Raw genomic sequence first — 57,671 nt, forward strand, 5'->3', positions numbered from 1 at the left:
AATTGAATAATCGATTCATCACGCTTAGATAGTTTTTTACGGTTTTCGTTAATAATTAATGTCATATGTCCAAAGCGTGGATATTCCCAACCAAATGCATCAAAAATCATCATTTGCTTTGGTGTATTCGATAAATGCTCCTCACCGCGGAAAACGTGAGAGATTTCCATAAAGTGATCATCTAAAACAACTGCATAGTTATATGTTGGAATACCATTTGCTTTTACAAGTACCCAATCACCAATATCTTTAGACTCAAAGGTAACTTGTCCACGAACTAAATCTTCAAATTCGTATGTTACATTTTCAGGTACACGCATACGGATTGTGTATGGCTCACCTGCCGCTTCTTTAGCAGCGATTTCATCTGCTGATAAGTGGCGACATGTACCATCATAAGTAGGAGCAGCTACACCTCTTGCTTTTTGTTCTTCACGAGATGCTTCAAGCTTTTCAGAAGAACAGAAACACTTGTAGGCTACACCTTGTTCTAATAGTTTTTCAGCGTGCTCTTTATAAATATCAAGACGTTCCATTTGACGATAAGGCGCATAAGGTCCACCAATATCAATGGACTCATCATATTCAATACCTAACCATTTTAGGTTATCTAGCTGAGATGCTTCTCCGCCCTCTACATTACGTTCAATATCCGTATCTTCAATACGTACAATGAATTTACCGTTATGATGTTTTGCATATAAATAATTGAATAATGCTGTACGCGCTCCACCGATATGTAAATAACCTGTTGGAGATGGCGCGTAACGAACGCGAACTTCTTTCGTCATAATTAAAAGCCTCCTAAATTTTCGATCAAAAATTGACTTTGTTCATTTTACCACTCTGTTACAGGAAATAAAAGCGGGGTTCATCCACATTTATTTCTTGATCAATAGAATTGTTGCCATTGTCGCAATACCTTCCTCGCGACCTGTAAAACCTAATCGTTCAGTTGTAGTTGCTTTAACATTTACCTGTGAAGGCTCTGCATGTAATAATTCAGCGATACGTTGTTGCATCTGTCCAATATAGGGGGCCATTTTAGGACGCTGTGCCATAATGGTACAATCGACATTACCTAGAGAATAACCCTTATTCTCAACGATCTTCCAAATGTACTCTAATAATTTTGCTGAGTCCGCGTCCTTAAATGCAGGGTCTGTATCTGGAAAATGACGGCCAATATCCCCTTCTCCAATTGCTCCTAGAGCCGCATCTGTGACAGTGTGTAAGAGAACATCCGCATCTGAATGTCCTACTAGTCCTTTTTCATGCGGAATGGTAATGCCACCAATAATTAATGGACGACCTTCTTCAAATGCATGTACGTCAAAACCTTGTCCAATTCGAAACATATTCATCTTCCTTTAATTAATATTTATCATTATCATATCAAAATTTGCCCTAGGTTGTTTGAAAAGCGCTTTAATAATTATCCTCCTATAGCAGTAATGGGCAGTTTAGAAAGCTACACTCTCTAGACTGCCCCACATTCTTTAAATATGATACTCTATATTTTTCATTTGACTGTTGCTAATATTCGGAGATGGCTGTGAATTATAAACACGTGAATAAGGGGGAACAGAGTGTGTTAGCCAAATATTACTTCCTAAAACGGAATCGTGCCCAATCGTCGTCTCGCCCCCTAAGATAGTAGCACCAGCATAAATGACAACATTGTCGGCAATATTCGGATGACGTTTAATGCCCTTAATTGGATTACCATTTTCATCCAATGGGAAGCTTAGTGCACCTAATGTTACACCTTGATAAATTTTTACATTCTTACCGATAGTACAAGTTTCACCGATAACGACACCTGTTCCGTGGTCAATAAAGAATGATTCTCCTATTGTAGCCCCTGGATGAATATCGATACCCGTTAATCGGTGCGCATATTCTGACATAATTCGAGGCACAATTTGTACACCCATTTCGTATAACTCATGTGCGATGCGGTGAATATAAACAGCTACAATAGATGGATAGCTTAGCAAAATTTCCTCTGTGGAAAGAGCTGCTGGGTCACCATTATATGCCGCTTGAATATCTGTTTGTAGCACTTGGCGAATGGCAGGAAATCGATTAATCAAATTCATAACAATTTTGTCTGCTTGTTCACGGCAATACTTCTCGCAATTGGCAGGATCACTATCCTCCATATTATAAAATAATACTTTTTCGATAATATCCCGCAAATCTAATGCTGTTTCACGCAGCTTATTACTGCAAACTACGTTCACCCTTGTTTCATCAATAGGTCTTGTCATATAAATGCCAGGAAACAGCACCTCATGGAAATTATCTATTATTTTTATAACCCGATCTCGTCCATCAAAGCCTATTGAGTTGTCAACGTCGATGTACTGTTTATTTATACTAGTTAATGAACCTGTAATTTCTGGAACCTTTTGATTTAACCAATCATTTAATGACACAATAAACACCCCTCACATCTTTTCATCTATTCTATTACCTTATTAATCATATATCCACTATTTCATTTTACACGTAAAACGATCACACATGGATAAAATCCACTTTATTGGAGCATTCCAACTTTTTATTCTCTTCTACGCCTTCGTTTCTAATTCGACTAGCAGTTATGTCATTATTATCATACATATATGGATGAACAGATTACGAAGCAATAAGGCATTCTGACCATATAATTTTTACCAAACAAAACAAATAAAAAAGACTATCCATCCTTAACAAACTACGAATGAATAGCCTCTATAAATAATATTTCCTAATGATTGAATGATCCACGCTTACGCAAGATTGCCTCACCAAATACTAAGTCTTCTTGTGTTGTCATTTTTACATTTTCATAACTACTTTCTACGATGTGTACCTGATGTCCGAGACGCTCCATTAGCATTGCCTCATCTGTCCCAAGAAAACCTACTTTTTCAGCTACGTCCTCCGCTTCCATAATTAATTCAAAACGGAATGCTTGTGGAGTTTGTACCATCCAAAGGCTTTCTCGATCAACCGTTTCCTCTATAATGCCATTCATTGATACTTTTTTCATCGTATCTTTCGCACGAACCCCTGCAATTGCTGCACCGTGATGATGCGCGTTCTGTACAAGCTTTGCAATGATATCATGCGTAATAAACGGGCGTGCTGCATCGTGGACAAGCACAATATCTACCTGTTGCATCTCTTTCATACACGAATGAACCGAATGCTGTCGCTCAGCACCCCCATCAGGTAAACCCTTCACTTTGGTAATCCTATAGTCCTCTAGCATTTTTTGAATAAATCCACGTTCTTCTGGTTTTACAGCGAGCCAAATACCTGTGCAAGCGGGATCTTGTTGAAACACTTCTAGCGTGTGTACCAGAATAGGTTTCTCTAAAAGCTTTAAAAATAATTTATTTTGCCCTGCACCCATACGCTTTCCACTTCCGGCAGCAGGTAGAACCACTTCATATTGCATTTCCCCACATCCTAATCGTCCTTCGGCTTAGCAAATATCATACGACCTGCCGATGTTTGCAGCACACTAGTAACTGTAACTGTAATTGCCTGTCCGATATAACTACGACCACCTTCAACCACTATCATCGTACCATCATCTAAATAGGCAACTCCTTGGTTATGCTCTTTGCCATCCTTTATAACCACAACCTGCATATCTTCACCTGGTATAACTACAGGTTTCACTGCATTCGCTAAATCATTGATATTTAACACTTTTACATGATGGAGCTCACAGACTTTATTCAGGTTAAAATCATTGGTAACGATGCATGTATCATTGCCCATTTTTTTTGCAAGACGGACAAGCTTTAAATCTACCTCTTGTACATCTTCAAAATCCTCGTCCGTAATTTCAACTTTTGTCTTACGCTCATCTTGTAATTTTTTTAAAATATCTAAACCACGCCGACCTCTTGTGCGCTTTAAGGTATCAGATGAATCAGCTATATGCTGAAGCTCTGTGAGCACAAATTGAGGTACAACTAATATACCCTCAATGAAGCCTGTTTCAGAAATATCAGCAATACGACCATCAATAATTACACTTGTATCTAGCAGTTTGTAGCTTCCACGAACCTCTTGAGCTTCAGCACCTTCAGCAGCTTTTTTCTTCGTATTGGTACTACGTAATGTAAAAAGCTGTATGAGCTCATCTCTTTTTCTAAAACCTAGACGGAACCCTAAATACCCTAATACAAATGACAGGATAATTGGAAATACTTCCGAAATAATAGGGAATGGTACACTATCAATGGCAAAGCCTAAAAAGTAAGCGACAATCAACCCAATTATTAAACCAAACGTACCAAATAATAAATCTCCGATAGGAACCTTAAACAGAACTTCTTCCATCCAGCTAATGAGCCTTACAAAGTAATCGGAAAATGCAAAAGATAGTGTAAACAGTAAAAGTGCGCCTAGAGCTACTGATACATAAGGATTATCTAGCCAAGGATTAGATGATAAATGAAGCAATTCGTATAATGGCGGTAAGAAAACAAGGCCCAATGCTCCTCCAATCAGTAAAAACGCAATTTGAACAAATTTTTTCACAAGCTGTCACCTCCTAATTGTTAGTTAAGATTATACATAGTTTACGGTAGAAAATCTTTCATGAGCTCAGTCAAAATCTCATTATTTTTGATGTTGTGAAACAAGGATAAGATAGTTAGACAAAATTTTACAAACTTCTATTTTGTTCGTACTAGATGAAATCCTTTATTCATTCATCAGCTATTATTTAGGACGTTTATTCTTTTATATGAGTTTCCGATATTAGCATTAAAAATGAAGGAAAATGCATGTCAGAATAATATCCAACATGCACAACCTCCTTTATAACTCTCTAAAGCATGCATTTAGTGCATCTTTTATCGTTTCTACACCAACAATTTCAATTCCCTGCGGAAATTCCCAACCACCAATATTCGAAGAAGGAATGAAAGCTCTTTTAAATCCAAGCTTCGCCGCTTCAATGACTCGCTGTTCTATACGTGATACCCGACGGACCTCACCTGTCAGTCCGACCTCACCAATAAAGCAATCCGTTGCACGCACTGCCTGATCCTTAAAACTAGATACAATGCTTGTCAACACCGCTAAATCTATTGCTGGCTCATCCAGCTTGACACCACCAGCAACTTTAATATATGCATCCTGAGCTTGTAGCATGAGACCCATACGCTTTTCTAGTACAGCCATTAGCAATTGTACTCGGTTTTGATCGACACCTGTGGCCATACGTTTAGGATAGTTAAAGCTCGTAGGCGTAACTAAGGATTGAATTTCAACAAGGATTGGCCTTGTCCCCTCCATTGAGGCTACAATAGTTGACCCCGCCGCACCTTGTGAACGCTCCTGTAAAAATAACTCAGAAGGGTTTAGAACTTCCTTTAACCCACCTTGAAGCATTTCAAATATAGCAATTTCATTTGTAGATCCGAAGCGGTTTTTTTGGCTTCGTAAAATACGATGATTATGATGTCTCTCCCCTTCAAAGTACAGTACAGTATCCACCATATGCTCTAAAATACGTGGCCCTGCAATTTGTCCCTCTTTTGTGACATGCCCTACTAGAAAAATAGCAATACCTTTTGTTTTAGCGATTCGCATCAGCTCGGCTGTACATTCACGAACCTGTGAGACACTACCTGGGGCGCTTGTTACTTCTGGATGAAAGACCGTTTGTATGGAATCCACAATGACAAATTTAGGTTGTACTTCATCAATGGTTTGGTTTAAAAACTCTAGGTTTGTTTCGGAGTATATGTAGAGCTCTTGAGAAATCACTCCTAAACGCTCTGCTCGTAATTTCGTTTGACGAATAGATTCCTCTCCAGAAATATAAAGTACGCGATGCCCTTTATTCGAGAGTAATGCGGAAACCTGTAATAGTAATGTTGATTTCCCTATTCCAGGATCACCCCCAATTAATACTAGAGAACCAGGTACAATGCCACCGCCTAATACACGATTGAGTTCGCCCATTTCTGTTGCTACGCGCGATTCTTCAGTAGCTTCCACTTGGATAATCGGGATTGCCTTTTGAGTAACTGTAGCAGAATGTTGAAATGCTCCACGTGGGCCTTTTGCAACCATTTCTACTTCTTCTACCATTTTATTCCATTCACCACACCCAGGGCATCTTCCCATCCATTTAGCAGATTCATAGCCACAGCCTGAACATACAAATTTCGTTTTTTTCTTTGCCAAATTGCTTTCACCTCGAATATTTGTTCTTATCCTTAATTGTACAGAAAAAAAGACAGCTTGGCACTTAAAGCCTTACTGTCTTTCCTTGAAATTATTTAGAGATGGAAACTCCCTCTTTTTTCTTTACAACAAACTCATCGTTTACGTAATCAATGACAACCTGATTACCCTTTTCTACATTACCCTTTAGTAATTCTTCTGATAATCGATCCTCTACTTGTTTTTGTAATGCACGACGTAAAGGACGAGCACCATATTGAGGGTCATAGCCTTCTTCAGCAATTTTTTCAAGTGCTGCATCAGTCAGCTCTAACGAAATGTCTTGCTCTTGCAAGCGTTTTGTTAAAGCATTGCCCATCATCGCAATGATTTCTTTTAAGTGCTCTTTTTCTAATGCGTGGAAGACAATCATTTCATCGATACGGTTTAAGAATTCTGGACGGAATGCTTTTTTCAATTCTTCTAACATCGTACCTTTCATGTCTTTATGCTTAGACTCTGCACCACCTACATTGAAACCAAGGTTCTTTTGGTATTTTAATGCATCCGCACCAACGTTTGAAGTCATAATGACCACTGTATTGCGGAAGTCTACTACACGTCCCTTAGAGTCTGTTAAACGACCATCTTCAAGCACTTGCAATAGAATATTGAATACATCAGGGTGTGCCTTTTCAATTTCATCTAATAAAACGACTGAATATGGCTTACGGCGAACTTTCTCTGTCAGTTGGCCACCATCATCGAAGCCTACATAGCCCGGAGGTGAACCTACTAAACGAGAAGTCGAATGTTTCTCCATGTACTCGGACATGTCAACACGAATCATCGCATCCTCATCGCCAAACATTACCTCAGCAAGTGCTCTTGCAAGCTCTGTTTTACCAACGCCTGTAGGTCCTAAGAAGATAAATGAGCCAATTGGTCGTTTTGGATCTTTTAAGCCTGCTCTTGCACGACGTATTGCACGAGAAATCGCTTCTACTGCTTCTCCTTGCCCTACTACACGTTTGTGTAACTCTTCTTCAAGCTGTAATAACTTCGAAGATTCTTCAGAAGCAATTTTAGCTACTGGGATTCCTGTCCACATTGATACAACTGCTGCTACATCATCCACAGTCACTTTAGATTCGGCTTTACCTTGCTCTTCTTTCCAATTTTTTCGAGTAGCTTCAATTTCATCCTTCAGCTTTTGCTCTGTATCTCTTAGCGCTGCTGCCTTTTCAAATTCTTGACCTGATACGGCTGCATTTTTTTCAGAACGAACATTTTCAAGCTTATCCTCAAGCGCCTTTAAGTTTGGTGGTACTGCGAATGAGCGTAAGCGTACTTTAGAACCTGCTTCATCGATTAAGTCAATCGCTTTATCTGGTAAGAATCGGTCAGAAATATATCTATCACTCATTTTTGCCGCTGCTTCAATCGCTTCATCTGTAATTTTCACACGGTGATGCGCTTCATAACGATCGCGTAAGCCTTGAATAATTAGAATAGCCTCTTCCACTGTCGGCTCATCCACTTGGATTGGTTGGAAACGACGCTCTAAGGCCGCATCCTTTTCAATGTACTTGCGATACTCATCAAGTGTTGTGGCACCAATACATTGAAGCTCCCCACGTGCTAAAGAAGGTTTTAAGATATTTGATGCATCAATCGCACCTTCAGCACCGCCCGCACCAATTAATGTATGCAATTCGTCAATAAATAAAATGATGTTGCCTGCTTGGCGAATTTCATCCATCACTTTTTTCAAACGATCTTCAAATTCTCCACGATATTTTGTACCTGCAACAACTGTCCCCATATCTAGTGTCATTACACGTTTGTCACGAAGGATTTCTGGCACCTCGTTATTAATAATTTGCTGTGCCAATCCTTCAGCAATCGCTGTTTTACCAACACCTGGCTCACCAATCAATACAGGGTTATTTTTCGTACGACGCGATAAAACTTCAATAACTCGTGTAATTTCCTTGCTTCGGCCAATAACAGGGTCTAAAGTACCTTCACGTGCAATTTGTGTTAAATCACGTGCTAGGCTATCTAATGTTGGTGTATTGGCAGCTTGGGCTGCTTGTTGACCAGATTGTGCATTATCATTATTACCTAATAGCAATAATACTTGCTGGCGAGCTTTATTTAAACCGACTCCCGCATTGTTTAAAACGCGAGCTGCCACGCCCTCACCCTCACGTATAAGCGCCAATAATAGATGCTCTGTACCGATATAGGAGTGACCTAGTTTACGTGACTCATCAACAGATAATTCAATTACTTTTTTAGCTCTTGGTGTATAATGAACGATTGGACCGACATCTTCTTTGCCTTTACCAACTAATTCTTCAATGCCAGCTTCAATCATTTGAGGACTAATATCAATGGCTTCTAACGCTTTCGCAGCAATACCGCCGCCTTCACGTATAAGCCCTAATAGAATATGCTCTGTACCGATAGATTCGTGCTTCCAACGAATAGCCTCTTCCTGAGCAAGCTGTAATACTTTTTGCGCGCGTTGTGTAAAACGATTAAACATCATATAAATCCTCTCCTTTTTCCCCATTTATAGGCTTATTCGCATGTTCTTGAGATAATGTCTCACGAAGCATCTCCGCTCGTACACGATCCCGCTCAGCAGGTGGTAATGCCTCACCTGCATAGTGCTGTAAAAAACCTGGTTGCATACTAACAACACATTCATTTAAGGTCGTTGTTTGTATACCATCAATCAATTGTAAATCTACTCCTAAACGAACATTAGATAGGCAAGTAGCAGCTTCCTCACTTGTTAAAATTCTTGCATGTGTAAGGGTACCTAAAGCTCGATATACGCGATCTTCTAGCGCAAGCTCTGCCTTTTCCATTAATTTACCTCTTGCATGCCGCTCTTTTTGAATAATCTTTTCAGCGACACTTTGTATATCTGCTAAAATATCTTCCTCTGTCTTCCCAAGTGTAATTTGGTTAGACACTTGATAAACATTCCCTAAATTTTCGCTTCCTTCACCATATATACCTCTTACAGTCATTCCTAAGCGTGTCATGGCATTTATAATTTGATTCATTTGCCCAGTTAATGTAAGAGCGGGTAAATGCATCATGACGGATGCTCGTAGACCCGTACCAATATTCGTTGGACAGCTTGTTAAATAACCAAAAGTATCTCGAAAAGCATACGGTAATACTTTCTCTAGGATACGATCAATCTTATTTGCTTGTTCATAAGCACTTTGAAGTTGAAAACTTGCTGTCATACATTGAATGCGTAAATGATCCTCTTCATTCACCATAATGCTAACGGATTCGTCTTCAGAGAGTAGTATAGAGCCCACTTGCTCTTTTTTAGCCAGTTGCGGGCTAATCAAATGCTTTTCTACAAGAATTTGACGCTGTAAAGGGGTTAAATCCTTTATAGCAAAATAAGCATAATCATTTTGAAGAGTTGGGCTATCGCTGACAGCATGTGTAACGGCCTGTTCCACTTGCAGTGCCTCATTTTCTGAAAACGCTAATGGAAAACGATAGCCATCTAAATTTCGTGCAAGGCGGATCCGTGTACTAATGACGATATCTGAGTAATCATCTTTGATATGCATCCAAGTTGGTGTCGCACGCTCTAAAAATGATTCAATCATCATGTCACATCACCACCTTCAAATTGTAGATGCTTCTCTAGCTCTTTAACTTCATCACGTAGCTTCGCCGCTTCTTCAAACTGTTCCTCATCTACGGCGGATTTCATACGCTTGCGGATATCTTCTATTTGCTTTTTAATAACATACACATTACTGCGAGCACCAGGCATTTTTCCAATGTGTTGTGGACCTGCCTGAATACGATTAAAAAGCTTTGGCAAATGATCTCCAAATGTGTCATAACAGCTTGGGCACCCGAATTTTCCTTCTTTTAAAAATTGCTTATACGAAAATCCACATTGTGGGCATGTTTGCTGTTGTGGTTGTACCTGTTGTTTTTCCCCCACCTTTTGCCATGTAGGAGAGCCAAACCAGTTAGACAATAACTGTTGAATAGATACTGGCTCTTGTTTAAACTCTGCATGAAATGGATGGAATTGTGAGGCGCAGACGTCACAATAATGATGCTCTACTTTTTGCCCACTTTGAACTTGTGTTACTGTAACTGTCGCATTACGTTGTTTACAATGTTCGCATATCATTTCCATCACCTCACTATTTTTGTTGTTCATATTTTATTGTTGTCAGCATTGCTCGCAATATTTTTGATCGAATGACATCTCTTAAGGGGAGATGCAAGTCGATCGTGGAGCGATCAATTGCTGCTAACATTAATTTCGCTTCTCGCTTGGAAATTACCTGCTCATCAATGAGTCGATAAACCAAATCTTCTGCCATTGTTTGTGATGCCCCACCTTCAATTTGCCTGAGAACATCGTCGATTAAATCAATCTGTGAATTCGCGCGGACACGTAAAATTCGAATGTATCCACCACCACCACGTTTGCTCTCAACAAGGTAACCCCGCTCGGCAGTAAATCTTGTATTAATAACATAATTTATTTGTGATGGTACACATTGAAATTTATCAGCGATTTCACTACGTTTAATTTCAATATGCCCTTCTCCACCTAATTCAAGTACTTGCTTTAAGTAACCCTCTATGATGTCTGATATATTACGCATTTTAGGAATACACCTCGCTTGCTTCACTGACTTTGACTATCTTTGACTTTCTTTGAGTATATTATACAAAACGCTTGAAAAAAATTGCAATGATTTCGCCCATAGAAAAGTGGAAAGTCTTGAAAAAGGCTTTTTAAGAGCCGAAAAGAGCCCTTTTTCGATCATTTGTTTACGGTTTAATAATTTCCTTATACACCTAATGTACCCTTATTCGTCATAGAAAAAACGCAAGCATATGCAACTAGCATATACTTGCGTCTATGAAAATTATACCCAGCGACCAACAATTGGATAACGCCAAGGTTCATCAGACAATGCTTTTACGATACCGATGATCGGTACCACAAATACCATAATGCCGAAAATGATTAAAAATGGTAAGCCAATAAGGACAAAGCTTAAACCAACAGAGATAGCAATTAAAACACCCATGACAATTTGGAATAGCAGTGCTTGAATAGAAATTGCCTTTACTTCCTCATCCGAACTAATTAAAAAGAAAATAATGGGCACTAACCATGGCGCAAAAAATGCACTTGCGTGTATGATTACTTTAGACCATTTAGTCTCCATATATATCAACCCTTTCTTTGAACTTTATTCTATGTTTTATGTACTACTATTTACGGAACTATACCCGCAATAGTTTCACATTAAGAAAGATTTTTTAAAATTTTTTTGAAAGGCTGTGAGGAGCGTTGGAATTTAACAACACATTAGCAAATGAATATGAAAAGGGTATTCGCCGTACATTGCCTAGTTATGATGCCATGCTACGTTTAATACAAACTTTTTATCATTCTAGGCTATCAGAAAATGCTAACATGCTAGTCGTGGGAGCAGGAAGTGGCAATGAAATTATACAGCTTGCAGAAGGAAGACCTCACTGGTCATTCACTGGCATTGATCCATCAGAATCCATGCTTACTATAGCTAAAGAGCGTTTACTCACTCTTCCTAATGATATGTCATTCCATCAGGCTACAATACTTGATGCTTCGCTGCCCTCTACTCAGTATGATGCGGCAAGTTGTGTTCTCGTCTTGCATTTTATTCATGATTATAAAGAAAAGCTCGAAACAATAACAGAAATAGCAAGACATTTGAAACCTGGAGCACCATTTGTCCTTGTTTCAAAATATGGTCAGCTAGGCTCTTTAGAAACAGAACTACAATTTGATTTATGGCGTTCTTATTGGCTACAGCATACTAGACTTTCTTTATCCGATGTAGCAGAGATGGAAAAATCCATTCGTTCCCTTTCTTTTATGAGTGAAGAAGAAATTTTAATACTTTTACAAAGTGCGGGTTTTACTAAACCTTCTAGATTTTTTGCCACTACTTTGTTCGGTGGTTGGGTATGCTTTAAAGAGGAGCGCTAACTATTTTGTAGTAAATAATTTGAGGTGAAAACCGTGATAAGCACCATTGGCATTACAAAGCAACAACAATTGTTAAAGGATTTTCCATTAGAAGAGATACATCAGCAAGAATTTGAATGGTATTGGGTTGATTTTAATTGTCCTACAGCCGAGGAGGAATCATTGTTGGATACATTTTTCCACTTTCACCCTCTCGCTATTGAAGATTGCTTAATGAGGTTGCAGCGTCCTAAGCTCGATTTTTATGATGATTTTCATTTCTTTGTCATTCATCGGGTAAACGAAGAGACGTTAGCTGCGGAGGAGGTTAATATTTTTGCCTCCAATAAATTCATCATAACCTTCCATAAAAATCCTGTCCCTGAGATAGAGAAGGTGCAAAAGATGCTGGAAAACCAACCGAAGAATTGGGAGCGAGGTACTGTATACCTAACGTATCAAACTATCGATAAAATTGTTGACAGTTATTTTCCACTCGTTTACAAAATTGAAGATCATCTAAATGCTTTAGAAGGTGAACTTACATACCAAAGTAATGTAAATGCCATGAAAATTGTCTTCGAGTTCCGTAGTGACTTGCTTGACTTAAGACGTACTATTTTACCAATGCGTGATCTTTTATATCGCATTCTCAATTCTTACCGTTTCTCACTAAAAAAATCGGAGAGAGCTTATTTTGGAGATATCTACGACCATCTACTTAAGCTAACAGAGATGGTTGAATCTAATCGAGAGCTTACAGCAGACATGCGGGATAGTTATATGGCTATGAGTTCTAGCAGAATGAATGGCATTATGATGACTTTAACAATTGTATCAACTATCTTTATACCACTTACCTTCATTGCTGGTGTGTATGGGATGAATTTCGATAACATGCCTGAGCTACATGGGCAATACAGCTATTTTATTGTACTTGGGATTATGATAATTATCGTTATCTTTATGTTGGCTGTCTTTAAACATAAAGGCTGGTTTAAACTGTTTAAACCATAAAAAGACTGCTCGTTTTAATGAAAACGAGCAGTTTTTTTAATCTATTAATACGGTCCTCTGTCATCAATCTTATTATCACCCTGCTGTGGAAATAAAAAGTAGGCTAATACCCCTGATCCCAAAGCTGCACATATGGTAATTAATAATTGCTCAATATCTGGTACCTCAGCATGATAATTTCGTAGCATATAAACAGAACCAATGGCAACAATCACCATGACAGGAATAACAAATTTAAAACGTTTTTTCTCCATACCACCCCTCCTTCCATTTTTTATTTTCGTACGATTTTTAGATTGCTAAACAGTTCGTATTTTACAGGTTTCCTATTTTAAATTCAAATTTACATCGCTTCACCATTTGGACTAACAATAAAGTAAAAAAATAAAGAAATATCCAATTTTTTAACCAAATATTCAGCAAATAATAGTAAAATAGATTTAATCCCATTTATTTATTAAATATACAAACCTAACAAATTTCAAAAGTGCTTATTTACTTACAATTTATTATGGATATTAAGAATGGAGCAAATAATAATGAGTTGGTTTTCAAAAAATAGTAGTTCTAGCTACGCAATTACATTAACACCTGAAAATTTTAAGAGCGGTGTACAGTTAGATGTATTGAACCACCCCAATCTTCAAAAACAATTACAACTTTTAAATTTAACACTTGAGGATTTAGCTATCATTAAGCAGCTACAGCCTTTAGCTAAAGACTTAATTCCTGAAATGGTGGAGAAATTTTATGTAGCCATTAATTTGAGCCAAGATTTACTTGATATTATTAATAGAACATCACATATTGATCGTTTGAAAATCACGTTACATAAACATTTAAGTGACATTTTTGAAAGTCATATTAATGATGCCTACATTGCTGAACGAAAAGCCATTGCTGAGGCTCACGTTCGAATTGGCTTGCAGTCAAAGTGGTATATTGCCTCATTCCAGTCACTCACTACTACTTTTGCAAACTTTGTGAACGAGGTGGATATTTCTAAAACAGATGCTATTCGTGCTATAAACGCTTTTTGTAAAATCATTAATTTTGAGCAACAACTCGTGATTGAGGCATATGAAAAAGAGGAAGAACGTATTCGCTCAGCAGCAGATGCAACAAAAAATTCCCTTGTAACGACGATCCAAAGTACTGCAGAAGAGCTTAATGCCATTAGTGAAGAAACAGCCGCATCATTATTAGTGATTTCCTCACAAACAGATGATATTGCTGTAGCAACCAAGCAAGGATTGAACTTCGTAGCAGATACACAAGAAAAATCAAGAAGAGGCCAACAGCAATTGAAAGAACAAAATGATTTAATCCAAGTTATTTTGCAAAGTGTCAATGGTCTTGAGGTAACGATGAACCAACTACGTACCTCTTCTCAAAAAATTTCTGAAATCGTTGGGCTAGTTACAGGCATTGCTGATCAAACCAATTTATTAGCATTAAATGCTTCTATTGAAGCTGCACGAGCTGGAGAACATGGGAAAGGTTTTGCAGTAGTGGCTGAGGAAGTTCGTAAACTTGCGGAGGAAACAAAAAATGCCGTCCAAAATGTTTCTCACCTTATTAAGGAAACAGAAAGTAATATTACGACTATGGCTAATTCAGTTACTAATGTTGATCAAAAAATTCAACATAGTGTCAATACACAAGAATGTTTATCCAAGTCATTTAATGATATTGCTGATGCAGTTTCTGGCATTCAGCAGCAATACGTAAATACATCTAGAGATATTTCAGCTATATCTAATTTAATCACTGAATTATCGCAAGGTGCTACACTAGTCTCTTCTTCTTCCGACTCGCTCATTAATGTTGTCAATGAACTAAATATGTAAAATAAAAAAGGGAACTCATTTGGAGTTCCCTTTTTCCTTAATGCGGCAATGCACGTTTTTGTTTACGGTGCTCTCGTCTTGCTGGCCCAGTTTCAAATAAACGCTTCTCTTCATCTGTTTCAGGATAGATTGAGGGAACTGGTACGGGTTTCCCTTCCTCATTTACTGCAACCATCGTGACAAATGATTCTGTCGTTAATTTTTCCTCGCCAGTCTCAATATTGCGAGAAACAACGCGAACATAAACCTCCATTGAAGAACGTCCTGTAGACGAAACAATACTCTCGATTTCAAGAATATCTCCTACATGTGCAGCGGATAAAAAATCAACCGAGTCAATAGAAGCTGTCACTACAAGGCCTTTCGCATGTTTCATTGCTGTAATAGCAGCAATTTCATCAATATAAGCTAACACTCTTCCACCGAAAATAGAATTGTGATTATTTGTGTCTGGGGGTAATACGAGACGCGATTGAACCGTACGTGATTGGCTCATGGGTACAGCGTTGTTTGGCATAATTCTTGCAACTTCCCTTCTCATGTTGTTCTTTCGTCATCGTATCGCAGAAAAAGAGCTGATGCAAATTTAGAACGATTTTTTCATCGAAATAAATTTCATATCAGTCATTTCTTCTATAGCCCACTTAATTCCTTCACGTCCATAACCACTCATCTTTACTCCACCATATGGCATGTTATCTACTCGGAATGTCGGAATATCATTAATAATGACAGCACCAGCCTGTAATTCATCTGCTGCATATAAAGCATCTGACAATATATTCGTGTAAATACCTGCATTTAGGCCAAGGTCCGACTCATTTACAAGTCGAATTGCGTCGTCTAATGTTTCATATGAAACAATTGAGACGATTGGTGCGAATGTTTCCTGACAAACAATTTTCATATCAGCTGACACATTCGTCATAACTGTTGGCGTTAAAGTACGTTCAGTAAATACGCCTCCAGTTGCAATCATAGCCCCCTGTTCTTGTGCCTCCTCAATCCATTCCCTAATACGTTCCACTTCATTTGGATTTATCATGGCACTAACATCTGTTGTCTTCTCTAATGGATCTCCTACTATAAGCTTTTCTGTTTCTGCAACAAATGCTTTAGTAAATTCATCAATAATAGAGGAATGCACATATATACGTTGTAACGAAATGCATACTTGTCCAGCAAAGTTAAAAGCACCGCTTACACAACGACTGATAATTTTATTTATTGGCGTAGATGGTTCGACAATTACTGCAGCATTAGAACCCAGCTCTAAAGTTACTTTACGTAAGCCTACTTTTTCTTTAATCTTCAAACCAACCTTACCACTACCTGTAAAGGTTACTTTTTTGACATATGGATGTGTGACAAGCGTATCACTAAGCTCACCCCCACTTCCTGTCACAATTTGTAATGCCCCATCGGGTAATCCTGCATCTCGGAAAATTTCTGCCATAACGATAGCACTTAGTGGCGTTTGTGTTGCTGGCTTTAATACAACTGTATTGCCCACTGCAAACGCTGGGCCTAACTTGTGTGCCACTAAATTGAACGGAAAATTAAATGGCGTAATGGCTGATATTACACCTAAAGGTTCTCTTTTTGTCCAGCCTATTCGATCTCCTGCTCCAGGGGCTGCATCCATTGGAACCGTCTCACCTTTTGCCTGTTTAGCTCCTTCAGCTGCAAATTGATAGGTTGCGATTGTACGGTCAATTTCAGCTAAACCTGCAACAATAGGTTTTCCAGCCTCTAAGGCTAAAATCTCTGCAAGTTCTTCTTTTCTTTGTCGCATTATATCAACGACTTTATATAATATTTCGGCACGTTCGTAGGCTGTTGTCTTTTTAAACGATTGGAATGCCTGCTGCGCACCTTCGATAGCTTTCTCTACATCTTGAATAGATGCTTTAGCTACATGAGCAATAACCTCACCGCTATATGGAGAAGCTAGCTCATAGCTTTCCTCTGCATCATGCCACTGACCATTAATCCAAAGTTTTGTATCCTTCATCCTTCAAATGCACCTCCAAATAATCAAGTTCTTCTTTATTCTATCACGAAGAACTTGAACTAGACGCAATGGCAGCTGCACTAACCGCTGCAATCATTGCTGCTTGCTGTGCTTGGATTAATAGCTCAATAGAAGACATAATGGTCATGGACAAAGACTTTTGTACCTTTGCCATATCATAAATAGCAAATTGTACAGCCATAAAGAGCACAAATTCACGATGCCACTTTAATAACTTCATGTCTTTTAATTCATGGTATAAATCAATCAACCCTTGAAGTTGTGCTTTATCCAGATTAAGTATGGCTAAAAAGCCAAGTAAAGGATAATGCATAGCCTTGACTTTAACGTTTTGCTTTTTGAGCCCATCACGAAGGGTTACAACATCGGGTACTAGCTGACCATCAAATTTGGGTGATAAAAATGTTAATACCTGTGAAAGCCATTGGAGCTCATTGCCAGCATTAAAATTAGATGTTCTTAGTTCTTTATAGTATCGATTCATGGTATCCGCGCGCAATTCAACATCATCAGATGGACTGCTTAATAATATGGCATAAGGAATGTCCTCATATGAGGTTAAAAATGGATGATGTTTACGTATAGCATCAAATAAGGCTCTTGCCACCTGTGCATGCGTCTTTTTATCCTGTTCATCCTCCGTCAAGAATTGTGCTCCAATATAGCTAAAATTGCCGCTTCTGAATTTCGCTTCCTTTAAGATGCTAACATTTGTAAGTAAATTCTTCACTGCCTTTTCTGCATCATCTTGCTCCATGAGGTTGGCAGCAATACTATATCCAACGGTTGTCCGTAAAGGAGACAGCCATGAAGATTGCTTCTTCATCTCTTGTAAAACATTTTTATACTTCGTTGCATCAAAAGGTTTTCCTGAGGCTACAAATGTACTAGCAATAGCTAACACAATTTTACGGTCCACCGTCCAGCCTGCAGCCTTTGATACCTCCTCTACTGTATTGGCAAATTCATTTTCAATCATCACATAATCCATATTTATCACACTCCTTTACCCGTTTTACGTAACATAATGTGAGAAAGATTCACCCTCTTTGTAACAATTAACATAAAAAGTAAACATAATTTAATGTATGTTACTTACTTTATTTGATTTAATAGAAAATATTAACAGCCTATAAAGGAGGTATGGCCGATGTTAGCAAAAACCACAAAGAAACTATTATTTACTATGACCTTAAAGGATCGATTAAATCTATTCCTTTTCCTAAAAAATTCATCCAATAATATCGCTTTACATACTCTTTTCCATAAAAATTAATATCAAAACACTTGAACGCCCAAAATCAATATTCATCATTCCTATAAGAAAAGAGTCATGTGTCCTAAAGCCTCCCTTTCCATACAATAACTTTTCTACTTCCAGACAAAAAAACAGCGGCAGAAAAACTTTGCCGCTGTACAGATAACTTGTTAAATTAACCCTAGCTCTTGCAGTTCTTCAGAGTTGAAGGCTCTTGACCTTGTTAGGAAACGTTTTCCTTCTACGCCCTCGAGTGAAAACATGCCGCCTCTGCCGTCCACCACATCCAATATGATTTGTGTATGCTTCCAGTAATCATATTGATTTTTGTGCATATAGAAAGGGGCACCACCCACTACACCAAGGCACACATCCTGATCTCCTATTAGCAAATCCCCTTCTGGATAACACATAGGTGAGGAGCCATCACAGCATCCGCCTGATTGATGAAACATAACGGGTCCATGTTTCTCTTTTAATAGATCGATTAGTGCTAGCGCTTCTTCCGTAGCTAATACACGTTCAACCACGCTCATGCACCTCCCTACGAATTAGAAGAAACCAAGTTTGTTTTCACTATAGCTAACTAATAAGTTTTTCGTTTGTTGGTAATGCGCTAACATCATTTTATGATTTTCACGACCAACACCCGACATTTTGTAGCCACCGAATGCAGCATGTGCAGGATATGCGTGGTAACAGTTTGTCCAAACACGACCAGCTTGAATTTCACGACCGAAGCGATATGCCGTATTTATATCTCTCGTCCAAACACCTGATCCTAAACCATATAATGTATCATTCGCAATTTCCAATGCTTCCTCTTTCGTTTTAAATGTCGTGACAGCAACTACTGGTCCAAAAATTTCTTCTTGGAATATACGCATTTTATTATGTCCTTTGAAAACAGTTGGTTTAATGTAGTAGCCATTTTCGAAGCCTTCACCTACATTATTTTTGTCTCCTCCAATTAGACATTCTGCACCTTCTTGCTTACCAATATCTAAATAAGAAAGAATTTTTTCCATTTGCTCACTAGATGCCTGTGCACCCATCATTGTGTTTGGATCAAGTGGGTTGCCAACTTTAATGGCTTCTACTCGCTGTAATACGCGCTCCATAAATTTATCGTAAATTGATTCCTGAATCAGTGCACGGGAAGGACAAGTACATACTTCCCCTTGATTTAGAGCGAATAGCACAAAGCCTTCAACAGCTTTATCTAAAAAGGCATCATCTTTATCCATAATATCTTCAAAGAAAATGTTTGGCGACTTACCACCCAGTTCTAATGTTACTGGAATAAGATTTTGAGAAGCGTATTGCATAATTAAACGCCCTGTTGTTGTCTCACCTGTAAAGGCAATCTTACCAATGCGTGGATTTGATGCAAGCGGTTTCCCTGCTTCTAAGCCAAATCCATTTACAACATTAATGACACCTGGTGGTAGTAAATCTTCTATTAATTCTAAAAGCACCATAATAGATGCTGGTGTTTGTTCTGCAGGTTTTAATACGACACAGTTTCCAGCTGCAAGTGCTGGCGCAAGCTTCCATACAGCCATTAATAACGGGAAGTTCCAAGGTATAATTTGGCCAACTACGCCAATTGGCTCGTGGAAATGATAAGCAACTGTATCGTTATCTATTTGGCTTACTGAGCCCTCTTGAGCACGTAATACCCCAGCAAAATAACGAAAATGATCAATTGCAAGAGGGATGTCTGCATTTAATGTTTCGCGTACCGCTTTACCGTTATCCCATGTTTCTGCAACGGCTAGCTTTTCTAAATTTTGCTCGATACGGTCCGCAATTTTAAGTAAAATGTTTGCGCGTTCTGTTGGTGATGTTTTACCCCATGCATCCTTAGCAGCATGTGCCGCATCTAATGCATGTTCAATATCCTCAGCTGTGGAACGTGCTATTTGTGTAAAAACTTGTCCAGTAACAGGAGTAACGTTATCAAAGTATTGACCCTTCACTGGGGGTGTCCATTCGCCACCGATATAATTATCATATTTCTCTTTGAATTGAACTACCGATCCTTCAGTGTTTGGAAATGCATAAACCATTTTACTTCTCCCCTTTACACAATTTAATGAGAACTATCTACAAAAAACGTTATTTTATATCGGAATAACAATATTTTCATAGAAACCCTCTCACCTAATATATTGTCAGAAACATAAAATAATTTCAACTTTTTCAAAAACTTTTCCAACTAATTTATTTTTGCTAGAAAAGCTTCTAGCATTCACTGTATGTGCGACGTTAAGGTATACTTAAAAATAATATAAAATATAGGAGAACAATATGCGTATTAATAAATATTTAAGTGAAACAGGCATCATATCTCGTCGTGGCGCTGATAAATGGATAGCAGAAGGAAAGGTAACAATTAACGGAGAACTGGCAACAGTTGGTAGTCAAGTTGAAACAGGAGACATTGTTTGCGTGGATGGAAAAGAAGTAAAGAAAGAACAACAGCTTGTTTACATTGCTCTAAATAAACCTGTCGGCATTACAAGTACGACAGAGCGTCATATAAAAGGCAATGTTGTTGATTTTGTCAATCATCCTCTACGTATTTTTCATATCGGGCGTCTTGATAAGGAATCAGAGGGGCTATTATTATTAACGAATGATGGTGATATCGTCAATAAAATTCTACGTGCTGAAAATCATCATGAAAAAGAATACATTGTTCAAGTTGATAAGCCTATAACTGCGCAATTCATCCAAAAAATGGGTGCAGGTGTCGATATTTTAGATACAACAACCTTACCATGCCATGTGGAAAAGATTTCAGATAAAGTATTTAAAATCATTTTAGAGCAAGGCTTAAACCGCCAAATTCGTCGAATGTGCTCAGCACTAGGGTATTCCGTTAAGCGTCTACAACGCATTCGTATTATGAATATTAAGCTTGGTAATTTAAAGGTAGGGCAATGGCGTGATTTAACGGAGAAGGAACGAACAGAACTATTCAAACTACTCAATTACACACCAAAATAGATACATCCAAAGGGAGGGACGAGGACTATGATATCCATTCAAAGCACAGAACAACTAACAGGGGTACGAATTAGCGCGGATTATTGGGATTTAGATGAACTAATTAATGCTATTTATAAAGTAACTGGTGACGAAAATAAATACTATGATTATCAGGGTCCTCGACTACGTATTTTAAGCGTTTGCTATAAACTAAGACATGCTATGCTTGGTGAGCATCACCTAGAGTTTGTTAGTAATGGACTTAATAAGAGTGTTCTAACACAACATGAACTCATCTTTCCAAATAAGAATGTCTATTTTTCAACAGAAATTCTTTGGCCAGAAATTATCTTTAGTGCAATCGCATTAAATGATTTTATTGAACTGCACCAAAAATTAAACAATGCTTCTATATGGAATCATGAGATAGCTATTATTCGTAAATTTCAAGCGGCTATTGCTGAATGTTTAGAGCAGGAGGTAAGTGACGAAGATTATGTTGTGTTTTTAAGAATGTTACATGCTAAAAACCCCTTAACTTTCCGTTTTGCAACACAATACGTGGATGTTTTAAATCTAGAATATATTGAATTAAGTAAAGAGGAACGTCAGGCACATTTAGCTGCATTTGCTGTGCGATTAATGGTAGAGGACCATGAATATGTAGCATTAAAATCCCACCTGATGGAAGCAGCTATGGCAACGAAACAAGCATTACATGATATTCAAATTCAACTTAATTATCCTGAAGAAATACTGTGGTGAACGAATCATGCCGTCTCAAAATAATTGAGACGGCTGTTTTTCTATTCAATTGTTTTGTAGGCCATTTTATAAATAACTTCCTTGTGCTGAGGATAATCTACTAAAAGCTCTTCCTGTGTGAACAATTCAAAGTCCTCAAAGTCAAAGCCTGGCGCCACCATACATCCGACTAAACTAAACGTCTCAGATTCCTCCACCGACGAGCCGAAAATTGTATGCTTTGGTACTGCAAGCTGAGGGACTTCCCCCGCTTCTATATTCAAGCCAAGCTTCTTCGCTTCATATGTCCCATCTGGGAAAATCATATGAACTGTTAGTGGGCTTCCAGCGTGATAATACCATAGCTCGTCCGATTGTAGACGATGTAAATGTGAAATATCCTGTGAGCGCAGAAGGAAATATATACTAGTATAAATCGGTCTCTGTACATCTCTCACTGCTATATCGTCTGATGCACGAAACGATGAAATGTAATAGCCCCCTTCAGGATGTTCGGCTAACTTTAAATGTTCAATAAAATATTGTGCTGAATACTTCAAAAAGCATCACTCCTTTTTTCAACCTTACCAAAAAGTAAAGTGGAAATGCTACCTCTGATTTTCTTTCAACATACAAGCCAAAAAGGACATCTCAACGTGAGATGTCCTACCATTTTTATAATCCGCCTAAATAAGCTGCCTTTACTTGCTCACTCTCTTGTAGCTCTTTTGCTGAACCAGATAAAACAATACGCCCTGTTTCAAGTACATATGCACGGTTAGCGACAGATAATGCCATATTAGCATTTTGCTCTACAAGTAATACGGTTGTTCCTTCTTTATTAACCTGCTCAATAATATTGAAGATATTTTTCACCATCAACGGTGCAAGACCCATCGAAGGTTCATCCATTAATAACAGTTTTGGTTTTGCCATTAAGGCGCGCCCCATCGCCAGCATCTGCTGTTCCCCACCAGACAATGTACCTGACTGCTGTTTTCGGCGCTCTAATAATCGTGGAAATAACTCGAAAACATGATCCATATCTTTCTTAATACCTGCTTTATCATTACGCAGATACGCACCAAGCTCTAAGTTTTCCTCAACTGACATATTGGCAAAAACACGGCGTCCTTCTGGAACGTGAGAAATCCCTGATTTAACAATAGTCTGTGCCGCTTTCCCAGCTATCGAAAAGCCTTCGTATTCGATAATGCCACCTTTTGGCTTTAATAAACCTGACAATGTCTTTAAGAGCGTACTTTTTCCAGCACCATTTGCACCGATTAACGTTACAATTTCACCCTCGTTTACTTCTAAAGAGAGGCCCTTTAATGCTTGGATATTGCCATAAAAAACATCGATATTTTGTACTTTTAGCATTAGCCGATAACCTCCTCTCCAAGGTATGCTTCTATTACCTTTGGATTGTTGCGAATTTCTTCTGGTGTCCCGTCAGCGATTAATTGTCCGTGATCAAGTACGTAAATGCGCTCACAAATACCCATAACTAAGCTCATATCATGCTCAATCAGCAATATTGTTAAACCGAACTCTTTACGAATAAATGCAATTAGCTCCATTAAATCGTGAGTTTCTTGTGGGTTCATCCCTGCTGCTGGTTCATCCAATAGAAGCAGTTTGGGATTTGCTGCTAACGCACGAGCAATCTCTAAACGACGTTGCATCCCGTATGGCAAATTCTTAGCTAGCTCATCTTTATAGACATCTAAGCCAAAGATTTTTAAGAACTCAATGGACTGTTGCTCCATTTCGGCCTCACCTTTGAAATGCGTAGGTAAACGAAAAATAGAAGCCCACATAGAATGCTTTGCAAGTGAATGATTGGCTACCTTTACATTGTCAAGAACAGATAGCTCTTTAAATAATCGAATATTTTGGAACGTACGGCTGATCCCTTTCTGTGTAACCTGATAGGGTGCAAGTCCATTCAATTTCAGACCATTAAAAGTAATTGTACCTTCCGTAGGTGTATATACCCCTGTTAACATATTAAAGCTAGTTGTTTTTCCAGCTCCGTTTGGCCCAATAAGTCCTACCAACTCGCCTTGGTTAAGGTACATATTAACACCCTGTACTGCCTTTAAACCACCGAATTGAATACCCATATTTTCAACATTGATAAGAAGGTTTCCAGTCATTATTTCGTACCTCCCTTTTTACCAAACTTAAATAATTGTGTTATCTCTTTCGTTCCCATTAAGCCTGTTGGACGATAAAGCATCACGATAATTAATACTAAACTGTAAATAATCATACGCGTTTCTGGGAAGTTTGCTAGATAAGTAGACACGACTGTTAGGAAAATCGCAGCAATCACTGAACCAGAAAGACTTCCTAAACCACCAAGTACAACGTAAATTAAAATATCAAATGATTTTAAGAAACCGAATGTTGTCGGTTGAATAATGTAAAAGTTATGTGCAAAAATGGCTCCTGCTAGACCTGCGAAGAAAGACCCAATCGCAAATGCAACAACTTTATAGTAAGTTGTGTTAATACCCATCGCATCTGCTGCTATTTCATCTTCTCGAATGGAAATACACGCACGCCCATGACGAGAATTTGTAAAGTTTGAGATAACTAGAATCGTTAACACTACGCCAAAGAATGCGTATGTCCAGTTCGATAAATATTTAACCTGCATCCCTGCTGCGCCACCAACATAATCCGTATTTAAAAAGATAATACGAATGATCTCTGCAAATCCAAGTGTAGCAATCGCTAAGTAATCCCCTTTTAAACGAAGCGTTGGAATCCCTACGATTAAACCAGCAACTGCTGCTGCAGCAGCCCCTAATAAGATGGCCAATGGGAATGGTAACATTAACTTTGTTGTAATAATAGCCGATACATACGCTCCCACTGCAAGGAATCCAGCATGCCCAATTGAAAACTGTCCAGTAACACCAATTACAATATGCAAGCTGACAGCCAACATGATGTTAATACACATTGTGATCAACATATTTTTATAGTACAAATCAATTACTTCTGTTGTAATCAACAATTGTACAACTGCATAGATGACTAGCGCTATTACGGCATAGCCCCAGAAAACTTTAGACTTTTTCATAAAACCGCTCACCTACACTTTCTCACGGGCGTTTTTACCAAAGATACCCGATGGTCTGAAGATTAAGATTAAAATTAAAATAACGAATGCCGCTGCATCACGCCATAACGAGAAGCCAAGTGCACTTACTAAGGACTCTACAACACCTAGTAACATACCACCAACCATAGCGCCTGGGATGATACCAATACCACCAAGAACAGCTGCGATAAATGCTTTAACCCCAGGAATAACACCCATTAACGGGTCAATTTTTGTATAATAAACCCCAAAGATAACACCTGCTGCACCAGCTAAAGCTGAACCAATCGCAAACGTTGCAGAGATTGTATTGTCAACGTTAATACCCATTAAGCGAGCTGCATCTGCATCGTGGGAAACAGCACGCATCGCTTTACCGATTTTTGTTTTATGTACGATGAATTGTAAAAGAATCATCAGTACAACTGCGACTGATAAAATTAAGATGGAAGTACTGCTGATTTGAACGCCAAAAATATCTAATGATTTATTTTTGAAAACTTCAGGATATGCTGCTGGTTGTGCACCTCTGAAGAAAATTGTTGTATATTCAATTAATAGCGATACACCTATCGCTGTAATTAAAGCTGCGATACGTGTCGCATTTCGTAAACGTTTATAGGCAATACGTTCAATTAATACACCAAAAATTGCACAAACTAACATCGCCAATAATAATGCTGGGAAGAAACCAAGCTCCCATTTAGCAATAGCGTAAAAGCCAATAAATGACCCAATCATGAAGACATCACCATGAGCAAAGTTAATCAGCTTGATAATACCGTATACCATCGTATACCCTAACGCTATTAACGCGTAGATACTTCCAAGTGAAATACCGTTCACAAGTTGCTGTATCCATTCCATGCGCATTCACTCCTTTAAATTTTCTGAAAATTGAAAAATAAGTACATAGATCGATACTAAAAGTTATGTTTTGCTCTACGATTCTAGTTATCTAACACACAAAAAAGGAAGGCGTGTTTACCCGCCTCCCCCTTGCTTACAAAACATTAAGGATTAACTTTAGAGTTGAACACTTGTTTACCGTCTTTAAATTCAAGAACTGTTGCTGTTTTAATTGGGTTATGATTTTCGTCAACTGAGAAAGTACCTGTTACTAAAGAAAGATCTTTTGTTGCAGCTAATTCATTTTTAATTGCTTCCCCATCTGTAGAGCCTGCACGTTTAATTGCATCAGCAATGTAGTAAATTGTGTCATAACCAAGTGCGTTGAATGCGTCAGGCGCTTTGTCACCATTTGCCGCTTTAAATGCCTTTACGAAATCTTGAATTTTTTGATCTGGGTCTTCAGCAGAATAGTGGTTTGTGATGAATGTGTTATTCAATGCATCCGCGCCAGCTAATTCAATTAAAGTTGGAGAATCCCAACCATCAGCACCCATCAGAGGTACATCAATGCCCATTTCGCGTGCTTGTTTAACAATCAAACCTACTTCTTCATAATATCCAGGGATAAAGATAAAGTCTGGATTTGCCGCTTTAATATTTGTTAATTGTGTACGGAAATCTGTATCCTTCGCTACATAAGCTTCTTCTTTTACAACTTTTCCGCCACTCTTCGTAATCGTTTCTTTAAAGGATTTTGCTAAACCTTTTGCATAGTCTGATGCATTATCTGCAAAAATAGCTACATTTTTCGCATCTAGCTCACCTGAAGCAAAATTAGCTGCTACAATCCCCTGGAATGGGTCAATAAAGCATGTACGGAAAGCATATTCATTAACACTGCCATCCTCATTTACCGTGATATTCGGCGCTGTACCAGAACCCGTAACAATAGGAATTTTATTATCATTTGCAATTTGAACAGTAGCTACTGTATTACCTGAAGTTGCAGGTGCTAACATTGCTACTACTTTATCCTGCGTTGCTAGTTTAATAGCAGCTGAAGTTGCTTCAGAGTTCTCTGATTTATTATCTACTTTAATCAGTTCAATTTTCTTACCATCAATACCGCCAGCATCATTAATTTCTTTTACAGCCAGTTCTGCACCTAGCCCAATAGAGGAACCATAAGATGCTACATTCCCTGAAAGCTCTAAGTTGGCACCGATTTTAATTGTATCGCCATCAGATGAACCTCCGCCTGATGATGAGCCTCCGCCAGAACTTGAATCGTCTCCGTTACCGCAACCAGCAAGAACACCAGCAAGTAATGAAGATGCTACTAAAAGTGAACCGAACTTCTTAAGCTTTTTGCTCTCTCTCATAATTAAATTCCCCCTGAAAATTTCTCAAATATTAGATATTTCTGATAATTATAAACAATTAAATTCATTTACTCAATAGCCAAAATAATTATTTATAACTATCTAAAAACAAAAGAAAATATTATTCATATAAGCCTTTTTCATTGTAAAACATTCTTTATATTTAGTCTAGAGTGATTTTTCAGTATAATTAGTTATTTATGAATTATCTTTTAATTCAAACTATAGACTAGTACAAAACTATCAGATGAAATTGTTTTTTCAACATAAAGTCTGCTTAATTTATAGAACCTCTTCCTCTATTACAATTATTTCCCTGAAAATAATCAAAAGAAAACGAATAACTAATTGCTTATATCTGTACTGCTAACAGGAAAAAGCTTAGAGTGGGTTTCCCCATACTCTAAGCTTTTTTTAATTCAAAGACACAAAGGCGCTCATTAATATTTGTTTCATTTTCTAAATGCACTTCATGAAGCAACTCAAATGGTGTTCCATGATGTAAAAATTGTAAATAATCGTAAGGCGGATAATATAAAATTATATGAATATCTCGCATTCGCTGCTCATAGGATTTCCAAATATTGTGAATGACTGTGCGAAAAATATGGATTGAAAAAGGATTAAAAAAGAAAAACACATTATCACGTGACTTTATTTCATATGATTCGGCTATTGTATGAATAAACTTAATAGGGGCATGTGCTCTCATTTTTTGAAGATAACTACGTTTATTTTCTTCAGCCTCCGTATAAAACCCTGCATCCATTTCTATCCCAATGGTTGGTATATGGAACTTATGGTGCACATAAATAGGAACTCGCCCTTTCCCGCACCCCATATCAATAAATACTGGATTGTCAGGCATCTGATACGCAGCGAATAATTGCTCCAATCCTCTGTAGGGTGTTGGTTCATAACGATGATAGTGTGCAAGCTTAGGAAAGCCATATTGCTCTCCCACCGTGTTTATATGCAAATGTTTATCAAATTGCTGTTCATTCATATGAAAGGACTCCTCAGAAAAGAATGCTTTATTTTAACACGATAAAAAGCAAAAACCATACCCAAAGATATTGGATATGGTTATTTTCTAACGACCTCTACGTTTAAATTTAACAACAAAGAGAAGTGCAAGAAGGAGTAGCACCAGGCATGTAATGGCTGTAAACATTGTATTTTTATCAATAACAGGCTCGTGATTCGCAGCTTCACTATTCGCACCAGGCATTCCCATTGGGGCTCCATTTCCATCAGGAGGTTGCATTTGTTCTCCATTTTGTCCATTTCTCGGACCCTCGCCCTCTCTATTAAAAGGTGGGCTCTTTGATGGATCAAAGTCCTCTGGTAGCTGACTTGGATCAAAATCATCTGGCATCCAATCCATTTCACCATTTTCACTTGGTATTGGCATACCCATATTGCCCTGAGAAGACGTAGATGCTTCCACAACAAGCTCCCCAGACAGTTGCTTTAATATAGATTCTGAGCGCTGTTTGGCAAATTCCGGCAAGCTATTTTCACCTTCAACTGCTTCTAAAAACTGCTCCGTAGTAGAGAATTTGGTTGGATCCGCCTCCACATAAGTAGTTAATAAGACAGCTAATTTTTTAGTAATGGATTGCACATACTCTTCTGTTAAATAAGTTGTCGCTAGTTCTTCTAAATAACCTTCATACTTGTCACGATATTCATCATTCGAAAGCAATGCCTTCAAGAGTGGCCGCTCCTCTAATGTTGTGCCAGAAACAGGTGTTGTCACACTAAAATTAATAGCACTATCATTTATTAGATTGCCCGACATGCCCATTCCCATGTCAACGCCGCCACCTCGTTGTTGCTGCATACCCCCATCGCCAGTTTGATCGGGTTGTCCATTGTTTTGTGCCACTGGTTTTTCCATATTAGTAGTAACGTCAGCTTGATTTTCACCGTTTCCTCCTGCTATTCTACCGCCTCCAGCCCCAAAGCCACCAAAGGACATGTTGTAATCCCAAGGAATAATAGAAAACACACCGTTCTGTTCATATAAATAATAGTTATGTTTCATATTCCCTTGATAACTATCTAAATTCACAAGTGCTGTGTTGACGGCAAAATAACATAACATTTCATCCACATCGATATACTTTTCTATGTCTCCACCATTATTAATTGCGTCTAGCATTTCAACTAATTTGGATTGATTAATAGTACCTTCATTTGTTTTTAATCCGATACCTGTATAGTCTTCGATATCGTCGCTAATATATTTTAAATCGCTGCCTGTCCCATCTGGCTTAAATAAAAAACCATCATTAGAGCCGTAATTATTAGCCAGGAATGTCTCATCCACAGCTTCTACCCCTAAGAACAAACCCCGCTCCTCACCATTCACTGTGACATACATATAGGAGTGTGCTGGTGTTGGTAAACCCATTTGCTCCATCAGTTCATAGGAGATATACTCTCTCATTAATGTAGAGTCACTATAATTATTGTTTAAATTTAATTTTTTTAAGCCATACAAGCTTTGTGTATCATCATAATAATCAAAATCGATTTTTAAGCTATAGCGATCTGAGTCACTATTGACAACCGATCGTAGTGATAGATTGCCCTTTGTACGAATAGCAACATTCTCAACTTTCTTGCCGTTTACTGTAATATCTGCTTGTTTTAATTCTTCAGCAGAAGCATTTTCGAGCATGTCAGCCCAATCTTCCTCAGCAATTTCAATATCAACTGTTGTTACTTTATTTTTATTAAATACTATATTCTCATAGGAGAACTCAGAATTTTTCGTTTCAATGCCTACATTCGGAAGTACAGCATATATCACGACAAAGAGAAGGAGTAAAATCACCATGCATAGATAGACAATTCGTGTTTTAATCATAGCCGTCACCTCTCATCGTAGTTCTATTTGTTAATGAGGTCATTACGCTGTGAAATTCCCATCATAGCTCAGCATAATGGCTGATTTTACACCAGCTACCTTTGTTAGTTCATCCATCAATTTTGCATCATTTTGTTTTACACGAATTTCATAAGTTGTTTCGATTTCATTCTGTTGCATAATGGATTTCGATTTGAGAGCGAATTTTTTTGTTTGCGCAGCAATAATTCTCTCAATTTCAGCATTAGCCAATTCCTCTTCAAACTTTACAATTAGTAAATACGGATTTTCTACCGTTATTTTATTAACGAATATTAGCAATACAAGTCCGATTAAAATAGCACCAATAATCACTAAAGGAATAAAGCCAGCACCACATAAAATACCTGAAACAATTGCCCAGAAAATATAGACTAAATCCATGGGATCCTTAATAGGTGTACGGAAACGTACAATAGATAAAGCACCAACCATACCAAGTGACAGCAGAACATTTGAACTGATTCCCATAATCACTAGTGCTGTTGCCATTGTCATTATAAGTAGTGAGATATTGAATGAATGTGAGTAAATGACTCCATTAAAGGTCTTCTTATAAACAGCATAAATGAAAAGCCCAATAAAAAACGCTACTACTAAACCAATAATTGAATCGATTAATGAAAACGAGGTTGTTTTTTCTAAAAAGTTAGATTTAAAAATATCACTAAATTTAATTGTATCCATTGTTCATTCTCCTTTATTATTAGCCGTACATACGACTAAGTTGATATTTTGAATAGGCCTCAGCACGAGTATCCACTGACTGTAGTAAATATTTGATGATGTCTGGTAGATATTCATCGTACTTTACCTCTAAAATAACAAGATTAGGCTCCAGCACATCGACCATAGGCAAGTTTTTATTAAACATATCCGTGTTGCGTAGACTCGATTGCACCTTACTATCAAATGTCACACGCACATTGCCAAACGGATAGATATAGGCTTCTCTCTCGTAATCCACTACCGTAGTAGGTCGCAACTGGTTGTAATTCATCTCATGATATAAATCTAGAATTAGCGCTCGGTCATCATTCTTCATCCAGGCTATCTCGCCAATACGTAGTTTTTCATACTCAGCTTGAGATATTGAACATTTTGTTTTAAAGGTCACATTGTTACGCTTACTCTTCCGCTCAAGATTAATAACATTATTAGACTTGCCGTATATGCGTACTCGATATTTATCTCGATTAATAAAGCCTTCTTTTTTCTCATTTAACACTTTATTGGCAAAATTATCGAAGTACGTACTACGAATTAAATATTTACCGTCTAAGCCAGCATGATGATCACGCTGCATAACATGCTGAAGCTTGGCTTTTAATAATGCATAATCTGGATAAGAGATCGCTTGCTTTATTTCTTGGCGACCATTTGGATTAAATGAAGTAACTATTGGCATTTCATTACTCTCCCTACTTGTATTAGTGTCAGACTGACTAACATTTAATGCTGCTCGTCCCTTTGTTCATTTCCCGTCTACATCGTTTACTATAAAGGGCTTTTGTGTCAGGCAGATGTCAGCTTTACAAATTCTTCAACTCTCTTTTACAAAACAAAGCAGATTTCTGGGAGACGGATTAAACCAACACTAAGAAGGCTACTACGCTCTTATAGCGTAGTAGCCTTTTGCAATACTAATTCAAAATGTGTTCCAGAGGGATTGCTTTCAATTAATCGCAAATCGCCCCCAACAGATTGGGCCATCATTTTACTAAGTGGTAATCCTAAACCCAAGCCACGAACAGTATATTTTTTATTTCCCCCTCTATAAAAGCGCTCAAAAATAAATGACTGATCCTCTAGAGGGATTCCATGTCCTGTATCCTTCACCATCACTGACAGAGCCTCGCCATGATCTATCAACCTCAAGGTTATTGTTCCTTTGTCCATCGCCTGTTTAGCATTGGTTAATAGGTTTGTAATGATCTGTTGGATACGAACAATATCTATCTGTACAAGCACAGGTTTTTCCAACAAATGTAAATGAACTTTTACATGTTCATCTTCCTGCATGACTTCCCACTGTGCCACCGCCTCTCGCAGTAGCTGATTAACATCTACTGACTCTATCTGCACAGGAACAGCATCGACAGCAAAATGGTTAAAGGCAAGTAAGTCACCAACCATTGTTTTCATTTTTGTCGTTTCGACCATAGCCATTTCAATGAATTCCATAGCATCCTGTCCCGTTACAACACCATCTCTTACAGCCTGTAATAAACCACTTATAGAGGTGACAGGTGTTTTCAATTCATGGGTGACACCTGCTAGTAATTCCGTTCGAGTTTTCTCCAGCTGTTCTAATTTATTTGCCATATTTTTAAAGGAGGAAACAAGCTCATAGATTTCCTTTTCCTTACTATATTGAGGCAAATCAATTGCATAATTGCCTTCCTGTACATGCTTGGCAGCCTCAGCTACTTGTTTAATGGGATAGGCCAAACGCTTTGACAGAAAGTAAATAGCGATCCAGCCTAATAATGCTAATGCTCCAATTAATATGGCAAGCTGTCCATATGCTTGGTTAACTCTTGTTAAATTCTCCTTCTTCTCCATCACCAGGGCCCAGCCCAATAACTCATGATTATTTTCTATCTTTCTTTTCACTACATATTCAGGTTCAAGTCCATCCTTTATTTCCTTAGTACCTTCTTTTCCATCTAACAAGCCAGCAACATTTTTAGCACTACCAGGTGGTACAGGACGGTTGCTAGTCAGTATATTTCCCTCTGTATCTACAACATACAAAATCGGATCGATCTCTTTCATATTAAAACGCTGACGATCCCCTATGAAACCTGGAATACCATTTATAGGTCCATTATTAGGATTTGTTGTATCCGTTAAACGATAGACCGTTTCGTCTGCTAAAAACTCCATTAATTCTAATCGATTTTCAAATGTTGTATGTCGAATCCACGCTGCTGAGATTAAAGATATAATAGCTAAGCCTATAAAAAGTGTCAGTAAATATCGGCTCGTCCAATATTGAAGTAAGGATATTCGCTTATTTTTTTTGAACACTTAGCTGATACCCCAATCCACGTAGTGTCTTTATTTCTCCTTCCGCTTCATCCCATTCTTTTAAAGCCTTCCTAAGCCTCTTTATAGCTAAATCTACAGCACGATCACTACCCTCATACTCCCATCCCCAAACTTGATCTATAAGCTGATCCCGGGTAAATGTTTGATTAGGGTGGTCAGCTAAAAACATGAGCACTGATAAATCTCTTGGCGTTAATACAATCTCTTCTCCACCCAAAAGCACTTTATGCGCTTTACAATCAATCACTAGAGACCCATACTGCTTACTAGTAGCTGAATCAGAACTACCTACAGCACGTCTTAAAACAGCCCTCACTCTTGCAACAACTTCATCTGCGATAAAAGGCTTGGCAATATAATCATCTGCCCCATGATCAAACCCCTCTAGACGGTAATTAACCTCACCTAATGCTGTTAACATGATAACTGGGCAAGTACTTCGTTCTCTTATTTCTTTTAAAATGGACCAACCATTTTTTTCTGGTAACATAATATCTAGCAACACTAGATCTGGCTTTGTTTCACGAAACATGACCAAGGCTTGACCACCATTAAAACATTGTGTCACACTATAACCCACTTTTTGTAAATACACCTTTAAAACCTGGCTTATTGGATATTCGTCCTCTATTACTAGAATGTTTGCCAAAGTCAATCACCTCGCTACTAGTTCACTCTTATATTCATTATAGCACTGGATTATGTCAGTTAAATGTCAGCCTATCCATTACCCATAAACTACTAGCACAGATTATATAGAGGACATCTATTGACAATGTCTTCCTCAGCCACTTATCATTGAGTGCGAATGATAATCAATGATAATTCATTCAAAAACCTAGTAAATGAAATTAAGGGGGGTAAAAGCATGATTATTGTAACTAATCGTATTCAAGTAAAACCCGGTTTTGCTGCGAGAATGGCACCAAATTTTACAAAGCCAGGTCCTCTGCAACAGTTTGAAGGCTTTCATAAAGTAGAGGTATTAATTTCAACTGATGATCCTACTTATGATGAAATGAGTGTTAATATGTATTGGGAATCTAAGGAGCATTTCCAAGCATGGCGTAATAGCGATGCATTTGCTGCAGCCCATCAACGCCCAAATTCGGGCTCTGAGGGAGAAAAGGCTGACAGTCCAATTATCGGCAGCAAAATAGTGGTGGCGGAATTAGCTTCTTCTATTGAAGCCTTAAATTAATAAACGACGATTAAATTACTTATACATTATCTTCTGATTCTATCTAAAAAGCCCTGCATGGTTGAACGATCATGCAGGGTCTTTTTTCTTGGTATAAGAAACATTGATTAAATCAATATAAAAGAATGACTAGTATATAGCCCAGCACGGATAGACAGACCGAGCCAATTAAACCTGCAATAAATGCCTTTACACCTAGCTCCTTAAATGTTTTCATTTCAACATTTAGCCCTAGACCAGCCATTGCCATCGCAATTAAGATATAAGCAGTATCTACTAATGCTTGCGATACATTCGCCGGTATAATCCCTAAAGAGTTGATAGCACTCATCGCTAAAAATCCTAAAATAAACCACGGTATGATGGATAAAGAAAAGGCTTTTTTCTCTTCACTTTTGTCCATTCTTCGATAGAAAATACCAATAACAATTGCTACAGGTACGAGTAGGGCCACTCGTGTTAATTTCACGATGACGGCTATATCAATTGCTTCATTTCCACCAGCAGATGCAGCTGCAATTACATGCGCAATTTCATGTAATGTCCCCCCTGCGAAAATCCCATACGCAGTAGGTGTTAAATCGATGATGGAATAAAGTACCGTATAAATAAGTGTGAAAATAGTCCCCAATAACGCAACAATCGCTGCCCCTACCGCCGTTTCCTTTTCATTTGCTTTAATTTGAGGTGCAATTGCCACTACTGCAGCAGCTCCGCAAATGGCAGTCCCGCAAGCCGTTAATATCCCTAGCTTTTGATCGACTTTAAATATTTTTGTTAGGCCGTACACAACAATTAAGGCAAATAGCAGATTAATGACTGCAATTAAAAAAACGTTAGCACCCGCATGATAAATATCTGCCAAATTTAAGCGCATACCCAATAAAATAATACCAAAGCGTAATAGCTTCTTGCTGGAAAATGAAATACCTACTTGCCAAGAATCTTGTACTTTAAATGTTGCTCGCCAGGTCATCCCTAATATAATGGCAATAACCAACTGTCCCAATATTGAAAGGAAAGGAAATGTGGCAATATATTTCGCTACTAAAGCAATAAGAAGCGTTAACAATATCCCCTTCAAGAAATTTGGATTAAGAGTAGATTTTAATTTAAGCTGTCTATTAACCATGATGTTCACTTCTTTCTCCCTTGTTGATTATTACTTTAATAAAGAGTGCACTATTAGTAAAATACATATATATAATTATTATTATTAATATTTCTAATAATAGGGGTGAAGATATGCAATTGGATGCTTTAAAAACATTTATCACACTGGTTGAGGTCAATAATTTTACAAAGACCTCTGAAATACTTCATATTTCACAACCAAGTGTTAGCTTACACATTAAGAATCTAGAGCAAGAATTACAAACAACCTTATTTATTCGTTCCCCAAAATCGGTGCAAATTACACCAACTGGTGAAATTCTTTATAAACGAGCAAAGCAAATCATGGCGATAGCTGAAGCTGCAAAAGAAGATATCGCTGCCTATCATCAAGAGGTACAAGGTACGCTAGTCATTGGGGCAAGCTTTACAATTGGCGAATATATATTACCTCCAATTATTGCAAGCTTACAGCAACAATTCCCACAACTTGAACTTCAAATTATTATTGGCAATACAAAAGAAATCATTCAATATACAAAATTACTGCAAGTCGATATAGGTCTAATTGAAGGACAGGCTCATGATAATGAACTAGTCATTAAGCCATTTATGCAAGATGAGTTATTTATTGTTAGCGACAGTAAACATCCTCTTACAAAGCAACAACCTCTGACTGCTGATAAACTCCAGCAGCAAAGCTGGGTTGCGCGTGAAGAAGGCTCTGGAACACGTTATTATCTGGATCATTTATTCAGAGCAAATGGTTTACAGATTCATTCGCTTTTGACTATTAGCAGTAATCAGGGCGTGAAGGAGAGTGTAATGCAGGGACTTGGTCTTTCTTTATTGTCTGCCTGTGTGATAGAACGTGAATTAAAAAATGGAGATATGACTATTCTGCGCCTTGAAGGACAGCACTTTATGCGAACATTTTCTTATCTTTGCTCACCTACCATGAAAAATAAGCGCAATGTCGACATACTGATTGATATCTTAATAAAAAAAGCATAGCGATTCTTTTCTCGTCGCTAAGCTCTTTTTATGGTTCTTCTCGTATTAAAATGTTTACTTTCAATGATTTCAACAAATTTCATTGCTGCTCTAGAAAGAGGTACTGACTTCAAATAACACATACCAATACTTCTCGTAGGAATACTTTCCCTTAAAGTTAATTCATAAAGAAGTCCACGTTGAAGATAGTCCTTTGAAAATTCCTTTGTTACACATGCAATGCCAAGGTTACTACGCGCAAATTCGAGTACTAAATCATGTGAGCCTAGCTCAAACTCTGGCTCTATGTGAACGCCTCTTGCAAAAAGATAATCTTCCACATACTTCCTTGAATTCGATTTTTTCTCTAGAAAGATAAGTGGAAATTTTAAAAGGTCCTCATAGTTTAAACTTTTAGATGAAAGTGTTTTATATTTTTCCCCACAGACAAAAATATCCTGAATATCTGTACATACCGTTAACTGTAATGTTGAATCTTCAATTGGAAAATTACAAAACCCTATATCTACTTCACCCGATTTAATAAAATTACAAATTTCAGAGGTTGTGCCATTTAGCATTTGCAATTTAATATTCGGATACATTGTATGGAATGCTTCTAAATAAGGCATTAAAAAGAAGCGTGAGATCGTATCACCTACACCTATTTTTAATTGCCCTGTTGTTAAATTTTTGAATTCAAGTAACTTTTCTTCACCAGCATCTAAAAGCCCTAAAGCAGAATTAGTATATTCAAAAAGTAGGCTACCCTCTGTTGTTAATGTCACACCTTTAGGAGTTCGATTAAAAAGACGTGTGCCAAGTTCATTTTCTAATTGCATCATTGCCTGACTTACAGCTGGCTGTGTCATATATAAATCTTTTGCCGCACTAGAAAAGCTATTATTTTTTGCTACAACACTAAAAACACGATATAAATCTAATTTCCCTATCATATAAGCACCTCTTATAGCTATTATATAAACTATTAATTTTACTTATATCATTAACGAGCCTTATAGTAAAATCATATGGTTTTTATATCACTTTACGCTAGATAGAATGAGGAGAGATTAAATTGGAACGTGTAATCGGTACAGTTGTAAGAGGTCTTCGTGGTCCTATTATTAATGAAGGCGATAATATTGAACAAATTGTTGTAGATACAGTGTTAAATGCTGCACATATTGAAGGATATACAATAGAGGATCGTGATATTGTGACAGTAACTGAATCTGTCGTGGCACGTGCACAAGGAAACTATGCTACAATTGATGATATTGCCATAGATGTAGCGGCTAAGTTTGGAGATGATACGGTAGGCGTTATTTTCCCCATCTTAAGTCGAAACCGCTTCGCCAATTGTTTACGAGGCATCGCTAAAGGTGTAAAAAAGGTAGTATTAATGCTAAGCTACCCATCTGATGAAGTGGGTAATCACCTTGTAGATATTGATGAGCTCGATGTAAAAGGCATTAACCCATGGACGGATACACTCAATGAGGTTGAATTCCGCGAGCATTTTGGCTATAAAAAACACACATTTACTGGTGTAGATTATATTGAATACTATAAAGAGTTAATCGAAGCAGAAGGGGCTACGTGTGAGGTCATCTTCTCAAATAATCCAAAAACAATTTTAAATTACACAAAGAGTATCTTAACATGTGATATTCATTCACGCTTCCGCACAAAACGTATTCTAACAGCGAACGGTGCAGAAAAAGTTTACAGCCTTGATAATATTTTAGCTGAATCAATTAATGGCTCTGGTTTCAATGCTGAGTATGGTCTACTTGGCTCGAACAAAGCAACAGAGGATAGTGTTAAATTATTCCCACATACTTGCCAACCGATTGTTGATGGAATCCAAGCAAAAATTAAAGAAGCTACAGGAAAAACAGTAGAAGTTATGATTTATGGTGACGGCGCATTCAAAGATCCTGTGGGTAAAATTTGGGAGCTTGCAGATCCTGTTGTATCCCCAGCATTCACCGCTGGATTACATGGAACACCGAACGAGGTTAAATTAAAATATTTAGCGGACAATGATTTTGCAGACCTTCGAGGCGAAGAACTAAAGGCTGCTATTTCTGAATACATCCAAAATAAAGATGAAGATTTAACAGGTCAAATGGCTGCACAAGGAACAACACCGCGTCGTTTAACAGACCTTATCGGTTCCCTATCTGACCTTACATCTGGTTCGGGTGACAAAGGAACACCAATGATTTACATTCAAGGCTACTTCGATAATTACACTAAATAAACAAACAAAAATGAACTCTCGTCCTAATGAAGAGAGTTCATTTTTTTATGGCGAGGATAACAGGAATCGAACCCGTACTCCCATTGGAAAGGGATATGCACTCCTTGCACCTACCTCGTAATAGATGATTATTGAATGCTTGCTATAGTATTACATTGTGCTCAGTCCCTTCTCTTCTTAATTGGTTAGGATTTTAATTTATTTGGAATAATTTCTTCTTGTAGCCAATGCTCACTTGTTTGAACATGTTGCGGTCTCACAAATTTCCCTAAATTATAGCGGAAATCTTCGTAATGGAATGAGCTAGTATTTCTAATGACATACCCCTCTTGTTCCCCTTCAAAGAATGATTTTCCAGTGAATGTACGTTTTATCTGTTCTTCGTCAAAAATCCCTCGGTATAAAACGGGCACTGTTTCTATACCTAACTCTGCTGCAAAGGCCACGGTTTCATCCCAGCTCAAACAAATATTTTCTTCATTCCAAATGCTAAACAAATAGAAATAGCTTGTTAATCCTTGATAATAAATAGAATGCTTGGCATAAACATTTTCACCACATAAGCGCCAGTCCTTTGGAATCCGATACGCAAAATTCGCGTGAAATGTTTTTACCCAATGTCTAGAAGGATGGTTGGCTGAATGAATACTTCTAGCATGCATATAGTCTCTGTAAAGCGTTGTACCTTCTCCATCTAACTTTTCAGTGACAACAACCTCCTTTCCAATAAAATGATTCACATTTCTAGCAACTTTATCATCATCGGTATAACCCCTGCTCCATGGTAAATGAAAACTTCTTGGGTACTTCATTAATTTCGTCATATTTTCACCTTCCTTTCCTAAAGTTTACTTGGCAAATTGATCTGCCTCACGGAAAAAATAAAGCCTTGTTAATAAATCACCATCTAATAAATGATAAATTTGGCTTCCACCTCTATCTCCCCCATACTGGATTAACATATGAAATTGCACTAAATGAACAACCTTTAATACAAATTCCTTTTCAAAGCCCAACTCTAATAGAAAATGGCAAACCAGTTGAGCCGAGACATTTTCATGCCCAAAATAACCATAACGCTGTTGCAAAGGTTTATATTTTTTACAAGCTGGTTTACCGACATCATGAAACAATGCAGCTATTTGTAGAGCTAGTTTATCGCTTTCTAAGTAGTACTCATTGATATACGCGTACACAAAATACGTATGCTGACATAGTAAAAATTGATGGAATGGGTTTTCTTGATCGAATTGATAAATTTCTTTGAAAAGTGGGACTGCTTGAAGTGTTTGAAAAAGCTCTTCATAGGTGGGGTGGCCTTGTATGAGTGAAACAAATTGTTGTCGAGAAAGATCATAGGGACTTGATTCATGAATAATATGCAATTCATTAAACCCTTCTCCTACTGTCGGGAACTCTAAATGCTTTCTCATTTTTTCCATCACGATTAATGGTACATGTCTTTTCCTTTGCTGGTTTCTAGCTACACAGATTGAATAAGGTGTATCAAAGTAATAACATACCTTCTGCACATTACTTGGTATTTTACGAAGTGCAAACATCCTGCGCTCTCGTTCAATATTGGTTGCATCCACAATGACAGAAAACCCTTTTGCCACTAAGTCATTAAGACGTTCATATAATGTACGAAAGACTATACGTGATTTTTGCCTTGTTGAATCCCCAAATAACTCCTGACGTATAGCGTCGCTTGATAGGACAATTGCATTTTCATTTTTAGCTAACTGTTTCACAAATGTACTTTTCCCACTACCAGGCAACCCCACTGTAAAGATTACCTTCATTCTTTTCACCTCCCTTCAAGTTTCTTTATCGTATGGCATGCCACATTCTTTAGTGTCTCAATAGCATTTCATCCATTATTTTTAATAACAATTTATGATAATCAGTCATAATATGAAGCAATATTACATATAAAAAAGACGGCTCCACCTTTTTGTAGAGCTGTCTCTGTTTATCAATATCTTATTACCTTACACATTTATTGTATCATAAATTTACAATAATTTCTAGACTATACTTCTTTCCGAAGTAGATGTATGATAAATTTCCTGCTTCAATCCCCCCATATCATCTGCATTTGGATACTTTCACTATATTCAAATTTGTGGTTGGACAAACAGTTAAAAAAGCAGCACAATTACCCTCTTCTCACCATCTATTGAGGTGAGGGTTACTGTCAAAGGAAGCAAATAACTATGGAGAGGAATGTGAGTAAACGTTGGAAAATCAAAAAGAATGGCTAGAAGAAAAGCATCACCTTGAGGATTCTTTAAACATTATTGTTCATAAAATAAAAGAGTTAGAGCATAAAGAAAAAGGTTTTAAAGAAAATGCTGTTGCCTTAAAGAAATCCTTTTGGAACGATGTGAGAGTCAATCTAGATACCGCTGAGGATGTAGACGAAACCTTTTTTGCAATTAAGCAGCAGGCAGAGCTTTTATCTGACTCAGAGCTAGCACAGGAACGGGCAATTCGTAATGTAAAGGTATATGAACGTTTACAACAGTCACCCTATTTTGCTCGTATTGACTTTGTACAAGATGGTCAACAAGACCCTTTAAAAATTTATATTGGTGTAGCCACATTATTGGATGAACAGGATGAAAATATCATCATTTTTGATTGGCGAGCGCCTATATCGAGTATGTATTATGACTACACACCTGGTGATGCATCCTACGAAACATTAGGTGAAGAAATTCATGGAGAAATGCTGTTAAAACGGCAATTTATTATTAAAAATGGTCAACTACAATCCATGTTTAATACGGGCGTTACAATTGGTGATGACCTACTGCTCGATATCCTTGCGCAAAATGCAAATGAGCATATTCGTAGTATTGTTGCGACAATCCAAGCAGAGCAAAATAAAATTATTCGCCATGTAAATTCACGCTATCTTATTGTTGAAGGCGTGGCAGGTAGTGGCAAAACAGCTGTAGCCTTACAGCGGGTAGCTTATCTACTTTATCGTTATCGTGATGAAATGACTGCCGATCAAATTCTGCTAATTACACCTAACCAACTTTTTAATCAATATGTTCATTCTGTCTTACCTGATTTAGGGGAAGACAATATGCAGCAGTTAACGTTTATAGAATATGCTGAAAAACGATTAGGTAAACAGTTTCAATTAGAGTATCCTTATGAGCAGCTTGAAGAACTGTTAACAGAAAAGGATGATGCTCAGTATCAAACAAAATTAAGCATCATTTCTTTTAAAGCGAGTCTCGCTTATAAACATATAATCGATCAATATGCGAGTTATTTATCCGATAAAGGCTTATTATTTAAAAATATCGTTTTTCGTGGAGAGCGGATTATTACTGCACAGGAAATTACCGAATACTTCTATTCTTTCCCTTCTACTATGTCGATACCAGATCGCCTACAATTAGTAAAAGAATGGTTATTGCAGCAACTAACGAAATTGGAAAAGGCTGAGCGTACAAAGGAATGGGTAGAAGAAGCTACTGAGCTATTAGATAAAGAAGATTATTCCAAATCTTATAGTGAACTTTTATATGAGGGTCGCTATACTGAAAACTCATTTGACGATTTTGATCAAGAACGCTATAAATTAGCGAGACAAATTGTCAAAAAACACTTTAAACCATTACGTAACTCTGTTAACAAGTTAAAGTTTGTCCATATGTTGGGTACATATCGACAGCTCTTTGATTTGAATAGTTCTATTAACAGGGATTTACAACACCTTATGCCAGACAATTGGGAGGACATTTGTCTACAAACACTCCCTAATTTAGCAAAGCGTTTGATTGCCTATGAGGATACTGCACCATTTTTATATTTACAGGACAAAATTGAAGGACAACAGACCAATAGGATGATCCGTCATGTGTTAATAGATGAAGCACAGGATTATTCGCCATTTCAACTTACTGTATTACAGCAGTTATTCCCAAAAGCACGTATGACCATTTTAGGTGATGGCCACCAAACGATTCATCCACATACCTTTAATAATCCTTCTCTACTCGACACTCAATTATATGGTGAGCAGGCAGAAAAAATGATATTAACCAAAAGCTATCGTTCGACAAAGCAAATCATACAACTCACTGCCAAAATATTGAATGATGGTAGTGAAGTAGAAGCATTTAACCGAAATGGCCCTGAACCATCGATTACTATTGTGCCAAATGAATTGGAATTAATGGATCATATTATTCAAAATATCGACCATTTATCTATTGAATTCGAAACAATTGCTGTCATCTGTAAAACCGCAGCCGAATGCTCTGCCGTTTATAAGCAATTAAACAATCGAGTAGATATTCAATTAATCAACCATAATTCAAAGCAGTTTAAGAAGGGTATTTTATTACTTCCAGCTTACATGGCGAAAGGGATCGAATTTGATGCGGTAATCATCTATAATGCATCTGCCGCTAATTACTCAAGAGAAAGCGAGCGGTACTATTTCTATACGGCGTGTACGAGAGCTATGCATGAGCTTCACATTTACTCGATCAACAAATTAACGTATTTCCTTCAATAATAGGTAACAGGAGAATCTGTAAATAACAGATTCTCCTGTTCTCTTGCTGTTTTATATATAGAACGTATAGTCTTCTGGAATAACACGTTTTAAAAATTTCTTCGTTCGCTCCTCTTTTGGGCTGACGAAAATATCATGAGGGCTACCTTCCTCTACAACCACTCCTCCATCCATGAAAATTACGCGATTGGCAACATCTTTGGCAAAGCCCATTTCGTGTGTTACTACAAGCATTGTTGTACCCTCCGCTGCAATATTTTTCATGACCTGTAGAACCTCACCTACCAACTCAGGGTCAAGTGCGGACGTTGGTTCATCAAATAAAATAATATCAGGATTCAAAGCTACTGCTCGTGCAATACCAACACGTTGCTGTTGACCTCCTGACAACTGACTTGGATAGGCATCATATTTGTCTGATAAACCTACTTTATCAAGTGCCTTTTTACCAATTTCCACAGCCTGTGCTTTAGGAATTTTACGTCCAATGATTAATCCTTCCGTTACATTTTCTAATGCTGTTTTATTAGTGAATAGATTATAGTTTTGAAAGACAAATGCGACACGCTGGCGAATTGCATGCACGTCTTTTTTCTTTACATGTTGAAAATCAACCTGAATATCTCCAAATGTCGCATGGCCTTGATCAGCCTTCTCTAAAAAATTGATACAACGCAATAATGTTGTTTTTCCTGAACCACTGGGACCTAAAATAACAACAACGTCCCCTTTATCAATGGCTAAATCAACACCCTTTAAGATTTCATTGCCACCAAATGATTTATGAATATTTTTAATTTCTAACATGCTAATTCACCCCTTAGACATTTGCCATTTTGTATTTGCTTAAATATTTCTCATAACGCTTAAACAAGTATTCAACCGTACTACATAAAATTAAGTACACAATAAAGATATCCAAATAGGCCTCTACATAATTGTAGCCAACGTTTGCCGCTACTTTTGCCTTCAGTGTAATTTCAGGAAGCGACATTGCGTAGCCTAGCGATGTAGCTTTAATAAGATTAACTGTAGCTGTGCAAATATTCGGCAATGCCACTACTAATGCCTGTGGAATGATGATGCGAGTATATGCTTGGAATGTTGACAAACCTACTGAGTGTGCAGCCTCTAGTTGCCCCTTTTCAATGGTACTTAACGCCGATCGAAAGACCTCAATCAAAATGGCTGTTGAGCTGAATGCAAATACAATAAACGCATACCAAATTGGATTGATTTTATAAATATCATACGCAATATGATATTTTTCAAAAATAATTTTTAACATTAAAGGTATACTGCTATAGATAATAAAAATTTGTATAATAATCGGCGTTCCTCGAACAAAAGAAACATAAATCTTCGCGAGGTGATGAATAACTGGAATTTTATTGATCCTAGTTAGTGCTAACAAAAAACCTAGTGGCAAAGCTATCACCAAAGCAACAACTGTGACTAGGAGCGCTATAGGAACACCAGACAAAGCTACGAAAAATGTTTCAAGTAAAAATTGATAATTCACCCTCACGCCTCCTTAAGTTGTTTCTAGGGTCTTCTTACCCTTGCCAAATACCTTTTCTAATATAGTAAATATTTTCTCTATAATAATAGATAACACCCAATAGATAATAGCCAATGCAATATAAATTTCTAAGGCATGAGCATTGATGTTACTTGCAATAATTAGATTTGCCTTACCTACAATATCAATTAGACCAATTGTATAAGCGAGTGCACCTTCCTGTAATAAAGCAATCATGCCATTGCCAAAGTTCGGTAAAGCGACGACCAGCGCCTGCGGAAAAATAATTCGACGGTAGGCTTGGAATGGTGTTAACCCGACACTAACGGCTGCTTCAAACTGCCCTTTTGGAATGGCTAAGTAGGCAGACCGTATCACCTCAGACATTATTGCCGTGAATTGTAAGGTGAATGTTACGACAACAAATATGGCCGTTTCAATTGAATGGAGATTAAGACCAACATTTTCCGCTAATGCTGGGACACCATAGTAGACAAGAAATAACAAAACAATGGAGGGTGTACAACGCATAATCGTTGTATACAGATTGGCGAATTTAGTTAGCCACTTGACTGAAGATAGCTTAGCAGCCGCCAGCAATAAGCCGAATAGGGTACCTAAGATAATGGAGGACCCTGCAACTAAGAACGTGATTTTTAAAAATGGCAATAACACTGGGATTGCGTTCCAAATGTAGGTTGCGTCAAAATATTTATCCATTTCCTCACCAACTTTTGTTTTTATGAATAAAGACTGCTGAGCATTACTGACTCAACAGCCTTACTATTCGTTCCGTTTTAAACTAACGATTTACGTTTTCCAGTACTTCAAATAAATCACGGCCATAGAATTTTGTACTTAATTCATTTGTTTTCTTTTGTTCTTTAACTTGTGCTATTGCTTTATCATAAGCGTCAGCAAATTCCTGCTCTTTTTTATTGAACAGTGGCCATGTTTTTATAACAGCAAATTCGTTATAGACAACGTCATCTTTTAGGTTATAATATGGTCCATCTTCTGCAAGTACTTGTTGTTTAAATGGGCCTTCAATCATGACACCACCATCAACACGGCCCTCATTTACCCACTGCACTACATCGACAGTAAAGGCGTCACCGGCCTCAAGTTTTACTTTATTATCTGGATTTGCCGTATTATACTCATCGATAATTGTATATTGAGCATTATTTGCAGCAATCGGTGCTAAAGAATAGCCCTTTTTCGCAAAATCCGCTAATGTTTTCACGCCTTCATCCTCTTTACGCAAAACTAAACCTGCGCTACTTAAACCTAAGAATTCCTTCGGGAAAATAAATTTCTCTGTTCGTTCCTGAGTAAAGAATGCGTTTTTAACCCCTACTTGATATTTCCCTTGCTCCACACCAATTAATAAATCATCACTTGTTGTACCTACATACTCAAATTGATAGTCAGGTAGCAATTCATCTACTAATTTCATTACTTCTACATCATAACCAGTTGGATTTCCATTATCGTCAATGTAACTAATAGGCTTTGAAGCTTGATCGTAGGCTACTTTTACTGTACGTACCTTTTCACCATCACCAGAATCTTTATCTGCAGACTCTCCTGAATTACAACCTGCTAATAATGCTATAGAGGCCAAACCAATTGCAGCAAATTGAAAAATCTTATTCTTCTTCATATGTCATTTCTCCTTATTTTTCACGTGATTTAATGATTGATTTTCATATAATTTCTGCTGTTCAATAGCGGCAGTCGCTAATTTAATTATCGTCATATCATCCATCGGTGGATTATGAAGCCCTGCACGAACATTGCGGTAATAACGCTGTAATGGATTGGATAGTTGTAAGCTTTTCGCCCCTACTACACGCATCGCTTTATCGACTATATCTATTGCCATGTTTGTTACTGTGTGTTTAGCAACAGCCATCTCATTTGTTATTAGTCCACGTCTAGCAGGATCATCGTAAGCCTCAGCCACTCCGTATAAGACAAAACGTGCTTGATGGAGCTTTAATTCAATATCCCCTAAAAGCTGTTGTACGTTTGGCAACGTACTAATTGGCGCATTCAGGCTATTCGGTTGATGGTGATTAGCAAAATGAATAGCATAATCACGGGCTGCTTGTGCAATACCTAAGTAAGTTGCTGGGATATGGAGTATCCAGCCATTTATTTTGCCACCACTCGGATGACTTGGTAACTCTACTAAATGCTCTGTTGCAACAAGCACATCCTTTAACACAAGGTCGTGGCTGCTTGTGCCTCGCATTGCAGACATCTCCCAATTCTCCTCAATGGATAGACCTGCTGCATCCTTATGAATGAGGAAGAAGCCAACTTGCTGCTTTTCTTCAATCCAAGCGGAGGTAAGGAAATAATCGAGCACCGGAGATGCAGTCGTAAAAATCTTGCGCCCATTTATTAGCCAGCCACCTTTAGTAGAAATGGCATTTGTCCCTGGCCGCCCTCCTCGCGTTGGGCTACCTGTTGCCGCCTCACTAACAGCTCTATTAATCATGGCCCCTTTCTTTATTTCTTCAGAAAAAGCTATTAATAGATCATCAGTCCATAGTTTAGTTTCATAAATTTCACCAACAACACCTAATGTCCATCCAAGGGAAAGAGAGGCATTTTCGTCATAGCTTGCTAGCGTCTCTTGTACAAGCACCATATCATAAACAGATAACCCTTCTCCGCCATATTGTTTCGGTAAAGTAAGTTGAGGATAGCCAATTTGTAAAAGTAATCGATGAGCTTCGAACGGAAAACGAGATTGCTCATCTACCTCAACAGCCTCTGCCTTGATTGGCTCAGCTATAGCAGCTAGTTGATCTAGCCAATATCGTTGTCGCTCTGTCTTTACAAATAAATTCTTCAAATGAATCTCCTTCTTCCTAATATATATAAATCGTATAAATTTACTAAGGATTGATAATGAAAAAAAATCTCTTGCTACATGAATGTAGTGAGATACTATTTGGTACTGAATTTTCTGATTCGTTGACACTTATAATACTTTTCGCATTAGAAAATGTCAATGGGTGAAATTCAAGTTTTTTTGTAAGTTTAATATGTATTACAAAGTTTCAACTTTTACCTTTGATTTATGCACCAAGCTTTTCTTACAACATATGCTAAGACTAATGAAAGAGGTGCATATATGACCAATAATTTAAATTCGCCACTAAACGGTGGAATCATAACCCATTCGGCTCCACAAGTTATTCAAACTAAGTTTGGAGATATTAACGGGGATGGTTTTTTTGAAACCATTTTTTTAATGGGCACTAAACAGCCTGATAGTCCTTTCTGGAGAAATCTAACACTGTCTATTTTTTATGGTCAAACAAGACAAATGGAGCAACTTCCATTGAAACAAAATATGGGCTATAATCCGACTATTTTCTTGGGCGATTTTACTGGTAATCATATTGAGGATATTCTGGTTGTGTCTGATACAGGAGGTAGCGGCGGAATTGTAAATGGTGAGATTTTTTCCTCCATCAACAATCAAGTTCGTTCCATCTTTGATGCAGAGTCTTTTAATAATAAACTTAAATATAAGGTCAATTATGTAGATCATTATAAGGCTGTTGTTCAGAGTTTTAATCCTGCTATTAAATACACAATTGATTTACAGTATAAAGGAACCGACTACTTAGCTGAAATTTATAATCCAGATGGCACCTTGAAGCAACCGATTGAAGGCTGGGTAGATCCTTTTGGAGGACTATATCCTGTTGATTACGACCGAGATGGAACGTATGAAATTTTAGGATATCAAGAAATTGCAGGTAGATATCATGCTGATGGATTAGGCTATGTAGAAAATATTTTAAAATGGAATGGCCATGAATTTGTAATAGATCGGCAAACGGTTGGTATTTTTGGTGAGGATTTATCATAGACGACAAATCTAGCTATTAAATAATCTAAAACAGGAATCTGCTCATTTTTACTTAACTCTAACAAAAAACAAGCAGATTCCGTTATTTATTTTTTCTTTTCAACCAAGGCAAAGTAGTTATTTTCAGGGTCAGCAAAGTTAAAAACCCTACCCATTGGCATCATGACTAGATCTCCTACTTTTACGCCCTTTGCCTGAAAATCTTGGTACATCTCTTCAATTTTATCAGCGTAAAACATAATAGAAGGTGTTCCTAAATTTAGATCAGGTTGCATTTTAGCAATAATTTCTTTGTTATGAAGCACAAAGGATGTTTGAGCTTCCTTAGTTGGTGCAATTTCAATCCAGCGCATGCCTGCTTCTTCCTGTTCAGAAATGACCACAAACCCCACTTTTTCTGTCCAAAACTTAACAATTGCATCTTGATCATTAACATATAACATTACTTGTCCTATTTGATGAATCATGACTTCATTCCCTCCTCTTTTGAGCATTAGTATACATCAAAAAGCAGCTTTATATAGCTTCTAACGCCATCAATTTAAGGAAATTTCAAACAATTGATAATGATATACATTACTAAGAAATAATTAATTCAAAGTACTTAACTTTTATTTTATTTCTGATAGAATGAGTATTATTTACCTTTAAGGGAAAAGTATAGAATAAAATATTATGTGAGGATAATACAATTGAAACAACTAAGTTTAAGAAAAAAGCTTATTTTTTCGTTTTTAGCCATGCTTCTCATCCCAACACTCTTGATTGGAATAGTATCTTACCAAAGTGCTGAACAGCAAATTTCAGAGGAGCAACGCGCAAGTGCGACTGAAAGTGTACGCATTCTAAATTCCAATATTACAAACATGATTGAACCTAAATTGAAAGATGTACAATATTTTTCACAGAAATTTAGTGAAACTTACTTTCAAGATGAGAGCATTTTAGAACTGAAGTCATTATTAAGTGAATATGTCAACATGCACCCTGAAGTAGATCTGATATATATTGGGACTGCTGAAGGCAAACTGTTTGATCAGCCTGTTCAAGAGTATCCTGATGGCTTCGACCCTCGGACAAGACCTTGGTATAAGCAGGCTTTAGCTAATAATGGGAAGACCTCAATTACTGCACCATATGTTACACAATCTACAGGTGACATTGTCATCACAATTACTCAGGCATTACCGGATGGTTCTGGCGTATTAGGATTAGATCTAAATATTTCTACATTAAGTGACATTACGAATAATATTCGTATTGGAGAAACGGGCTTCGCTTCTCTTTTAGATAACAATAAAATTTACATTGCTCAGCCAGATAAAGAAAGTGGTACAGAGGCAACGGAAAGCTACATAACAAAAATTTATGAGCAGGAAAGCGGTACTATCATTGAAAAAGACCGTCACTTACAATTTGTTACGAATGAGTTAACGGGTTGGAAGGTAATTGGTACAATGTTTACTGCGGAAGCTGCAAAAGCTGCAGCATCCACATTGAATATAAATTTAATTATCATTATTGTTTCCATTCTCGTTGGCGTTATTTTCATGCTCTTTATGATAAAGTCTATTGTTAACCCAATTAATCAATTGAAGCAAAGCGCATTAAAAATTAGTGACGGTAATTTAACGGAGTTTATTGAAATCCATTCTAAAGATGAAATAGGTCAGCTTGGAGAAGCCTTTATCTCTATGAAGGTGAGCTTAAAAAAATTAATTCGAAATGTTGATCAAAGCTCACAACATGTCCAAACAGCCGCTCAAAATTTATCTGCTAATGCAGAACAAAACATCGCTGCCTCAGAGCAAGTTGCCGATGCCATGCACCAAATGGCAATTAGTACAGAAAAACAAACAACAGGTATTGATCAGAATGCCATTTCAGTTGAAGAAATTGCTAAAGGCGTTGTTGAAGTGGCAGACAGTTCCATGCAGGTTTCTGACCTATCTAGTCATGCTATCCAATTGGCAGAAGAAGGTGGACAATCTGTCAAACAAACGGTACAGCAAATGAATTCTATCCATAATTCTGTAACGCAATCAGATACAATGATTAAAGCACTGTATGATCGCACGAAAGAAATTGGGTCCATTTTAGAAATGATTAGTGCTATATCAGATCAAACGAATTTACTAGCGCTTAATGCAGCTATAGAAGCTGCTAGAGCAGGAGAACATGGCAAAGGCTTCGCGGTAGTGGCAGATGAAGTACGCAAATTAGCAGAGCAATCTCATCAATCAGCAGAGCAAATTTCTGCGCTTATAACTACTATTCAGCAAGATACGGCAAAATCTGTAGAGACAATGGTCAAAGCGTCGACAGATGTTCAAGAGGGCTTACAATTGACAGAAGAAACAAGTAGAAAATTCGCGAGCATTATCGAAAGTCTTCGAAACATCGCGCCGAAAATGGAGGATATTTCAGCATCTGCTCAAGAAATGTCTGCCGTTGTAGAAGAAGTTTCAGCGACTGCTATTGAACTTTCCGATCACGCAAAATTAAATGCTGCTGCTACAGAAGAAGTTGCTGCTTCCACGGAACAAACTTTATCTTCTATGCAAGATATGGCTTCGTCTGCCAAAACCCTACTTGATATGGCGGATGAATTGCAGGGTTATGTTAATCGTTTTAAATATTAATTATTTAACTGCTAGATCTGAGTTCACGATAGTATTGAACTCAGATTTTTTCTATTCCAAAAAGATAGGAAATTACAAAATAAGATATTTTTCTACAAATAATAGCGTTGCATAACTTTATTTTCCAGATTTTTCAGAAAATTTTGTTGATTATTATTCATTTTCCTCTTAGAATCAGATTAAACATTTGAACGACTTAGGAGTCTACTAGTGTAATATAACCCATCTCGTAGTTAATTCTATTACACTTAATAATGTCGTTTAAGGAGGAATATTATATGAAACGAATTAGTTTAAGAAAGAAACTCATCTTTGCATTTTTAGTCATACTTCTCATTCCCGCACTTTTAATCGGGTATACCTCCTTTAAAAGTACCAAAAATCAAATACTCGAAGAGCAGCAAGCAAGCGCCAAGGAAAGTGTGCGTATGCTTAATAGTAATATTACCAATACAATTGCTCCTAGAGTTCATGATATCGAATATTTTGCCAAGAAAATAAATCAGTCTTATTTACAAGATGATAAAAAAGCTGAATTAAAAGGTCTTTTTCAGGAATATGTAAATACACACCCAGAAGTGGAGCTAGTATATATAGGGACTGCTGATGGGCGAATCATTGATGAACCTGTCCATGACTATGCAAGTGATTATGATCCTCGTAAACGTCCTTGGTATATAGAAGCCATTGATAATAAAGGGCATGTATCCATCACTTCTCCATATATCTCGAAATCAACAAATAACATCGTTGTGACAGTTATGCAAGCTCTTCCTGATGATTCTGGCGTAATTGCCTTAGATTTAAATATCTCTCTTCTAAGTGCACTGACAGATCAAACACGTATTGGAGAAACGGGCTTTGCCTCTCTGTTAGATAATAATAAGTTATATATTGCTCAAAAAGATAAGGAAAGCGGCACAGAGGCAACGGAAGATTATGTTTCAAAAATTTACGAAAAGCAGGAAGGTATTATTACTGAAGGTGACCGTCATTTACGCTTTGAAACAAATGAAATCACAGGCTGGAAGATAATTGGTACAATGTTCATTGCAGAGGCTACTAACGCTGCTACCTCAACCTTTACTATTACATTACTTATTATTGGTATTTCTATTATTGTTGGTATTATCTTTATGCTCTCAATGATTAAATCTATTGTTAACCCAATTAAACAACTACAGCAAAGTGCTCTTAAAATTAGTGAAGGTGATTTGACAGAGTTTATTGATATTCATACCAAAGATGAAATAGGACAGCTTGCTGAAGCATTTGTCTCAATGAAAGTTAGCTTAAAAAGACTGATCCGCAATGTTGATCAAAGCTCACAACATGTTCAAACCTCGGCACAAGGTCTTTCAGCGAATGCTGAGCAAAATATCGCTGCATCTGAGCAAGTGACAGAGGCTATGCAACAGGTAGCGATTAGTACGGAAAAACAAACAACAGGAATCGATCAAAATGCTGTTTCTATTGAGGAGATTGCAAAAGGTGTTGTAGAGGTAGCAGATAGTGCCCTACAAGTTTCAGACCTATCCAGCCAGGCCATCCAATTAGCGGAAGAAGGTAGTCAATCTGTTGAGCACACTGTTAATCAAATGGTATCCATTCATGATTCTGTGGCTCAATCCGATACGATGATTAAATCCCTTTTTGATCGTACAAAAGAAATTGGCTCCATTATAGAAATTATTAGCGCTATTTCAGACCAAACAAACCTTCTTGCTCTTAATGCTGCTATTGAAGCAGCACGAGCAGGTGAACACGGTAAAGGCTTTGCAGTTGTAGCAGATGAAGTACGTAAATTAGCGGAGCAATCTCATCAATCAGCAGAGCAAATTTCTACTCTGATTACTGGCATACAACAAGATACAGCTAAATCTGTACAAACGATGACGAAAGCTTCTGCAGACGTTCAAGAAGGTTTACAGCTATCCGAGGATACGAAAAAGAAATTTACAAGTATCGTTGGAAGTCTTCGAGAAATTGCTCCTAAAATGGAGGATATATCAGCTTCAGCACAAGAAATGTCTGCCGTTGTAGAGGAGGTATCCGCTACTGCTATTGAACTGTCAGATCATGCAAAACTAAACGCAGCTGCATCTGAAGAGGTTGCCGCTTCAACGGAACAAACATTATCTTCCATGCAGGAAATCGCCTCTTCTGCTAAAACATTGCTTGATATGGCAGATGAATTACAAGGCTATGTAGATCGTTTTAATTACTAAATAAGAAAGCACGATGATACTTGGTTTAGCCCTATCATCGTGCTTTTATCTTGTTATTTAATTATTCATTTACCTCATGGCTAAATTGCCATTCAACGCCAAATTTGTCTGTAAGTGAGCCGTAACATTTGCTCCAAAATGTTTCTTGAAGCTCCATTCTCACGTTACCACCTTCTTTAAGCTTATCAAATGCTTGACGCATTTGCTCTTCATCATCGGATACAACAGCTAATGTGACATTATTCCCTGTGGAAAATGGCATGCCTGGAAATGTATCTGAGAACATAATTCTACTACCGAATACAATAAGTCGTGTATGCATGACAAGATCTTTTGCTTCTTCTGGTAATGGATAGTCTGGATTTTGTGGTGTCTCTCCAAACGTCATAATTTCAGCCTTGTCCGTATTAAAAACGTCTTCGTAAAACGCAACTGCCTCTCGACAATTTCCATTAAAATTCAAATAAACCTCTACTGCCATTTTCAACACTCCTTTGTCATTTTTTGAAACAATTCTATTGTACATGGATTACAAAACATAACACAAATTATAACTAGAATATTTCATCTTCAAAGTAAGTTGTCTCCTTTCTTTTTAAATTTTTTATTTATTTTCACAAAAGCTTTGACATTTACTCAAAAATCATGTAAATTACCAAATGGCGAACAATTTAAATTAAATCTTAAAAAATATTCGTATTTTAGGAGTGTATATAATGGATAACGTATTTGACTATGAGGATATTCAACTAATTCCCGCAAAATGTATTGTAGAAAGTCGTTCAGAATGTGATACTTCTGTTACTTTAGGTGGTCACACTTTTAAACTTCCAGTAGTACCTGCAAATATGCAAACAATTATCGATGAAAATCTTGCAAAGAAACTTGCTGAAAACGGTTACTTTTACATCATGCACCGTTTCCAACCAGAAACTCGTCGAAACTTTATTCTAGAAATGCAAGGAAATGGCTTAATTGCTTCTATTAGCGTTGGTGTAAAAGAAGAGGAATATACATTTATTGAAGAATTAGCAGCTGCTAATTTGGTACCTGATTTTATTACAATTGATATTGCACATGGTCATTCAAATGCTGTTATTCGTATGATTCAGCATATTAAAAAGCATTTACCAAAAAGCTTTGTTATCGCAGGTAATGTAGGAACACCTGAAGCGGTGCGTGAGCTTGAGAATGCTGGCGCAGATGCAACAAAAGTTGGGATTGGACCAGGTAAAGTATGTATTACTAAAATCAAAACAGGTTTTGGTACTGGCGGCTGGCAACTAGCTGCACTACGTTGGTGTGCAAAGGCTGCTACAAAACCAATTATTGCTGATGGTGGCATTCGTACACATGGAGATATCGCTAAATCTGTACGTTTTGGTGCTTCAATGGTAATGATCGGTTCATTATTCGCCGGTCATGAAGAGTCACCTGGTGAAACAATCGAAATCGAAGGAAGAACAGTGAAGGAATACTTCGGCTCTGCTTCTGAATTCCAAAAAGGTGAACGTAAAAACGTCGAAGGTAAGAAAATGTACGTTGAACATAAAGGTAGCATCAAAGATACATTAATCGAGATGCAACAAGATTTACAGTCATCTATTTCATATGCTGGTGGCACAAAGCTAGAGGCTATTCGCAATGTTGATTATGTAATCGTAAAGAACTCTATTTTCAATGGAGATAAAGTGTATTAATCGATGTAAACCTGCTATATTAAGCTTCAACATCACCCCAATTAAGAGCTGTTTTTTACTCTTGATTGGGGTGATTTTTTTGGACCTATTTCACTTAAAATACCGTATTTATTTTCAGAATTTTCTATTTTATTAAAAAATTATATATTATAATAGAACTATATTGAAGGAATGAAGGAACGGGGGTTGTATCTTATGAAATCAGTACGTAATAAACTTGTTAGTCTTGCTATTATAGTTATTCTACTATCAACAGGACTAGTTGGAACTGTCAATTATATGGTGGTGAAAGGAGAACTCGATCAGGTAGGTCGAGATAGTCTTAAAAATGGCACACTTGGCATACTTGAACTAATTGCACAGTTAGATACTCAAGTTCAAAATGGGAAATTAACGCTAGAAGAAGCTCAGGAAAGTGCTAGAACACAGATCGTTGGTAATAAAATTGAAGATAACAAAAGATCCATTGATAATCCTGTTAAATATGGAGATAATTTTTATTTCTATGCTTTCCAAGATAGTGGTATGGTCGAAACTCATCCATCCCTAGAAGGACAAAATATTTCAGATTTACAAACAGAGGATGGGCGCTATTTTGTACGAGAAATGATTGAAGCAGCAAATGCTGGAGGAGGATATGTACGTTATGATTGGGCCCTTCCCTCAAATCCTGAAATCGTTGCGCCTAAGATAACGTATGTAGAAAAGGACAAGCATTGGGGCTGGATTATAGCAGCTGGTACATACGAAATGGACTTTAATGCAGGTACGAATAACGTTTTATACTACACACTAGGCATGACCATCCTTGCAACGATTATTGGTGTATCACTCTTCTGGTTCTTCTCTGGACGAATGACAACCTATATACGAAAAATTATGGTCATTACATCTGATATTGCCAAAGGCAAGCTAACTGGTGATGACATACCTGTTACTACAGAAGATGAACTAGGTATACTAGCTAGTAACGTGAATAATATGAAACATAGCTTACACGAAATGGTCAACAATACAAAGGATAGTGCGTCCCAAATGCGCGTTTCTTCAGAAATGCTGAGTGCCATTACTGAGGAGACGACTGCTTCTGCTGATGAAATTCATCAAGCCATCAATGATATATCTAAGGGAGCTGTAGTACAAGCTGAGGAAGCAGAAATGGCCATTAGTAAAGTAGAAACACTGTCCTCACTTATCTCAAATGCTACAGATAAATATAGTGAGATTACAGAAAATATGAATATCATTAATCAATCACAAGAAAACGGTAGACAAAAAGTAGATGTATTACTACAAAATTCAAGTGAGTTTACGCAAGTGATTGAGGAATTAAGAACAACTTTCTCAAGTTTGACGAGCCAAATGAAAGAAATTCATCAAGTCGTACAAACAATTACATCCATTTCTGAACAAACAAATCTATTAGCGCTAAATGCAAGTATTGAAGCAGCCCGTGCAGGTGAACATGGCAAAGGGTTTGCTGTCGTAGCTGAGGAAGTCCGTCATTTATCTGAGGATACGAATGAAGCTACTAATCGGGTTAGAAACCTATTACAGCGTATTGAGGTCGATACCGCTAATTCAGATTCAAAAATGATACACACGCTCCAACTGTCACAAAATCAGGCCATGTCGATTACGGAAGTAAAGGGAGCCTTTACTTTCCTAGCAGACTCCATTCATGACATTACAAAGCACCTTGTTTCTTTAGACAAAGGAATGAATGACATGGCGGAAAATCGAATAGTCGTGATGAACGCCATCAACGAAATAGCAAGTGTCGCTACACAATCTGCCGCAGCTACCGAACAAATTAACGCTTCTATTGACGAACAAAAGTCAGCGGTGACATCTATCATGCACTCCTCTATGGAGCTTCATACAGAGGCAGAGCGCATGTACGACTTGGTAGAACGCTTTACATGATAAAATACTATATAAAAAAGAATGCTACGCATATCCGTAGCATTCCTCTTTTACATTATAGTTTGTTAATTACTGCGTGGATTGTTTCCTTAAGCTCTGCATCGTGATCTGCAAGATCTACAAGGTTCCCTAGACGTTCACGTAATACAGGACGCTCAATTACTAGCTTTTCATCAAGTACTT

Annotated in this window: 55 protein-coding genes and 1 pseudogene (2 of these 56 cut by a window edge); 15 read left to right on the forward strand and 41 right to left on the reverse strand. The window is 37.5% G+C overall.

Annotated features, from left to right (window positions below; translation table 11 throughout):
- From gltX to BFM98_RS21110, 11 genes are all read right to left on the reverse strand, one after another.
- Positions 1–791, reverse strand: the 5' portion of a protein-coding gene (gltX, locus tag BFM98_RS21060) for a glutamate--tRNA ligase (RefSeq protein ID WP_066038313.1). The gene continues 670 nt to the left of window position 1, outside the view; 791 of the gene's 1,461 nt are visible here — the first part of the coding sequence; it begins with the start codon at positions 789–791; the stop codon falls past the left edge of the window.
- A 90-nt stretch (positions 792–881) separates the two neighbouring features.
- Positions 882–1,358 carry a 2-C-methyl-D-erythritol 2,4-cyclodiphosphate synthase gene (gene ispF / locus BFM98_RS21065; RefSeq protein WP_066038314.1) on the reverse strand — a complete coding sequence of 159 codons (477 nt, stop codon included), beginning with the start codon at positions 1,356–1,358 and terminating at the stop codon, positions 882–884.
- A 141-nt stretch (positions 1,359–1,499) separates the two neighbouring features.
- Positions 1,500–2,441: a serine O-acetyltransferase EpsC gene (gene epsC / locus BFM98_RS21070; RefSeq protein WP_004233580.1), complete on the reverse strand. Its 942-nt coding sequence runs from the start codon at positions 2,439–2,441 to the stop codon at positions 1,500–1,502.
- A gap of 314 nt (positions 2,442–2,755) precedes the next feature.
- A complete protein-coding gene (ispD, locus tag BFM98_RS21075; RefSeq protein ID WP_048395541.1) occupies positions 2,756–3,451 on the reverse strand; it encodes a 2-C-methyl-D-erythritol 4-phosphate cytidylyltransferase in 696 nt (231 codons plus the stop codon).
- Positions 3,452–3,462: 11 nt separating this feature from the next.
- On the reverse strand, positions 3,463–4,548 hold the full coding sequence (locus tag BFM98_RS21080) for a PIN/TRAM domain-containing protein (protein WP_066038315.1): 1,086 nt from the start codon (positions 4,546–4,548) through the stop codon (positions 3,463–3,465).
- A gap of 282 nt (positions 4,549–4,830) precedes the next feature.
- Positions 4,831–6,207: a DNA repair protein RadA gene (gene radA / locus BFM98_RS21085; protein ID WP_004233577.1), complete on the reverse strand. Its 1,377-nt coding sequence runs from the start codon at positions 6,205–6,207 to the stop codon at positions 4,831–4,833.
- Between the two features lie 91 nt (positions 6,208–6,298).
- On the reverse strand, positions 6,299–8,743 hold the full coding sequence (locus tag BFM98_RS21090; protein ID WP_048395540.1) for an ATP-dependent Clp protease ATP-binding subunit: 2,445 nt from the start codon (positions 8,741–8,743) through the stop codon (positions 6,299–6,301).
- Complete coding sequence (gene mcsB, locus BFM98_RS21095) at positions 8,733–9,842, reverse strand: protein-arginine kinase McsB (protein WP_048395539.1); 1,110 nt, start codon at positions 9,840–9,842, stop codon at positions 8,733–8,735. The genes BFM98_RS21090 and mcsB overlap by 11 nt, the downstream gene beginning before the upstream one ends.
- A complete protein-coding gene (locus BFM98_RS21100) occupies positions 9,839–10,381 on the reverse strand; it encodes a UvrB/UvrC motif-containing protein (protein WP_004233574.1) in 543 nt (180 codons plus the stop codon). Before BFM98_RS21100 ends, mcsB begins: the two co-directional genes overlap by 4 nt.
- A 13-nt stretch (positions 10,382–10,394) precedes the next feature.
- A complete protein-coding gene (locus BFM98_RS21105) occupies positions 10,395–10,865 on the reverse strand; it encodes a CtsR family transcriptional regulator (protein WP_004233573.1) in 471 nt (156 codons plus the stop codon).
- A gap of 267 nt (positions 10,866–11,132) precedes the next feature.
- Positions 11,133–11,438 carry a DUF4870 domain-containing protein gene (locus BFM98_RS21110; RefSeq protein ID WP_048395538.1) on the reverse strand — a complete coding sequence of 102 codons (306 nt, stop codon included), beginning with the start codon at positions 11,436–11,438 and terminating at the stop codon, positions 11,133–11,135.
- A gap of 125 nt (positions 11,439–11,563) precedes the next feature.
- Between BFM98_RS21110 and BFM98_RS21115 the strand changes: the two genes are divergently transcribed.
- Together BFM98_RS21115 and corA are read left to right on the forward strand one after the other, a co-directional pair.
- Positions 11,564–12,247, forward strand: coding sequence for a class I SAM-dependent methyltransferase (locus tag BFM98_RS21115; RefSeq protein ID WP_054548954.1), 684 nt, complete (start codon positions 11,564–11,566; stop codon positions 12,245–12,247).
- Between the two features lie 33 nt (positions 12,248–12,280).
- Positions 12,281–13,243, forward strand: coding sequence for a magnesium/cobalt transporter CorA (corA, locus tag BFM98_RS21120; protein WP_048395530.1), 963 nt, complete (start codon positions 12,281–12,283; stop codon positions 13,241–13,243).
- Positions 13,244–13,287: 44 nt separating this feature from the next.
- Here the strand turns inward: corA and BFM98_RS21125 are convergent, their stop codons facing one another.
- Positions 13,288–13,497: a hypothetical protein gene (locus BFM98_RS21125; RefSeq protein ID WP_066038316.1), complete on the reverse strand. Its 210-nt coding sequence runs from the start codon at positions 13,495–13,497 to the stop codon at positions 13,288–13,290.
- 285 nt (positions 13,498–13,782) lie between these two features.
- Between BFM98_RS21125 and BFM98_RS24690 the strand changes: the two are divergent.
- Positions 13,783–14,328: pseudogene (locus BFM98_RS24690) on the forward strand (protoglobin domain-containing protein); the annotation flags it as partial.
- A 120-nt stretch (positions 14,329–14,448) separates the two neighbouring features.
- Positions 14,449–15,093 (forward strand): methyl-accepting chemotaxis protein, encoded by a 645-nt coding sequence (locus tag BFM98_RS24695; protein WP_254660073.1) that lies wholly within the window; start codon positions 14,449–14,451, stop codon positions 15,091–15,093.
- A gap of 37 nt (positions 15,094–15,130) precedes the next feature.
- Here the strand turns inward: BFM98_RS24695 and BFM98_RS21135 are convergent, their stop codons facing one another.
- The 5 genes from BFM98_RS21135 to adh all read right to left on the reverse strand — a co-directional run bounded on the left by BFM98_RS21135 (position 15,131) and on the right by adh (position 20,458).
- Entirely contained in the window at positions 15,131–15,610 is a 480-nt protein-coding gene (locus tag BFM98_RS21135) for an acyl-CoA thioesterase (protein ID WP_004233566.1), read from the reverse strand.
- Positions 15,611–15,679: 69 nt separating this feature from the next.
- On the reverse strand, positions 15,680–17,107 hold the full coding sequence (locus tag BFM98_RS21140) for an aldehyde dehydrogenase family protein (RefSeq protein WP_066038318.1): 1,428 nt from the start codon (positions 17,105–17,107) through the stop codon (positions 15,680–15,682).
- A 43-nt stretch (positions 17,108–17,150) separates the two neighbouring features.
- Entirely contained in the window at positions 17,151–18,119 is a 969-nt protein-coding gene (locus tag BFM98_RS21145) for a DUF4003 family protein (protein WP_066038319.1), read from the reverse strand.
- 437 nt (positions 18,120–18,556) lie between these two features.
- On the reverse strand, positions 18,557–18,916 hold the full coding sequence (locus BFM98_RS21150; protein ID WP_048395522.1) for a DUF779 domain-containing protein: 360 nt from the start codon (positions 18,914–18,916) through the stop codon (positions 18,557–18,559).
- A 21-nt stretch (positions 18,917–18,937) separates the two neighbouring features.
- Complete coding sequence (gene adh, locus BFM98_RS21155; protein WP_004233561.1) at positions 18,938–20,458, reverse strand: aldehyde dehydrogenase; 1,521 nt, start codon at positions 20,456–20,458, stop codon at positions 18,938–18,940.
- 241 nt (positions 20,459–20,699) lie between these two features.
- On the opposite strand from adh, the gene rluF reads away from it, so the two are divergent.
- Both rluF and BFM98_RS21165 read left to right on the forward strand, forming a co-directional pair.
- Complete coding sequence (gene rluF, locus BFM98_RS21160) at positions 20,700–21,401, forward strand: 23S rRNA pseudouridine(2604) synthase RluF (protein WP_048395521.1); 702 nt, start codon at positions 20,700–20,702, stop codon at positions 21,399–21,401.
- A gap of 27 nt (positions 21,402–21,428) precedes the next feature.
- Positions 21,429–22,148: a DUF6904 family protein gene (locus BFM98_RS21165; protein ID WP_054548949.1), complete on the forward strand. Its 720-nt coding sequence runs from the start codon at positions 21,429–21,431 to the stop codon at positions 22,146–22,148.
- Positions 22,149–22,189: 41 nt separating this feature from the next.
- On the opposite strand, the gene BFM98_RS21170 is transcribed toward BFM98_RS21165, so the two are convergent.
- The 12 genes from BFM98_RS21170 to BFM98_RS21225 all read right to left on the reverse strand — a co-directional run bounded on the left by BFM98_RS21170 (position 22,190) and on the right by BFM98_RS21225 (position 34,099).
- Complete coding sequence (locus BFM98_RS21170) at positions 22,190–22,687, reverse strand: cupin domain-containing protein (protein ID WP_054548948.1); 498 nt, start codon at positions 22,685–22,687, stop codon at positions 22,190–22,192.
- A 115-nt stretch (positions 22,688–22,802) separates the two neighbouring features.
- Entirely contained in the window at positions 22,803–23,510 is a 708-nt protein-coding gene (locus tag BFM98_RS21175) for an ABC transporter ATP-binding protein (protein WP_048395515.1), read from the reverse strand.
- Positions 23,510–24,289 (reverse strand): ABC transporter ATP-binding protein, encoded by a 780-nt coding sequence (locus tag BFM98_RS21180; RefSeq protein WP_048395513.1) that lies wholly within the window; start codon positions 24,287–24,289, stop codon positions 23,510–23,512. The genes BFM98_RS21175 and BFM98_RS21180 overlap by 1 nt, the downstream gene beginning before the upstream one ends.
- Positions 24,289–25,224, reverse strand: coding sequence for a branched-chain amino acid ABC transporter permease (locus BFM98_RS21185; protein ID WP_048395511.1), 936 nt, complete (start codon positions 25,222–25,224; stop codon positions 24,289–24,291). Before BFM98_RS21185 ends, BFM98_RS21180 begins: the two co-directional genes overlap by 1 nt.
- 12 nt (positions 25,225–25,236) lie before the next feature.
- Positions 25,237–26,112: a branched-chain amino acid ABC transporter permease gene (locus tag BFM98_RS21190; RefSeq protein ID WP_016992164.1), complete on the reverse strand. Its 876-nt coding sequence runs from the start codon at positions 26,110–26,112 to the stop codon at positions 25,237–25,239.
- Between the two features lie 146 nt (positions 26,113–26,258).
- On the reverse strand, positions 26,259–27,479 hold the full coding sequence (locus BFM98_RS21195) for an ABC transporter substrate-binding protein (RefSeq protein WP_016992165.1): 1,221 nt from the start codon (positions 27,477–27,479) through the stop codon (positions 26,259–26,261).
- Between the two features lie 403 nt (positions 27,480–27,882).
- A complete protein-coding gene (locus tag BFM98_RS21200; protein WP_054548946.1) occupies positions 27,883–28,485 on the reverse strand; it encodes a hypothetical protein in 603 nt (200 codons plus the stop codon).
- 87 nt (positions 28,486–28,572) lie between these two features.
- Positions 28,573–30,357, reverse strand: a complete 1,785-nt coding sequence (locus BFM98_RS21205) for a CotH kinase family protein (protein ID WP_066038320.1) — start codon at positions 30,355–30,357, stop codon at positions 28,573–28,575.
- Between the two features lie 42 nt (positions 30,358–30,399).
- The gene (locus BFM98_RS21210; protein ID WP_004233537.1) at positions 30,400–31,083 is read right to left on the reverse strand and encodes a DUF4956 domain-containing protein; all 684 of its coding nucleotides are present in this window, start codon (positions 31,081–31,083) and stop codon (positions 30,400–30,402) included.
- A 19-nt stretch (positions 31,084–31,102) separates the two neighbouring features.
- Positions 31,103–31,804, reverse strand: coding sequence for a polyphosphate polymerase domain-containing protein (locus tag BFM98_RS21215; RefSeq protein ID WP_048395505.1), 702 nt, complete (start codon positions 31,802–31,804; stop codon positions 31,103–31,105).
- Positions 31,805–32,013: 209 nt separating this feature from the next.
- Positions 32,014–33,429, reverse strand: a complete 1,416-nt coding sequence (locus tag BFM98_RS21220) for a sensor histidine kinase (protein ID WP_054548944.1) — start codon at positions 33,427–33,429, stop codon at positions 32,014–32,016.
- Positions 33,413–34,099, reverse strand: coding sequence for a response regulator transcription factor (locus tag BFM98_RS21225; RefSeq protein WP_048395501.1), 687 nt, complete (start codon positions 34,097–34,099; stop codon positions 33,413–33,415). Before BFM98_RS21225 ends, BFM98_RS21220 begins: the two co-directional genes overlap by 17 nt.
- Positions 34,100–34,318: 219 nt before the next feature.
- Between BFM98_RS21225 and BFM98_RS21230 the strand changes: the two genes are divergently transcribed.
- Positions 34,319–34,651, forward strand: coding sequence for a heme oxygenase (locus BFM98_RS21230; protein WP_048395499.1), 333 nt, complete (start codon positions 34,319–34,321; stop codon positions 34,649–34,651).
- Positions 34,652–34,763: 112 nt separating this feature from the next.
- Here BFM98_RS21230 and BFM98_RS21235 read toward each other — a convergent pair whose 3' ends face one another.
- The gene (locus tag BFM98_RS21235) at positions 34,764–35,783 is read right to left on the reverse strand and encodes a YeiH family protein (protein WP_066038321.1); all 1,020 of its coding nucleotides are present in this window, start codon (positions 35,781–35,783) and stop codon (positions 34,764–34,766) included.
- A 113-nt stretch (positions 35,784–35,896) separates the two neighbouring features.
- On the opposite strand from BFM98_RS21235, the gene BFM98_RS21240 reads away from it, so the two are divergent.
- Positions 35,897–36,778 (forward strand): LysR family transcriptional regulator, encoded by an 882-nt coding sequence (locus BFM98_RS21240; RefSeq protein ID WP_054548523.1) that lies wholly within the window; start codon positions 35,897–35,899, stop codon positions 36,776–36,778.
- A gap of 17 nt (positions 36,779–36,795) precedes the next feature.
- On the opposite strand, the gene BFM98_RS21245 is transcribed toward BFM98_RS21240, so the two are convergent.
- The gene (locus BFM98_RS21245; RefSeq protein WP_066038322.1) at positions 36,796–37,713 is read right to left on the reverse strand and encodes a LysR family transcriptional regulator; all 918 of its coding nucleotides are present in this window, start codon (positions 37,711–37,713) and stop codon (positions 36,796–36,798) included.
- A gap of 122 nt (positions 37,714–37,835) precedes the next feature.
- On the opposite strand from BFM98_RS21245, the gene BFM98_RS21250 reads away from it, so the two are divergent.
- Complete coding sequence (locus BFM98_RS21250) at positions 37,836–39,026, forward strand: coenzyme F420-0:L-glutamate ligase (protein WP_054548521.1); 1,191 nt, start codon at positions 37,836–37,838, stop codon at positions 39,024–39,026.
- 185 nt (positions 39,027–39,211) lie between these two features.
- On the opposite strand, the gene BFM98_RS21255 is transcribed toward BFM98_RS21250, so the two are convergent.
- Together BFM98_RS21255 and BFM98_RS21260 are read right to left on the reverse strand one after the other, a co-directional pair.
- Entirely contained in the window at positions 39,212–39,850 is a 639-nt protein-coding gene (locus BFM98_RS21255; protein ID WP_048395489.1) for an RNA ligase family protein, read from the reverse strand.
- Positions 39,851–39,874: 24 nt separating this feature from the next.
- On the reverse strand, positions 39,875–40,831 hold the full coding sequence (locus BFM98_RS21260) for an AAA family ATPase (RefSeq protein ID WP_054548519.1): 957 nt from the start codon (positions 40,829–40,831) through the stop codon (positions 39,875–39,877).
- Positions 40,832–41,268: 437 nt separating this feature from the next.
- Here BFM98_RS21260 and helD point away from each other — a divergent pair, with 437 nt between their 5' ends.
- Positions 41,269–43,572 carry an RNA polymerase recycling motor HelD gene (helD, locus tag BFM98_RS21265; RefSeq protein WP_066038323.1) on the forward strand — a complete coding sequence of 768 codons (2,304 nt, stop codon included), beginning with the start codon at positions 41,269–41,271 and terminating at the stop codon, positions 43,570–43,572.
- 51 nt (positions 43,573–43,623) lie between these two features.
- Here the strand turns inward: helD and BFM98_RS21270 are convergent, their stop codons facing one another.
- From BFM98_RS21270 to BFM98_RS21290, 5 genes are all read right to left on the reverse strand, one after another.
- Positions 43,624–44,379, reverse strand: a complete 756-nt coding sequence (locus tag BFM98_RS21270; RefSeq protein WP_048395482.1) for an amino acid ABC transporter ATP-binding protein — start codon at positions 44,377–44,379, stop codon at positions 43,624–43,626.
- A gap of 13 nt (positions 44,380–44,392) precedes the next feature.
- Entirely contained in the window at positions 44,393–45,094 is a 702-nt protein-coding gene (locus BFM98_RS21275; protein WP_004233514.1) for an amino acid ABC transporter permease, read from the reverse strand.
- A gap of 12 nt (positions 45,095–45,106) precedes the next feature.
- The gene (locus BFM98_RS21280) at positions 45,107–45,814 is read right to left on the reverse strand and encodes an amino acid ABC transporter permease (RefSeq protein WP_048395479.1); all 708 of its coding nucleotides are present in this window, start codon (positions 45,812–45,814) and stop codon (positions 45,107–45,109) included.
- Between the two features lie 82 nt (positions 45,815–45,896).
- Entirely contained in the window at positions 45,897–46,760 is an 864-nt protein-coding gene (locus BFM98_RS21285) for a transporter substrate-binding domain-containing protein (protein ID WP_048395478.1), read from the reverse strand.
- A gap of 3 nt (positions 46,761–46,763) precedes the next feature.
- A complete protein-coding gene (locus BFM98_RS21290) occupies positions 46,764–47,963 on the reverse strand; it encodes an acyl-CoA dehydrogenase family protein (protein ID WP_066038324.1) in 1,200 nt (399 codons plus the stop codon).
- Positions 47,964–48,245: 282 nt separating this feature from the next.
- On the opposite strand from BFM98_RS21290, the gene BFM98_RS21295 reads away from it, so the two are divergent.
- Positions 48,246–48,992, forward strand: coding sequence for a hypothetical protein (locus BFM98_RS21295; RefSeq protein ID WP_048395475.1), 747 nt, complete (start codon positions 48,246–48,248; stop codon positions 48,990–48,992).
- An 86-nt stretch (positions 48,993–49,078) separates the two neighbouring features.
- On the opposite strand, the gene BFM98_RS21300 is transcribed toward BFM98_RS21295, so the two are convergent.
- Positions 49,079–49,459, reverse strand: a complete 381-nt coding sequence (locus BFM98_RS21300; protein ID WP_048395473.1) for a VOC family protein — start codon at positions 49,457–49,459, stop codon at positions 49,079–49,081.
- Positions 49,460–49,684: 225 nt separating this feature from the next.
- Here BFM98_RS21300 and BFM98_RS21305 point away from each other — a divergent pair, with 225 nt between their 5' ends.
- Together BFM98_RS21305 and BFM98_RS21310 are read left to right on the forward strand one after the other, a co-directional pair.
- On the forward strand, positions 49,685–51,634 hold the full coding sequence (locus tag BFM98_RS21305; RefSeq protein ID WP_054548513.1) for a methyl-accepting chemotaxis protein: 1,950 nt from the start codon (positions 49,685–49,687) through the stop codon (positions 51,632–51,634).
- A 278-nt stretch (positions 51,635–51,912) separates the two neighbouring features.
- Positions 51,913–53,862, forward strand: coding sequence for a methyl-accepting chemotaxis protein (locus BFM98_RS21310; protein ID WP_066038325.1), 1,950 nt, complete (start codon positions 51,913–51,915; stop codon positions 53,860–53,862).
- Positions 53,863–53,923: 61 nt separating this feature from the next.
- Here the strand turns inward: BFM98_RS21310 and BFM98_RS21315 are convergent, their stop codons facing one another.
- Entirely contained in the window at positions 53,924–54,343 is a 420-nt protein-coding gene (locus BFM98_RS21315) for a VOC family protein (protein WP_016992246.1), read from the reverse strand.
- A 235-nt stretch (positions 54,344–54,578) separates the two neighbouring features.
- On the opposite strand from BFM98_RS21315, the gene guaC reads away from it, so the two are divergent.
- Positions 54,579–55,562, forward strand: coding sequence for a GMP reductase (gene guaC, locus BFM98_RS21320; RefSeq protein ID WP_004233490.1), 984 nt, complete (start codon positions 54,579–54,581; stop codon positions 55,560–55,562).
- 195 nt (positions 55,563–55,757) lie between these two features.
- On the forward strand, positions 55,758–57,488 hold the full coding sequence (locus BFM98_RS21325; protein ID WP_016992247.1) for a methyl-accepting chemotaxis protein: 1,731 nt from the start codon (positions 55,758–55,760) through the stop codon (positions 57,486–57,488).
- A gap of 55 nt (positions 57,489–57,543) precedes the next feature.
- Here BFM98_RS21325 and BFM98_RS21330 read toward each other — a convergent pair whose 3' ends face one another.
- Positions 57,544–57,671, reverse strand: partial view of a hypothetical protein gene (locus BFM98_RS21330; protein WP_016992248.1) — the 3' portion only. The gene runs 97 nt beyond the window's last position; 128 of the gene's 225 nt are visible here — the last part of the coding sequence; its start codon lies off the right edge, out of view; its stop codon occupies positions 57,544–57,546.

Source organism: Lysinibacillus sp. AR18-8, from assembly GCF_001705465.1.
GTDB classification, from domain to species: domain Bacteria; phylum Bacillota; class Bacilli; order Bacillales_A; family Planococcaceae; genus Lysinibacillus; species Lysinibacillus capsici.

Coding starts and splice junctions, on each gene's coding strand:
- BFM98_RS21245 (WP_066038322.1), bottom strand. CDS start 37,713: ATGATAGGGAAATTAGATTTATATCGTGTTTTTAGTGTTGTAGCAAAA.
- BFM98_RS21185 (WP_048395511.1), bottom strand. CDS start 25,224: ATGAAAAAGTCTAAAGTTTTCTGGGGCTATGCCGTAATAGCGCTAGTC.
- BFM98_RS21140 (WP_066038318.1), bottom strand. CDS start 17,107: ATGAAGGATACAAAACTTTGGATTAATGGTCAGTGGCATGATGCAGAG.
- BFM98_RS21180 (WP_048395513.1), bottom strand. CDS start 24,289: ATGACTGGAAACCTTCTTATCAATGTTGAAAATATGGGTATTCAATTC.
- BFM98_RS21090 (WP_048395540.1), bottom strand. CDS start 8,743: ATGATGTTTAATCGTTTTACACAACGCGCGCAAAAAGTATTACAGCTT.
- adh (WP_004233561.1), bottom strand. CDS start 20,458: ATGGTTTATGCATTTCCAAACACTGAAGGATCGGTAGTTCAATTCAAA.
- guaC (WP_004233490.1), top strand. CDS start 54,579: ATGGATAACGTATTTGACTATGAGGATATTCAACTAATTCCCGCAAAA.
- BFM98_RS21285 (WP_048395478.1), bottom strand. CDS start 46,760: ATGAAGAAGAATAAGATTTTTCAATTTGCTGCAATTGGTTTGGCCTCT.
- rluF (WP_048395521.1), top strand. CDS start 20,700: ATGCGTATTAATAAATATTTAAGTGAAACAGGCATCATATCTCGTCGT.
- ispD (WP_048395541.1), bottom strand. CDS start 3,451: ATGCAATATGAAGTGGTTCTACCTGCTGCCGGAAGTGGAAAGCGTATG.
- BFM98_RS21300 (WP_048395473.1), bottom strand. CDS start 49,459: ATGATTCATCAAATAGGACAAGTAATGTTATATGTTAATGATCAAGAT.
- BFM98_RS21315 (WP_016992246.1), bottom strand. CDS start 54,343: ATGGCAGTAGAGGTTTATTTGAATTTTAATGGAAATTGTCGAGAGGCA.
- BFM98_RS21310 (WP_066038325.1), top strand. CDS start 51,913: ATGAAACGAATTAGTTTAAGAAAGAAACTCATCTTTGCATTTTTAGTC.
- BFM98_RS21105 (WP_004233573.1), bottom strand. CDS start 10,865: ATGCGTAATATATCAGACATCATAGAGGGTTACTTAAAGCAAGTACTT.
- BFM98_RS21190 (WP_016992164.1), bottom strand. CDS start 26,112: ATGGAATGGATACAGCAACTTGTGAACGGTATTTCACTTGGAAGTATC.
- BFM98_RS21165 (WP_054548949.1), top strand. CDS start 21,429: ATGATATCCATTCAAAGCACAGAACAACTAACAGGGGTACGAATTAGC.
- BFM98_RS21195 (WP_016992165.1), bottom strand. CDS start 27,479: ATGAGAGAGAGCAAAAAGCTTAAGAAGTTCGGTTCACTTTTAGTAGCA.
- BFM98_RS21270 (WP_048395482.1), bottom strand. CDS start 44,379: ATGTTAGAAATTAAAAATATTCATAAATCATTTGGTGGCAATGAAATC.
- mcsB (WP_048395539.1), bottom strand. CDS start 9,842: ATGATGATTGAATCATTTTTAGAGCGTGCGACACCAACTTGGATGCAT.
- BFM98_RS21295 (WP_048395475.1), top strand. CDS start 48,246: ATGACCAATAATTTAAATTCGCCACTAAACGGTGGAATCATAACCCAT.
- BFM98_RS21200 (WP_054548946.1), bottom strand. CDS start 28,485: ATGAATGAACAGCAATTTGATAAACATTTGCATATAAACACGGTGGGA.
- BFM98_RS21110 (WP_048395538.1), bottom strand. CDS start 11,438: ATGGAGACTAAATGGTCTAAAGTAATCATACACGCAAGTGCATTTTTT.
- BFM98_RS21135 (WP_004233566.1), bottom strand. CDS start 15,610: ATGCCAAACAACGCTGTACCCATGAGCCAATCACGTACGGTTCAATCG.
- BFM98_RS21240 (WP_054548523.1), top strand. CDS start 35,897: ATGCAATTGGATGCTTTAAAAACATTTATCACACTGGTTGAGGTCAAT.
- BFM98_RS21255 (WP_048395489.1), bottom strand. CDS start 39,850: ATGACGAAATTAATGAAGTACCCAAGAAGTTTTCATTTACCATGGAGC.
- BFM98_RS21280 (WP_048395479.1), bottom strand. CDS start 45,814: ATGGATAAATATTTTGACGCAACCTACATTTGGAACGCAATCCCAGTG.
- BFM98_RS21260 (WP_054548519.1), bottom strand. CDS start 40,831: ATGAAGGTAATCTTTACAGTGGGGTTGCCTGGTAGTGGGAAAAGTACA.
- BFM98_RS21210 (WP_004233537.1), bottom strand. CDS start 31,083: ATGGATACAATTAAATTTAGTGATATTTTTAAATCTAACTTTTTAGAA.
- BFM98_RS21125 (WP_066038316.1), bottom strand. CDS start 13,497: ATGGAGAAAAAACGTTTTAAATTTGTTATTCCTGTCATGGTGATTGTT.
- BFM98_RS21230 (WP_048395499.1), top strand. CDS start 34,319: ATGATTATTGTAACTAATCGTATTCAAGTAAAACCCGGTTTTGCTGCG.
- ispF (WP_066038314.1), bottom strand. CDS start 1,358: ATGTTTCGAATTGGACAAGGTTTTGACGTACATGCATTTGAAGAAGGT.
- BFM98_RS21205 (WP_066038320.1), bottom strand. CDS start 30,357: ATGATTAAAACACGAATTGTCTATCTATGCATGGTGATTTTACTCCTT.
- BFM98_RS21145 (WP_066038319.1), bottom strand. CDS start 18,119: ATGGATTATGTGATGATTGAAAATGAATTTGCCAATACAGTAGAGGAG.
- BFM98_RS21325 (WP_016992247.1), top strand. CDS start 55,758: ATGAAATCAGTACGTAATAAACTTGTTAGTCTTGCTATTATAGTTATT.
- BFM98_RS21235 (WP_066038321.1), bottom strand. CDS start 35,783: ATGGTTAATAGACAGCTTAAATTAAAATCTACTCTTAATCCAAATTTC.
- BFM98_RS21100 (WP_004233574.1), bottom strand. CDS start 10,381: ATGATATGCGAACATTGTAAACAACGTAATGCGACAGTTACAGTAACA.
- BFM98_RS21175 (WP_048395515.1), bottom strand. CDS start 23,510: ATGCTAAAAGTACAAAATATCGATGTTTTTTATGGCAATATCCAAGCA.
- BFM98_RS21215 (WP_048395505.1), bottom strand. CDS start 31,804: ATGCCAATAGTTACTTCATTTAATCCAAATGGTCGCCAAGAAATAAAG.